Source organism: Lentibacter sp. XHP0401, assembly GCF_025751535.1.
Taxonomy (GTDB): Bacteria; Pseudomonadota; Alphaproteobacteria; order Rhodobacterales; family Rhodobacteraceae; genus Lentibacter.
The window spans coordinates 442,237-499,602 of record NZ_JAOWLC010000001.1; the positions used below are offsets into that span (position 1 = coordinate 442,237).

The 57,366-nt window shown below is 56.3% G+C and carries 53 protein-coding genes and 1 tRNA gene (2 of these 54 cut by a window edge); 29 read left to right on the top strand and 25 right to left on the bottom strand.

All coding sequences use genetic code 11. The annotated features are described in order from the left end of the window. Positions 1–1,183, top strand: partial view of a dihydrolipoyl dehydrogenase gene (gene lpdA, locus OE750_RS02310; RefSeq protein WP_263760930.1) — the 3' portion only. The gene continues 212 nt to the left of window position 1, outside the view; 1,183 of the gene's 1,395 nt are visible here — the last part of the coding sequence; the start codon falls outside the window, past its left edge; its stop codon occupies positions 1,181–1,183. A gap of 11 nt (positions 1,184–1,194) precedes the next feature. Then, positions 1,195–1,755, top strand: coding sequence for a class I SAM-dependent methyltransferase (locus OE750_RS02315; RefSeq protein WP_263760931.1), 561 nt, complete (start codon positions 1,195–1,197; stop codon positions 1,753–1,755). A gap of 89 nt (positions 1,756–1,844) precedes the next feature. On the opposite strand, the gene OE750_RS02320 is transcribed toward OE750_RS02315, so the two are convergent. After that, on the bottom strand, positions 1,845–2,198 hold the full coding sequence (locus OE750_RS02320; protein ID WP_263760933.1) for a rhodanese-like domain-containing protein: 354 nt from the start codon (positions 2,196–2,198) through the stop codon (positions 1,845–1,847). Positions 2,199–2,321: 123 nt separating this feature from the next. Between OE750_RS02320 and OE750_RS02325 the strand changes: the two genes are divergently transcribed. Together OE750_RS02325 and uvrA are read left to right on the top strand one after the other, a co-directional pair. Next, positions 2,322–3,494, top strand: a complete 1,173-nt coding sequence (locus OE750_RS02325; RefSeq protein WP_263760935.1) for an MFS transporter — start codon at positions 2,322–2,324, stop codon at positions 3,492–3,494. Positions 3,495–3,610: 116 nt separating this feature from the next. Beyond that, positions 3,611–6,469, top strand: a complete 2,859-nt coding sequence (gene uvrA, locus OE750_RS02330) for an excinuclease ABC subunit UvrA (RefSeq protein WP_263760937.1) — start codon at positions 3,611–3,613, stop codon at positions 6,467–6,469. A gap of 43 nt (positions 6,470–6,512) precedes the next feature. On the opposite strand, the gene OE750_RS02335 is transcribed toward uvrA, so the two are convergent. From OE750_RS02335 to OE750_RS02370, 8 genes are all read right to left on the bottom strand, one after another. Next, entirely contained in the window at positions 6,513–6,716 is a 204-nt protein-coding gene (locus OE750_RS02335) for a DUF2892 domain-containing protein (protein ID WP_263761204.1), read from the bottom strand. A gap of 215 nt (positions 6,717–6,931) precedes the next feature. Continuing rightward, positions 6,932–8,596 (bottom strand): glycosyltransferase family 4 protein, encoded by a 1,665-nt coding sequence (locus OE750_RS02340; RefSeq protein ID WP_263760939.1) that lies wholly within the window; start codon positions 8,594–8,596, stop codon positions 6,932–6,934. A 134-nt stretch (positions 8,597–8,730) separates the two neighbouring features. Beyond that, entirely contained in the window at positions 8,731–9,603 is an 873-nt protein-coding gene (mmsB, locus tag OE750_RS02345; protein ID WP_263760941.1) for a 3-hydroxyisobutyrate dehydrogenase, read from the bottom strand. A gap of 14 nt (positions 9,604–9,617) precedes the next feature. Then, positions 9,618–10,649, bottom strand: a complete 1,032-nt coding sequence (locus tag OE750_RS02350; protein ID WP_263760943.1) for an enoyl-CoA hydratase/isomerase family protein — start codon at positions 10,647–10,649, stop codon at positions 9,618–9,620. Then, complete coding sequence (locus OE750_RS02355; RefSeq protein WP_263760945.1) at positions 10,646–11,791, bottom strand: acyl-CoA dehydrogenase family protein; 1,146 nt, start codon at positions 11,789–11,791, stop codon at positions 10,646–10,648. The genes OE750_RS02350 and OE750_RS02355 overlap by 4 nt, the downstream gene beginning before the upstream one ends. A 115-nt stretch (positions 11,792–11,906) precedes the next feature. Next, positions 11,907–13,040 (bottom strand): carboxylate-amine ligase, encoded by a 1,134-nt coding sequence (locus OE750_RS02360; RefSeq protein WP_263760947.1) that lies wholly within the window; start codon positions 13,038–13,040, stop codon positions 11,907–11,909. A 70-nt stretch (positions 13,041–13,110) separates the two neighbouring features. Continuing rightward, positions 13,111–13,494 (bottom strand): hypothetical protein, encoded by a 384-nt coding sequence (locus OE750_RS02365; RefSeq protein ID WP_263760949.1) that lies wholly within the window; start codon positions 13,492–13,494, stop codon positions 13,111–13,113. A gap of 84 nt (positions 13,495–13,578) precedes the next feature. Further along, entirely contained in the window at positions 13,579–15,078 is a 1,500-nt protein-coding gene (locus OE750_RS02370) for a CoA-acylating methylmalonate-semialdehyde dehydrogenase (RefSeq protein WP_263760951.1), read from the bottom strand. A 106-nt stretch (positions 15,079–15,184) separates the two neighbouring features. Here OE750_RS02370 and OE750_RS02375 point away from each other — a divergent pair, with 106 nt between their 5' ends. The 3 genes from OE750_RS02375 to coaD all read left to right on the top strand — a co-directional run bounded on the left by OE750_RS02375 (position 15,185) and on the right by coaD (position 17,150). After that, complete coding sequence (locus OE750_RS02375; protein ID WP_263760953.1) at positions 15,185–16,081, top strand: LysR family transcriptional regulator; 897 nt, start codon at positions 15,185–15,187, stop codon at positions 16,079–16,081. Positions 16,082–16,127: 46 nt separating this feature from the next. Continuing rightward, a complete protein-coding gene (locus OE750_RS02380) occupies positions 16,128–16,562 on the top strand; it encodes a CBS domain-containing protein (protein ID WP_263760955.1) in 435 nt (144 codons plus the stop codon). Positions 16,563–16,652: 90 nt separating this feature from the next. Further along, the gene (gene coaD / locus OE750_RS02385) at positions 16,653–17,150 is read left to right on the top strand and encodes a pantetheine-phosphate adenylyltransferase (RefSeq protein WP_263760958.1); all 498 of its coding nucleotides are present in this window, start codon (positions 16,653–16,655) and stop codon (positions 17,148–17,150) included. A gap of 3 nt (positions 17,151–17,153) precedes the next feature. Here coaD and OE750_RS02390 read toward each other — a convergent pair whose 3' ends face one another. Further along, positions 17,154–17,297, bottom strand: a complete 144-nt coding sequence (locus OE750_RS02390; protein ID WP_263760960.1) for a hypothetical protein — start codon at positions 17,295–17,297, stop codon at positions 17,154–17,156. A gap of 84 nt (positions 17,298–17,381) precedes the next feature. Continuing rightward, positions 17,382–18,380 (bottom strand): type I glyceraldehyde-3-phosphate dehydrogenase, encoded by a 999-nt coding sequence (gene gap / locus OE750_RS02395; protein ID WP_263760962.1) that lies wholly within the window; start codon positions 18,378–18,380, stop codon positions 17,382–17,384. Between the two features lie 189 nt (positions 18,381–18,569). Between gap and OE750_RS02400 the strand changes: the two genes are divergently transcribed. Further along, entirely contained in the window at positions 18,570–19,532 is a 963-nt protein-coding gene (locus OE750_RS02400; protein ID WP_263760964.1) for a DUF808 domain-containing protein, read from the top strand. Between the two features lie 80 nt (positions 19,533–19,612). On the opposite strand, the gene tkt is transcribed toward OE750_RS02400, so the two are convergent. After that, complete coding sequence (gene tkt, locus OE750_RS02405) at positions 19,613–21,628, bottom strand: transketolase (protein WP_263760966.1); 2,016 nt, start codon at positions 21,626–21,628, stop codon at positions 19,613–19,615. A 203-nt stretch (positions 21,629–21,831) separates the two neighbouring features. Between tkt and OE750_RS02410 the strand changes: the two genes are divergently transcribed. The 4 genes from OE750_RS02410 to OE750_RS02425 all read left to right on the top strand — a co-directional run bounded on the left by OE750_RS02410 (position 21,832) and on the right by OE750_RS02425 (position 27,304). Next, entirely contained in the window at positions 21,832–22,323 is a 492-nt protein-coding gene (locus OE750_RS02410; protein WP_263760968.1) for a hypothetical protein, read from the top strand. Continuing rightward, a complete protein-coding gene (gene zapA, locus OE750_RS02415) occupies positions 22,323–22,733 on the top strand; it encodes a cell division protein ZapA (protein WP_263760970.1) in 411 nt (136 codons plus the stop codon). The genes OE750_RS02410 and zapA overlap by 1 nt, the downstream gene beginning before the upstream one ends. Positions 22,734–22,795: 62 nt before the next feature. Further along, positions 22,796–22,872 (top strand) — tRNA-Pro (locus OE750_RS02420). A gap of 739 nt (positions 22,873–23,611) precedes the next feature. Next, positions 23,612–27,304, top strand: coding sequence for a vitamin B12-dependent ribonucleotide reductase (locus OE750_RS02425; RefSeq protein ID WP_263760972.1), 3,693 nt, complete (start codon positions 23,612–23,614; stop codon positions 27,302–27,304). Positions 27,305–27,583: 279 nt separating this feature from the next. Here OE750_RS02425 and OE750_RS02430 read toward each other — a convergent pair whose 3' ends face one another. Then, positions 27,584–27,679 (bottom strand): hypothetical protein, encoded by a 96-nt coding sequence (locus OE750_RS02430; RefSeq protein ID WP_263761206.1) that lies wholly within the window; start codon positions 27,677–27,679, stop codon positions 27,584–27,586. Between OE750_RS02430 and OE750_RS02435 the strand changes: the two genes are divergently transcribed. The 10 genes from OE750_RS02435 (at position 27,662) to OE750_RS02480 (ending at position 33,800) form a co-directional block, all read left to right on the top strand. Next, positions 27,662–28,720, top strand: a complete 1,059-nt coding sequence (locus OE750_RS02435) for an urease accessory protein UreD (protein WP_263760974.1) — start codon at positions 27,662–27,664, stop codon at positions 28,718–28,720. The genes OE750_RS02430 and OE750_RS02435 overlap by 18 nt on opposite strands. A 1-nt stretch (position 28,721) precedes the next feature. After that, positions 28,722–29,024: an urease subunit gamma gene (locus tag OE750_RS02440; protein ID WP_263760976.1), complete on the top strand. Its 303-nt coding sequence runs from the start codon at positions 28,722–28,724 to the stop codon at positions 29,022–29,024. Positions 29,025–29,036: 12 nt separating this feature from the next. Continuing rightward, a complete protein-coding gene (locus OE750_RS02445; protein ID WP_263760978.1) occupies positions 29,037–29,207 on the top strand; it encodes a peptidase M23 in 171 nt (56 codons plus the stop codon). Then, positions 29,204–29,512, top strand: a complete 309-nt coding sequence (locus OE750_RS02450) for an urease subunit beta (protein ID WP_263760982.1) — start codon at positions 29,204–29,206, stop codon at positions 29,510–29,512. Before OE750_RS02445 ends, OE750_RS02450 begins: the two co-directional genes overlap by 4 nt. Positions 29,513–29,544: 32 nt before the next feature. Further along, positions 29,545–31,284 carry an urease subunit alpha gene (ureC, locus tag OE750_RS02455; protein ID WP_263760984.1) on the top strand — a complete coding sequence of 580 codons (1,740 nt, stop codon included), beginning with the start codon at positions 29,545–29,547 and terminating at the stop codon, positions 31,282–31,284. 29 nt (positions 31,285–31,313) lie between these two features. Next, entirely contained in the window at positions 31,314–31,766 is a 453-nt protein-coding gene (gene ureE / locus OE750_RS02460; protein WP_263760987.1) for an urease accessory protein UreE, read from the top strand. After that, a complete protein-coding gene (locus tag OE750_RS02465; protein ID WP_412176188.1) occupies positions 31,738–32,403 on the top strand; it encodes an urease accessory protein UreF in 666 nt (221 codons plus the stop codon). Before ureE ends, OE750_RS02465 begins: the two co-directional genes overlap by 29 nt. Continuing rightward, a complete protein-coding gene (gene ureG, locus OE750_RS02470; RefSeq protein WP_263760991.1) occupies positions 32,400–33,026 on the top strand; it encodes an urease accessory protein UreG in 627 nt (208 codons plus the stop codon). The genes OE750_RS02465 and ureG overlap by 4 nt, the downstream gene beginning before the upstream one ends. 230 nt (positions 33,027–33,256) lie before the next feature. Beyond that, the gene (locus tag OE750_RS02475; protein WP_263760993.1) at positions 33,257–33,505 is read left to right on the top strand and encodes an EF-hand domain-containing protein; all 249 of its coding nucleotides are present in this window, start codon (positions 33,257–33,259) and stop codon (positions 33,503–33,505) included. 46 nt (positions 33,506–33,551) lie between these two features. Then, entirely contained in the window at positions 33,552–33,800 is a 249-nt protein-coding gene (locus tag OE750_RS02480) for a hypothetical protein (protein ID WP_263760995.1), read from the top strand. Between the two features lie 107 nt (positions 33,801–33,907). Here the strand turns inward: OE750_RS02480 and OE750_RS02485 are convergent, their stop codons facing one another. Together OE750_RS02485 and rocF are read right to left on the bottom strand one after the other, a co-directional pair. Continuing rightward, positions 33,908–34,954: an ornithine cyclodeaminase gene (locus tag OE750_RS02485; protein ID WP_263760997.1), complete on the bottom strand. Its 1,047-nt coding sequence runs from the start codon at positions 34,952–34,954 to the stop codon at positions 33,908–33,910. A gap of 10 nt (positions 34,955–34,964) precedes the next feature. Beyond that, the gene (rocF, locus tag OE750_RS02490) at positions 34,965–35,885 is read right to left on the bottom strand and encodes an arginase (protein WP_263761000.1); all 921 of its coding nucleotides are present in this window, start codon (positions 35,883–35,885) and stop codon (positions 34,965–34,967) included. A 122-nt stretch (positions 35,886–36,007) separates the two neighbouring features. Here rocF and OE750_RS02495 point away from each other — a divergent pair, with 122 nt between their 5' ends. Then, entirely contained in the window at positions 36,008–36,436 is a 429-nt protein-coding gene (locus OE750_RS02495) for an Lrp/AsnC family transcriptional regulator (protein WP_263761002.1), read from the top strand. A 162-nt stretch (positions 36,437–36,598) separates the two neighbouring features. Here the strand turns inward: OE750_RS02495 and OE750_RS02500 are convergent, their stop codons facing one another. The 9 genes from OE750_RS02500 to speB form a co-directional block, all read right to left on the bottom strand. Beyond that, positions 36,599–37,507: an FAD:protein FMN transferase gene (locus OE750_RS02500; RefSeq protein WP_263761004.1), complete on the bottom strand. Its 909-nt coding sequence runs from the start codon at positions 37,505–37,507 to the stop codon at positions 36,599–36,601. A 4-nt stretch (positions 37,508–37,511) separates the two neighbouring features. After that, positions 37,512–38,078, bottom strand: coding sequence for a nitrous oxide reductase accessory protein NosL (locus OE750_RS02505; protein ID WP_263761006.1), 567 nt, complete (start codon positions 38,076–38,078; stop codon positions 37,512–37,514). After that, positions 38,075–38,899: an ABC transporter permease gene (locus tag OE750_RS02510; protein ID WP_263761008.1), complete on the bottom strand. Its 825-nt coding sequence runs from the start codon at positions 38,897–38,899 to the stop codon at positions 38,075–38,077. Before OE750_RS02510 ends, OE750_RS02505 begins: the two co-directional genes overlap by 4 nt. Next, on the bottom strand, positions 38,896–39,792 hold the full coding sequence (locus OE750_RS02515; protein WP_263761010.1) for an ABC transporter ATP-binding protein: 897 nt from the start codon (positions 39,790–39,792) through the stop codon (positions 38,896–38,898). Before OE750_RS02515 ends, OE750_RS02510 begins: the two co-directional genes overlap by 4 nt. Then, the gene (locus OE750_RS02520) at positions 39,758–41,089 is read right to left on the bottom strand and encodes a nitrous oxide reductase family maturation protein NosD (protein ID WP_263761012.1); all 1,332 of its coding nucleotides are present in this window, start codon (positions 41,087–41,089) and stop codon (positions 39,758–39,760) included. The genes OE750_RS02515 and OE750_RS02520 overlap by 35 nt, the downstream gene beginning before the upstream one ends. A 2-nt stretch (positions 41,090–41,091) precedes the next feature. Next, on the bottom strand, positions 41,092–43,032 hold the full coding sequence (nosZ, locus tag OE750_RS02525; RefSeq protein WP_263761014.1) for a TAT-dependent nitrous-oxide reductase: 1,941 nt from the start codon (positions 43,030–43,032) through the stop codon (positions 41,092–41,094). Positions 43,033–43,034: 2 nt separating this feature from the next. Next, complete coding sequence (locus OE750_RS02530) at positions 43,035–45,245, bottom strand: NosR/NirI family protein (RefSeq protein WP_263761016.1); 2,211 nt, start codon at positions 45,243–45,245, stop codon at positions 43,035–43,037. After that, positions 45,242–45,718, bottom strand: coding sequence for a hypothetical protein (locus OE750_RS02535; RefSeq protein WP_263761018.1), 477 nt, complete (start codon positions 45,716–45,718; stop codon positions 45,242–45,244). The genes OE750_RS02530 and OE750_RS02535 overlap by 4 nt, the downstream gene beginning before the upstream one ends. A gap of 286 nt (positions 45,719–46,004) precedes the next feature. Next, a complete protein-coding gene (speB, locus tag OE750_RS02540) occupies positions 46,005–46,961 on the bottom strand; it encodes an agmatinase (RefSeq protein ID WP_263761020.1) in 957 nt (318 codons plus the stop codon). A 132-nt stretch (positions 46,962–47,093) separates the two neighbouring features. On the opposite strand from speB, the gene OE750_RS02545 reads away from it, so the two are divergent. The 4 genes from OE750_RS02545 to OE750_RS02560 all read left to right on the top strand — a co-directional run bounded on the left by OE750_RS02545 (position 47,094) and on the right by OE750_RS02560 (position 53,200). Continuing rightward, complete coding sequence (locus OE750_RS02545) at positions 47,094–48,074, top strand: tellurium resistance protein (RefSeq protein WP_263761022.1); 981 nt, start codon at positions 47,094–47,096, stop codon at positions 48,072–48,074. Positions 48,075–48,146: 72 nt separating this feature from the next. Beyond that, positions 48,147–49,598, top strand: coding sequence for an IMP dehydrogenase (gene guaB, locus OE750_RS02550; protein WP_263761024.1), 1,452 nt, complete (start codon positions 48,147–48,149; stop codon positions 49,596–49,598). Next, positions 49,595–50,773 carry an RsmB/NOP family class I SAM-dependent RNA methyltransferase gene (locus OE750_RS02555; RefSeq protein WP_263761026.1) on the top strand — a complete coding sequence of 393 codons (1,179 nt, stop codon included), beginning with the start codon at positions 49,595–49,597 and terminating at the stop codon, positions 50,771–50,773. The genes guaB and OE750_RS02555 overlap by 4 nt, the downstream gene beginning before the upstream one ends. Positions 50,774–50,872: 99 nt before the next feature. After that, on the top strand, positions 50,873–53,200 hold the full coding sequence (locus OE750_RS02560) for a PAS domain-containing hybrid sensor histidine kinase/response regulator (RefSeq protein WP_263761028.1): 2,328 nt from the start codon (positions 50,873–50,875) through the stop codon (positions 53,198–53,200). Here the strand turns inward: OE750_RS02560 and OE750_RS02565 are convergent. Further along, entirely contained in the window at positions 53,190–53,783 is a 594-nt protein-coding gene (locus OE750_RS02565; RefSeq protein ID WP_263761030.1) for a gamma-glutamyl kinase, read from the bottom strand. The two genes, OE750_RS02560 and OE750_RS02565, sit on opposite strands and share 11 nt — an antisense overlap. Positions 53,784–53,956: 173 nt before the next feature. Here OE750_RS02565 and recA point away from each other — a divergent pair, with 173 nt between their 5' ends. Both recA and alaS read left to right on the top strand, forming a co-directional pair. Further along, positions 53,957–55,057 carry a recombinase RecA gene (gene recA / locus OE750_RS02570; RefSeq protein ID WP_263761032.1) on the top strand — a complete coding sequence of 367 codons (1,101 nt, stop codon included), beginning with the start codon at positions 53,957–53,959 and terminating at the stop codon, positions 55,055–55,057. 119 nt (positions 55,058–55,176) lie between these two features. Continuing rightward, positions 55,177–57,366, top strand: the 5' portion of a protein-coding gene (alaS, locus tag OE750_RS02575; RefSeq protein WP_263761034.1) for an alanine--tRNA ligase. It continues 486 nt past the right edge of the window; the window shows 2,190 of its 2,676 coding nt (coding positions 1–2,190); its start codon is at positions 55,177–55,179; the stop codon falls past the right edge of the window.

A 57,366-nucleotide genomic window follows, 5' to 3' on the forward strand; every position in this document is an offset into this window, starting at 1 on the left:
CCTCAGTGCCGACAAGATCAGCTATGATCTTGACGCCGTGGTGAAGCGCTCGCGGGGTGTGGCCAGCCAGCTTTCCGGCGGCATTTCTCACCTGATGAAGAAAAACAAGATCACAACTTTCATGGGAGAGGCCACGCTGCCCGCCAAAGGTAAGGTTTCTGTCAAAACCGAGAAAGGCGCAGAAGAGCTCACCGCCAAGCACATCGTCATGGCCACAGGTGCGCGCGCGCGCGAGCTGCCGGGCCTTGAGGCCGATGGTGACCTGGTCTGGACCTATAAACACGCGCTCAACCCGCCACGGATGCCCAAGAAACTGCTGGTCATCGGCTCGGGCGCGATCGGCATCGAGTTTGCCAGCTTCTACAACACCCTTGGCGCTGACACGACTGTGGTTGAAGTCATGGACCGCGTTCTACCCGTCGAAGACGCCGAAATAAGCGCCTTCGCCAAAAAGCAGTTCGTCAAACAGGGCATGAAGATCATGGAAAAAGCCATGGTCAAAAAGCTCGACCGCGGCAAAGGTAAAGTCACGGCTCATATCGAAGCTGGCGGCAAGGTCGAAACGCAGGAGTTTGACACTGTCATCTCAGCCGTCGGCATCGTCGGCAATGTCGAAAACCTCGGCCTCGAAGCGCTCGGCGTGAAGATCGACCGCACCCATGTGACCGTCGATGAGTACTGCCGCACAGGTGTTGAGGGCCTCTATGCCATCGGCGATATCGCAGGCGCGCCCTGGCTCGCCCACAAGGCCTCCCACGAGGGTGTCATGGTGGCCGAGCTGATCGCTGGCCAGAAGCCCCACGCCGTTCGCCCCGAAAGTATCGCTGGCTGCACATACTGCCACCCGCAGGTCGCTTCCGTGGGCTATACCGAGGCCAAGGCCAAAGAGCTTGGTTATGATGTCAAAGTCGGCCGCTTCCCCTTTATCGGCAACGGTAAGGCCATCGCTCTGGGGGAGCCTGAGGGCATGGTCAAAACGGTGTTTGACGCCAAGACAGGCGAACTCTTGGGCGCGCATATGGTGGGCGCGGAAGTCACCGAGCTGATCCAGGGGTATGTCGTTGGCCGCCAGCTTGAAACGACCGAGGAAGACCTCATGCAAACCGTCTTCCCACACCCCACGCTTTCTGAAATGATGCACGAAAGCGTGCTCGATGCTTACGGGCGCGCCATACATTTTTAAGGGCGTGTTCCATGGTCTCTCTCAACCGCGTGGTGATGAACAAATCTTCCGCCGCGTGGTTGAAAGCCCTGCCTCTGGCAGAGATGGAACTGGCTGAAATCTCGGGCCAATGGGGCAAACGCTTGCCCGCTAGAACCTACGAGCGCTACAAATACCCCGAGCATGACATCTGCCTCGGCCCCTTCACTGACAAGAAGGGCCGTGTCCGTCAATTTGATCTGATCCTCGCCAATCAGGTCTGGGAGCACCTCGACCGCCCCTTTACCGCGCTCTGCCATGTCCACGACATGCTGCGCGAGGGCGGCTATTTCTGGGTCGCCGTGCCGTTTTACCTGCCGTTTCACGCCGCGCCGAATGATTGCTCCCGCTGGTCCGCGCGCGGCCTCAAAAACCTGCTCATCGAGGCAGGCTTCCCCGAGGCAAATATCCAGTCAGAACAATGGGGCAACCGCGCCGCGGCACAGCGCAACCTAGAGCCTGACTGGCCGCCCAAATACGACCCTGAGACAGATGATCTCAGCAATGATCCCGCGTTTCCGATCTGCTCATGGGCCTTGGCGCAGAAAGTCTGATCGAGGGTTTTCGGCTGACGCCGACCCGCTGGGGGGCTAGCCCCCCAGACCCCCGGGGATATTTATGGAAAGAGGAAGCCGGTGGAATTTTACCGCTTCAGCGCGCCGCCAGCGGCCTGCCAGTGGACCAATCCGCCAAGGTTATGCACCTCAGAGTAGCCAAGTTTGCGCAGGGTCATAACCCCTTGGGCCGAGCGTGCACCCGTGGCGCAATAAAGCGCAACAGGTTTGTCAACGCTCAGAGCGGTGTTGCAGGTCTTCCCCGCAGGGTCTGCCACACCGCGCAACTGCCCCAAAGGCAGGTTGATTGCGCCCTCCGCACAGCCCGTTGCCTTAAGCTCGCCCGCTTCGCGCACATCAATCAAGGTCATCTCGCCCGTGGCGATCCGTTCCAGAACGATGGCAGGGTCTGTGCGCTTGAACGCGCGCAAAAAGGCAAACATGGGGTTCTCCGTAACAACAGGCTAGGTGTGTCCGCATATTACACACAAATTCCAATAGTGGAATATTAAATTTCGGCCACGTGACACATTGAGCGCACAAGCGCCTTCAGCCTATAAGCAGGGATGAAAACCAATTTCCTCCTTGTTTTCCTGCTTTGGGGTGCGGGCCTCGGCGCTGCGGCTCAATATGCCAAAGTGAGCGTGGTTTTTTCTTATTTGCCAAGTCTTTACCCCTCGGCAGGGGCCTCCATCGGCCTCGCTGTCTCGCTCGTCGGCGCAGTTGGGATCATCCTTGGAGTGGTCGCGGGCGTGCTTGTCTCGCGTTTGGGGTATCGGCGCACTTTGCTGGCCGCGCTTTGGGCGGGGGCCGCGATCTCGGCTTTGCAAGCCCTCGTGCCACCCTTTGCGGCTTTTCTCGCGTTGCGTGTGGCTGAAGGCATGTCGCATCTCGCGCTTGTGGTTGCACTTCCCACGCTCATCGCGCAGGTCAGCGCGCCGCAGCATCGCGGCTTTACCCTTACGCTCTGGGGCACCTTCTTTGGCGTTGCCTTTGCTGTGCTCGCCGCCTTTGGTATGCCACTGGTGGTGCGCTTTGGTGTGCCCGGGCTCTTTGCCGCCCACGCTGCTTATCTTGCTCTCTTCGCGCTCATCCTCGCCCCCGTGCTCAAACCACTGGCCCGCAATGCACCCGCCGCCGTGCCAAGCTTTGCTGATATCCTCGCCAAACACGCTGAAATCTACCGCTCACCATACCTGTCTGCTCCCGCTTTCGGCTGGCTGTTCTATACCTTTTGTTTCGTCGCCGTGCTCACCGTCATTCCGCCCTATATCGACGAAGCTTCGCGAATCCGGGTTATGGCAACTATGCCACTGGCCTCCATCCTGAGTTCGCTCACATTCGGTGTGCTGCTCCTGCGCGTTATGCCCGCAACAAGCGTTACCATTCTCGGCTTCACCCTCGCAGCTCTCACCATGCTCTGGCTCTGGGCCAGCCCCGGTGCGCCCATGGCCTGTATCGCCCTCGCGCTTTGCCTTGGCCTTGTTCAGGGCTCGGGCTTTGCCTCCGTGCCGCAGCTCAATGCCGAGGCCGCCAGCCAGGCCCAAGCCAACGGCGCGATGGCGCAGATGGGCAATCTGGGCAACACCCTCGGCACGCCAATCATGGTCGCCGCCCTCGCAGGCTTCGGCTATGTGGCGCTGCCCGTGCTCATCGGGGGTATGCTTCTGGCGGGGGCAGGGGCGCACCTTCTGCTTGCCGCGCGCCGCCGCAGCGCCGGTTTTTCATCCAACGGGTAGAAATCCGCGTAAAGACAATGGCCGTCTTTCGCCGTGTTCCCTCATTGTTCTCATTTTTCGGTTGGAAGTTAGTTGGAAGTTAACTACATCTACCCCGAGAAACCTCGGGGGCGAGAATGGCCGAACTCAAATACATCGAAGTGCGCGGCGCGCGCGAGCACAACCTCAAGTCGATTGATGTCGATATCCCGCGCGACCAGCTGGTGGTGATCACGGGCCTCTCTGGCTCGGGCAAATCCTCGCTTGCGTTTGATACAATCTACGCCGAAGGCCAGCGCCGCTATGTCGAAAGCCTTTCGGCCTATGCCCGCCAGTTCCTCGACATGATGGAAAAGCCCGATGTCGACCACATCAGCGGCCTCTCTCCCGCGATTTCCATCGAGCAAAAAACCACTTCCAAAAACCCTCGTTCCACTGTTGGCACGGTCACCGAGATTTACGATTACCTGCGCCTTTTGTTCGCCCGCGCCGGCACGCCTTACTCGCCCGCCACAGGCCTGCCCATCGAGGCGCAGCAGGTGCAGGATATGGTCGATCGTATCATGGCCATGGAAGAGGGCACCCGCGGCTACCTCCTCGCGCCAATCATCCGTGACCGCAAAGGCGAATACCGCAAGGAATTCCTCGAGCTGCGCAAGCAGGGCTTCCAGCGAGTGAAGGTTGATGGCAGCTTTTACGAACTCGACGAACCACCCACGCTGGATAAGAAATTCCGCCATGACATCGACGTGGTTGTGGACCGTATCGTCATCCGCGAAGGCATGGAAACCCGCCTCGCTGACAGCTTGCGCACCGCGCTCGACCTTGCCGATGGCATCGCCATTCTGGAAACCGCGCCCACCGAAGGCGACCCCGAGCGCCACACCTTCTCCGAAAAGTTCGCATGCCCGGTCTCCGGTTTCACCATCCCCGAGATCGAGCCACGGCTGTTTTCCTTCAACGCGCCTTTCGGAGCCTGCCCTGAGTGTGACGGCCTCGGGGTTGAACTTTTCTTTGACGAAAATCTTGTCGTTCCCGACAGCACTCTCAAAATTTACGACGGCGCGCTCGCCCCGTGGCGCAAAGGCAAGTCGCCCTATTTCCTCCAGACCATCGAGGCCATCGCCAAGCACTACGAGTTTGACAAAAACACCCGCTGGAAAGACTTGCCCGCCCACGTGCAGCAGGTTTTCCTCTATGGCTCCGGTGATGAGGAAATCGCCTTCCGCTACGATGAAGGTGGCCGCGTTTATCAGGTTTCCCGCGTGTTTGAAGGCGTCATCCCCAACATGGAGCGCCGCTACCGCGAGACCGACAGCAACTGGATCCGCGAAGAATTCGAGCGCTACCAAAACAACCGCCCCTGCGGTGCTTGCGGCGGCTACCGGCTGCGCGAAGAGGCGCTCGCCGTCAAAATAGCAGGCGAGCACGCAGGGCAAGTGGTGCAAAAATCCATCCGAGAAGCGCTCGACTGGGTGCAATCGGTCCCTGAAAACCTGACAGCCCAGAAAAACGAAATCGCCCGTGCGATCCTCAAGGAAATCGGTGAGCGCTTGGGGTTTCTCAACAACGTGGGCCTCGAGTATCTCTCGCTGTCGCGCAACTCAGGCACGCTGAGCGGCGGCGAAAGCCAGCGCATTCGCCTTGCCTCCCAGATCGGCTCGGGCCTGCAAGGCGTGCTTTATGTGCTCGACGAGCCATCTATTGGTCTGCACCAGCGCGACAATGGCCGCCTGCTGACCACGCTGAAAAACCTGCGCGACGCGGGCAACACCGTGATCGTTGTGGAACACGACGAAGAGGCGATCCGTGAGGCGGACTACGTCTTTGATATAGGCCCGGGCGCGGGCGTTCACGGCGGGCAAGTGGTGAGTCACGGCACGCCCGAGCATGTCACCAACGACCCCGCCAGCCTCACGGGCCAATACCTCTCCGGCGCGCGCAAAATCGCCATTCCGGCCAAGCGGCGCAAAGGCAATGGTAAGAAAATCAAGGTGGTCAAAGCCACGGGCAACAACCTCAAGAACGTCACAGCCGAGTTCCCGCTGGCCAAGTTTGTCTGCGTCACAGGCGTCTCTGGTGGCGGCAAATCGACCCTCACAATCGAAACCCTGTTCAAAACCGCCTCGATGCGCCTCAACGGTGCACGCCAGACGCCTGCACCTTGCGAAACCATCAAGGGCCTTGAGAATCTGGACAAGGTTATCGACATCGATCAGCGCCCCATCGGCCGCACGCCGCGCAGTAACCCCGCCACTTATACGGGCGCATTTACGCCCATCCGCGACTGGTTTGCAGGCCTCCCTGAGGCCAAGACCCGTGGCTACAAGCCGGGGCGCTTCTCCTTCAACGTGAAGGGCGGGCGCTGCGAAGCCTGCCAAGGCGACGGCGTCATCAAGATTGAAATGCACTTCTTGCCCGATGTCTACGTGGAGTGTGAAACCTGTAAAGGTGCGCGCTACAACCGCGAAACCCTTGAAGTCAAATTCAAGGGCAAATCCATCGCCGATGTGCTCGATATGAACGTGGAAGAGGCGCAGGAGTTTTTCAAGGCCGTGCCAAGCATCCGCGAGAAAATGGATGCGCTCATGCGTGTGGGCCTTGGCTACATCAAGGTTGGCCAGCAAGCGACAACGCTTTCAGGCGGCGAGGCGCAGCGCGTCAAGCTCTCCAAAGAGCTCGCCAAACGCTCCACGGGCCGCACGCTTTATATTCTGGATGAACCCACAACCGGCCTGCACTTTGAAGATGTGCGCAAGCTTCTTGAAGTGCTGCAAGAGCTGGTCGATGGCGGCAACACCGTGATCGTGATCGAGCACAACCTCGACGTGGTCAAAACCGCCGACTGGATCATCGACATCGGCCCAGAAGGCGGTGACGGCGGTGGCGAGATCGTGGCATGTGGCACGCCTGAAGATGTTGCCGGCGAGCCGCGCAGCCATACAGGGCACTACCTCAAGGATATGCTGAAGCCCAAGCGCGCTGCGGCGGAGTAAGAACCGGAATGAAAAAGGGCGGCTTGGAAGCCGCCCCGTTTTGTTATTTCTTCATCGGGCAGGTGTTAAACCCGAAGACTTTGTAAAGCGCACAGGAGCCCATGAGGCCGGTCGCAAGCGGGATAATCCCGATCAGGTAAAGCCAGTTGTAGCCGTTTGCCGAATTGAGGAAGAACCCCAAAATCAGAGCTGCGCCGATGACGATGCGAAGGATGCGGTCGATGCCGCCAACATTCTTGGTCATGATGACCTCCAAATTAATATTCCACTATTCTTATATGTAAGGGAAATACATCTCTTGTGGAAGAGGGCATGATGCGGCAAATAAGCGAACTCCTTTTCACGAGCGTACGCTGCATTAACTAATTTTCTGTTACCAAAAAACTGAGTCAGCCGGTGCATGCATGGTGCACGGGTTGTGTACGCTTATCACCCCTCTGGAATCAGCAGGGTTTTGCTGCGTTAACCTAACCGCGCGATGTATCCGTATTTCAACAACCAGGCATAGCAACGCTCGACGGTCATCGGGTTGAAAGACAGCATTCTGGCCACATCGGTGGCCACCACACCGCGTTTGTCCGCTGCCGTAACGGAATCGAGAACAAGTCGTAAAGTTTCAATTTTTTCAAAGGGTTGCTTCAAATTGTTATACTTACGCAGAGTGAAAATCTCTTCCAGATCCGGTGTGCGCCCCGTGGCGACACAAGCCGCAATCCCGCGAGGCAGGGTCTCGCTGGGATAGCCCGCAAAAAGCTTCATCGGCGAAGGTGCGGTTGGATTGTCGTGTAAATGGCGCTTGTCGGCGGTCTCGGCTGCCATGCTTCGAATAGATGATAGTTCTCCCCAAAGCTCTTGATATTGCGGGATAATAACCTTCCATGAGAAGAACTCGTTCACCCGTTTCAGACCTGCTTTTCCCATCGCTTTCCGCTTCGCAGGATCTGACGCCAAGGTCACAATCGCTTCGGTTAAGGCGGGCAAGTCAACCTCGGTCATGGCACTGATATTGCTGCCATATTGCGCATAGGAGAGCCGTTTTGCGTGATAGCCCCAAGCATCAATCGCCCCATGCCCTGCGGGCAGGCTGCGTGTGGGCACACGAATACCCACATCCTCACTTACAGTGTCGCGCATCCCGTCCCAATCGGTGGTGATCTGGGGCAGGCCGGCGGCCATCGCCTCAAGGGGGGCAAGACCAAAAGTTTCCTGAATATTATCAATAGGAAAAGTGAAGATATCGGCACCAGACAAGGCCTCGGTGCGGGCCTCTTTGCTGGCCCCGTCAAGGTGCGTGTAGCTCACGCTCGGCATGAGCTTTGCCGCACCCGTTTCAAAGATTTCGCGCGAGTGTTTGTCCGAGTAAATCCCGCAGGCGATAAAGTGCAGTTTCAGGCCTTTGGGCAGTTTGGCGCTGGCATCTTCTATGGCCAGAAAGAGCGGATACGGGTCAAATTTTCCGTAAGGTGTTAGGCGCGAAAGGGTAGATATAACAATATCTTTTGATGTAAAGTTCATGCGCTGCCTGAACTTTTCTCGCGCCGCTGGCTGGTGGGCATAATCCTCAGGTGTCACCCCCAACGGAATCACAGGCATTATCGGCCGCGCCGGGACAGAGCCAAACCGCTCTCGCAGGTAATCATCCACCATATCCTGCTGGGCCTCCTGGCTCGCCAACACAGCCCGAGACGTACAAATCACCGCATCCCAAGGCATCTGCGGCCCCAGACGCAGATCAACCGCGCCTTGCATGACGGCAGAGGTGGCCGTTGTGTGAGTGATCCCGCAGATGGAATATGTTGTGTTTCCAAGGCTTTGCCGCCGCCACAGCTCGGTGGTGAAGTTAGGTGCGGGGTAGTAAAGCACATCACAGGGGGCGATCTTGCGGGCATTGAAAAATACAGATCCCCGAACGGGTTTTGATACCCCGAAAGCCTGCATTTGTGCTTCAAAGGCCTTCGCTCCCCGCGGGGTTTCGCTAAGGCTGACAAACTCATCAACTGCTGCGTGTTCGGCGAAGCCCTTGAGAAAAGAAGCCCCGGCCACACGCCGCCCGTTTATACCCTTGTTCTCAGGGTCATAGCCGTCACTGGCATACCAGATAGCGGCATTATGTTTGGGCGTGCTCATTGTGTTTGCTCGTTTTGGTGTTTTTCAAAACACTAGCCCGCAGCCCGGGAAAACCAAAGCGCTGATTGCGCCGGTTTCCCCGCGCCGCTTGTTAACGCGACCGTAACCTCTTTGCTTCAAGCTCGGTTCAGATCTTAACCGCGCCCACGTTTTTCAAATCGTGGCAACATCGCAGAGAAATCCATGCCGCGCCCGTCTTCCTGTTCTACAAATTGTTCATAGAGCGCAGTTGCGGCTTGGCCCAATGGGGTGTCTGCATCCGCCGAATCTGCCGCCTGTTGTGAGAGGCGCAGGTCTTTAAGCATGAGTTCCGCTGCAAAGCCGGGTTTGTATGCGTTGTCCGCGGGGCTCTGGGGGCCAACACCCGGGGCAGGGCAATAAGCGTTCATCGTCCAAGAGTATCCCGAGGAGGTGCTAACGACATCAAACATCTTCTGACGGTCAAGCCCGAGCTTGTCGGCCAGCGCAAAGGCTTCGCAGGTGGCTATCATAGTGACACCAAGGATCATGTTGTTGCAGATCTTGGCTGCCTGTCCTGCACCCGCTTCACCGCAGTGCACAGCCTTCTGGCCCATAATGTCAAAGAGTGGGGCTGCTTTAGAAAATGCCGCCTCCGAGCCGCCCGCCATAAAGGTGAGCGTGCCAGCCATGGCACCGCCAACGCCGCCGGAAACGGGCGCATCAACGAAGTGAACACCTGTCGCCTCAGCACCTTCAGCCACCGCTCGCGCACTGTCCACATCAACGGTCGAGCAGTCCACTAGGGTCGCACCTTTGTCCATCACTGGGATCACATCTGCCGCAACAGCGCGCAAAATCGCGCCATTGGGCAACATGGTGATTACAATATCCTGCCCCATGGCCGCCTCAGCCGCGCTCGCTGAGATGGTGACGCCTTCAACGACCACATCGGCCATGTCAAATCCGGTGACACTATGGCCCGCTTTTGCAAGGTTGGCAGCCATGGGTGCGCCCATATTGCCAAGTCCGATAAATCCGATTTTCATGAGAACGGTCTCCTTTATGGGAATGTCAGTTCGAGTCGGCCGAGAGGGGCCAACATGGCTTCTGCGACACTCGGGTCAATTTGCGCGGTAGAATGTTTCCAGCGCGGTGTGCGGTCTTTGTCGATAATGGCTGCGCGAATGCCTTCAAGGAAGTCGCCGTATTCCATGGCCCGCGCGGTGAAGCGATACTCCAAAGCGAGTGCTTCCCGAACATCAGTGCAGCCTCTGAGGCGCTTCATTATGAGCAGGGTAGCGGCCATGGAAAGTGGCGACGCACGGTTCACCGATTTCAGCGCAGCGGCGGCAAAGGCTGACGTATCAGCTTGTAAGACTTCCAGAATGGCCGACAGATTTGTCTGCGCGAAAGCGGCGTCAATTATGGTTTGGTTCGGCTCCAAATGGCCCTCTGGCGCAGTGCTGCTGGCAGCAGTGAGCACTTCCAAATCTGCGCCATTCCAAAGGTCTTCTATAAGCTTTGTCCACTTGGCTTCAGGGATGTAAAGGTCGGCAAAGCCCGCATAAATTGCGTCAGCTGCAACCATCCGCGCGCCAGTGAGGCCGAGGTATGCACCACAGGCCCCCGGTGCATTGGCAAGGATCATCGAGCCGCCTACATCCGGCACAAGTCCGATGCCGCACTCGGGCATCGCCACTTGTGAGCTTTCCCCCACAACACGGTGAGAGCCATGGCAGCCAACCCCCATGCCGCCCCCCATCGTAAAGCCTTGCAGGAAGGAAACGACAGGTTTGGGATAATCGTGCAACGCGGCGTTCATCCGGTATTCATCACGCCAGAAGGTTTGGCCAAAGGCAAAGTCACCGCGCTTTCCCGTCTCGTAAAGCTCTGCAATATCACCGCCGGCCGAGAAGGCTTTTTCACCCTCTGCGTCGATGATTACAAGCTTCACTGCAGTGTCATCCTGCCAGCTTTCAAGGGCCGCGTGAATGGCAGTAACCATCTGATATGTAACTGCATTCAGCGCTTTCGGACGGGTGAGTGTAATTCGTCCAGCGCAGCCCTCAACCCTGATGAATATGTCGCTCATGATACATCTGCAATCATCTGGCGCGAGATGATCATGCGCATGATTTCGTTGGTTCCTTCAAGAATTTGATGAACCCGCAAATCACGCACGATTTTCTCAATGCCATAGTCGGCCAAGTAGCCGTAGCCGCCGTGCAACTGAAGGCAGCCGTTGGCGACATCAAAGGCCGCGTCGGTCACCATCAGCTTGGCCATCGCGCAAAATTTGCTCGCATCTGGCGCACCGTTGTCAAGTTTCCATGCGGCTTGGCGCAAGAAGGTGCGAGAGGCTTGCAATTTGGTTTCAAACTCGGCCAGACGGAACTGAAGCGCCTGAAACTGGTTGATGGGCTTGCCGAAAGCCTTGCGCTCACTCATGTATTGCATCGTGAGGTCGAGCGCGTTTTGGGCTCCGCCCAAAGCTGAGGCAGCTATGTTAAGGCGCCCGCCATCAAGCCCCGCCATGGCATAGGAAAAGCCGCGGCCTTCCTCGCCGATCAGGTTGTCATGTGGCACTGTGCAATCGTCAAATTGAACCTGGGCTGTGGGCTGCGCACGCCAGCCCATCTTGTCTTCAAGCGCACCAAAGCTAAGGCCTGCCGCGCCATCTTCCACCACAACGGTCGAAATGCCTTTGGGCCCGTCTACGCCGGTACGAACCATTGTGACATAAGCATCGGAGTAGCCTCCGCCCGAGATAAAAGCCTTTGTTCCATTGAGTTTATAGCCCTCGTTGGTTCTTTCCGCACGGGTTTTCAGCGCGGCGGCATCAGAGCCTGAACCTGGCTCTGTGAGGCAATAGGAGAAGATTTTTTCCATAGAGCATAGGGCGGGTAGCCATTTGGCTTTTGTTTCCTGAGAGCCGAACTTGTCGATCATTCCGCCGCACATATTATGGATCGATAGGAACGAGCCCACAGCGGGGCAAGCCATTGCCAGCGCTTCAAACACCAGTGTTGCATCAAGCCGTGACAGGCCGGAGCCGCCGCTTTCCTCGCTGACATAAAGCCCGCCAAAGCCCAGCTCGGCCAGTTTGGGCCAAAGCTCCTTCGGAATCGTTTCGGCCTTTTCCCACTCCTGCGCAAAGGGTGCGATATGCTCTGCGCCAAAGCTCTTAGCCATATCGAAAATCAGCGTTTGCTCTTCACTCAAAGCAAAGTTCATGGCGGTATCCTCCCAGATGTCAGTTGTGCGTGCGAATTGAACATATGTTTAATTCGCAAATCTTACAGGAGTTTTGCAGGGCTTCAAGCCGTCAAGGCAGCTACAATTCTTTAGCCTATAATCCTGCGTGAAACTCGTCGATGAGATACGTTACAACCGAGCCTAAGGCGGCGTCTTTGTCCTGACCTGCCGCGCGGGCCTCTTTGTAAACTTGGCGTTGTAAGTCTGCTGCGTTGCCCTTTGCCGCAATCTCTCTGGCGTGTTCAACTTCTTGGCGGCAACCGAGAATACCAGCGTCCTCTTCGACCAGTGTGATAAGTTCTTCGACAAGCTCATTGAAAGGAACAATCTCTCGCGCACCGAGGTCGATCAGCCCTTCACTTACTCCGTAGCGCTGTGCACGCCAGCGGTTTTCTGAAATGAGAAAGTTGTCATAAATACGCCAGCGCTGGTTTTTCATCGCAAGCCGCCAGAGCATCCGGGTGAGGGATTGGATCAGCGCAGCCAGTGTCAGAGCGGTTTCCATGCGCGGGGAGACATCACAGATGCGGCTTTCGATCGTTGGAAAGCGCGAGGAGGGCCGTAGATCCCACCAGACCTTGGAGCTGTCTTCTATCACCCCAAGCTCGACGAGGACTTCAATAGAGCGGTCGAACTCATCCCAACTTTCCATGCGCGGCGGTAGGCCCGTGCGCGGGAGGTTGTCAAACACGGACAAGCGGTAACAGCTGAGGCCAGTGTCGTGCCCTTGCCAGAAGGGGGATGAACAGCTTAAAGCCAGCAGGTGCGGCAGGAAGTATTTGAGTTGGTTGACCAGATCAATACGCATGGATTTTTCGGGGATCCCGACATGGACATGACAGCCGCAAATGAGCAACCTCTGGACCACACCGGCAAGATCATCGTGTAACTCGTTGTAGCGCTCTTTCGGGGTGTGGTGCTGATCGCGCCAGTCGGAAAACGGGTGGCAGGAGGCCGCTATCGGGGCAAGGCCGTGCTCACCTGCAATGCGGGCGACTGTGCTGCGCAACCGTTTCAGGTCTTCGCGAGCCTCACCAACATTGGCGCAAACCTTGGTTCCGATCTCGACCTGACATTCCAGAAACTCGGGGCTGAACTGGCCCTCAAGGGCATCAGCGCAAGCTTGCATCATCTTTTCCGGCGCACGGGCCAGCGCCAGACTTTCGCGATCGACAAGCAGGTATTCTTCTTCAATACCGATTGTAAAATCTGGTTCGGTACGTGACATGGCGTGTCCTTTTGTGACAAAGGTTCCGCCGATTTCAACAGCAATTCCGTTTTAGCGCAAGCCTTTGGGCTTAGCTTTGCTCAACCCAAGTCTTAGCATCCTGTATTGTTTCAAATATTGCGGCTCTGGCCCAATTCGACTGTTCGGTCAGGTTTTCAAAAATACGGCTCATGCCGAAGGAAACCTCATTTGAGACTACAAGCGCAACTCGCATGGGCACCCCAGCCTCTGCATAGCGGCGGCCATACATTGCAAAAAGCGAGAAGACTTCGCTAAAGCCAACTTCGCTTGTATCGACGTCTCTGAGGTCGGCAATATGTGGACGGGGTAAGGAAAAGTCAGGGTCGGCCTGATAGCTCTCGAACATAGTCGAGATATCAGAAAGGGTCACAACTCCAGTGTACAGAGCTACAACAACGTTAGGCTTTTCGAGTATTTGGTAGCTTACTGGCATAGGCCTAGCAATTCCCGGACGGCTAATGTGAAAAACGGCCCCCGCTAGGCGGGAGCCGCTTCTACCATGGCGATAAATATAATTTTAGTCCATAGGCTTGAAGTTGAATTCGCCACCATTTTTGATGCCTGAGGGCCAACGTGACGTGACGGTTTTGGTGCGTGTGTAGAACTTGAACGCATCAGGACCGTGCTGGTTCAAATCGCCGAAGACAGATTTTTTCCAGCCGCCGAATGTGTGGTAGGCAAGTGGCACAGGGATTGGCACGTTAATGCCGATCATGCCAACATTGATACGGTTGGCGAAGTCGCGTGCGGCATCACCGTCGCGGGTGAAAATTGCGGTTCCGTTGCCATACTCGTGGTCCATCGCAAGCTTGAGAGCTTCTTCATACGAGCCTGCGCGCACAGTGCTGAGCACGGGGCCGAAGATCTCTTTTTTGTAGATGTCCATGTCAGGTGTAACCCTGTCAAAGAGATGCGGACCAACAAAGAAACCGTCTTCATACCCCTGAAGCGAAAAGTCACGACCATCGACAACAAGTTCGGCACCTTGATCAACGCCCGATTGAACAAGCTTGAGGATGTTTTCCTTCGCAGCTGAGGTCACAACGGGGCCATAGTCGACATCATCACCCGAGGTGTATGGCCCGACTTTGAGCTTTTCAATGCGCGGAACGAGCTTTTCAATGAGCTTGTCTGCTGTTTCTTCACCCACGGGAACAGCGACAGAGATCGCCATGCAGCGTTCGCCTGCTGCGCCGAAACCCGCACCGATGAGGGCGTCTGCGGCTTGGTCAAGGTCGGCGTCAGGCATAATGATCATGTGGTTCTTCGCACCACCAAAGCACTGCACGCGCTTGCCCTGTGAACAGCCGGTGCCGTAGATATATTCGGCAATCGGCGTTGAGCCAACAAAACCGACAGACTGGATTGTCTCGTCATAGAGGATCGCGTCAACAGCCTCTTTATCGCCGTTCACCACTTGCAGAATACCTTTTGGAAGGCCTGCTTCTTCCATGAGTTCGGCCAGCATGAGCGGAACCGACGGGTCGCGCTCGCTAGGCTTAAGGATAAAGGCATTGCCGCAAGCGAGGGCCGGGCCGAACATCCACATCGGGATCATGGCGGGGAAGTTGAACGGGGTGATGCCGGCTGTCACGCCGAGAGCCTGACGCATGGAATACATATCGATGCCGGGGCCTGCGCCATCGGTGTAGTCGCCCTTGAGCAACTCTGGAGCGCCGATGCAATACTCGATAACTTCGAGGCCGCGCTGCACATCGCCTTTGGCATCAGGGAATGTTTTGCCGTGCTCGCGGCTCAGCGCTTCGGCGAGTTTGTCCATATCGCGGTTGAGCAGATCGACATATTTCATCATCACGCGCGCGCGGCGCTGTGGGTTGGTCGCCGCCCATGCGGGCTGGGCTGCAGCGGCGATGGCTACGGCCTTTGCCATCTCTTCTTTAGAGGCTAGCGGCACCTTGGCCTGCACTTCGCCTGTGGCGGGATTGAAAACGTCAGCAAAACGGCCAGACGTGCCTTTGACATGTTCGCCGCCGATGTAATGGGTAAGTTCTTGCATTTGATCCTCCAAGCAAATTTGAAAGTATAATAGCCTTGCGTTTATGCGGTGAAAAGAGGCAGGTTCTCACGGCATGTTTTGCGTTTTTGCAAAATAGGAGGGCAGGATGACCCCGAATTGGGACGATATGAAAAACTTTCTCGCCGTGGCGCGTGCCGAAACCCTTTCAGGGGCCGCCGCGTTGCTGAGGGCTGATCCTGCAACGGTCGGCCGTAGGGTGTCGCGATTGGAAGGGGCTTTGGGCGAGGTGCTTTTCACCAAATCTCCGCAGGGTTACATGTTGACGCCACAGGGCCAGAAGCTGCTTCCTCATGCGGTTCGGCTGGAGCAGGCCATGCTCGACGCGCGCGATGCCTTGGACGGGCAGGGGGCTGAGCTTTCTGGACAAATCAGGCTTGGGGCGCCCGATGGTTGCGCCAATTTCCTTTTGCCGCAAGTCTGCGCGGCAATCACAGCCCAAAACCCTGATCTAGATATTCAGATTGTGGCGTTGCCGCGTATTTTTAACCTTTCGAAGCGCGAAGCAGATATGGCCATTACAGTGAGCCGGCCCGAAGCGGGGCGGCTTGTCGTGCAAAAACTTGCAGATTATAAACTACACCTCGCGGCTTCTGAAGGATATCTCTCTAGTCATCCGCCAATTTCTGACATGGCTGCGCTTGGAGGGCACCGGATTGTTGGCTACATCCCCGATATGATCTTTGACAAAGAACTTGATTATATGAGCGGCACGCCTTTTGAGCGGGTGGCGCTGGCGTCCAATTCGGCCTCTGTGCAACTGAACATTTTGCGGCAGAGCGGCGGTGTCGGTGTGGTGCATGACTTTGCGCTGCCAGCAGCGCCCAATTTGCGAAAGGTGTTGGCCGATAGTTTTAGCCTTAAACGCAGCTTTTACCTTATCCGTCATGAGGATGACCGTCGCGTTGCACGCCTGACGCGATTTGCTGAAGCGCTCAGTGAGGGGGTGCGCCGTGAAGTTGCGAAGCTTGAAGCGCTCGCTTGACAGAATAGCCCGCGCTGGCGCAACTTAAAAGAAAAGGAGATTGCCTATGCACGTGCACCAGATCCTGAAGTCCAAAGGCGATGGCCCCGTGATCACCATCACGTCTAAAACTTCGATTGCCGAGGCCGCCAATGTTCTGGCCGAACGTCGTATTGGTGGCTTGATTGTGTCGAGTGACGGAACTCAGGTTGAAGGCATTCTCTCGGAACGTGATATCGTGCGCTCACTTGCGCTGCGCGGTGCCGTCTGTCTTGAAGAGACAGTGGGTGATCTTATGACGCGCAATCCGGTTTGCTGCAGCAAGGATGACACCGCCGATTCAGTGCTCCAAAAAATGACAAACGGCCGCTTCCGCCACATGCCTGTCACAGAAGACGGTGCGCTTGTCGGAATCATCACCATTGGCGATGCTGTGAAAGCGCGACTCGAAGAATTGGCGATGGAAGCCGAAGCCCTTCAGGGCATGATTATGGGGCACTGATAGCCGGTTTTGAACGGTGGGGTTGTCATTTCTGCCCGAATCCTGCATTGCAGCGTAATTATATTTCGCAGCCATACCCGCGAGGCTCATATGCGCATCGGTCTTTATCCTGGGACGTTTGATCCCGTCACCTTGGGACATCTTGATATCATCAAACGCGGAGCTGCATTGGTGGACCGTCTCGTGATTGGCGTAGCAATCAATAGAGACAAGGGCCCACTTTTCGACCTTGAAGAGCGCGTTGAGATGATTGAGGCGGAATGTGCTTCTCTGTCTTGCGAAACGGGCGCCGAAATTGTCGTGCACCCGTTCGAGAACCTGCTGATTGATTGCGCAAAGGATGTCGGCGCGCAGATAATCGTGCGCGGTCTGCGCGCTGTTGCGGACTTTGAGTATGAATATCAAATGGTCGGGATGAACCGTTCGCTCGATGATTCTGTTGAGACAGTGTTTCTAATGGCCGAGGCGCGCCATCAGGCGATTGCTTCCAAACTCGTGAAAGAGATTGCGCGGTTAGATGGAGACATCTCGAAGTTCGTTACTCCGCTGGTGCGGGAGCGTGTTTTGGCGCGCTTGGGTAAAACCTGAAGCTCAGCGCCAGAAGGCCAGCCATTCAATAAGCTCTGCCATTTTGCGCAGCAGGAAGATTGTGCCATTCCAATCATAAAAGAACTTGTCCAGACACAAGAGCGAGACAATCAACAGCCCCAAGCCGATCGCGATCTGTGTGTTCATGCTGTGTCTTTCTTACCCGAACAAAAAAAGCTCCCGCGAGATATGCCTCACGGGAGCGTATTTCGCAAGAAACCAAAGTAGTGTTTAGATACGGCCCATCATGACGGCGACGTCAGCCATGCGGCAGCTAAAGCCCCATTCGTTGTCATACCAAGCCAGAACGCGCACAAGGCGCCCTCCCACGACTTTGGTTTGAGCGGGAGCAAAAATCGAACTTTCTTCCGTGTGATTGAAATCAATCGAAACGAGCGGTGCTTCTTCATAACCAAGCACACCCTTCATGGCGCCGTTGGCGGCTTCGCGAACGATCTCGTTGATGTCGGCGACAGTCACATCCTTGCTAGCTGTAAACGTCAGATCAACGGCGCTTACATTGGGGGTTGGTACCCGGATGGCTGAACCATCGAGCTTGCCTGCAAGTTCGGGCAAGACTTCTCCAAGTGCTTTTGCCGCGCCTGTTGATGTCGGAATCATGCTCATCGCCGCGGCGCGGGCGCGATAGAGGTCGCTGTGGCGGCGGTCAAGCGTGGGCTGATCCCCTGTGTATGCGTGGATCGTGGTCATGATCCCGCTTTCAATGCCCACCGCATCGTTGAGCACTTTGGCAACTGGTGCGAGGCAGTTGGTTGTGCATGAGCCGTTTGAAATCATGGTGTGAGAAGCTTGAAGGGCATCATTGTTCACGCCGTACACAATCGTTTGGTCTACGTTTTTGCCAGGTGCTGAAAGCAGAACTTTCTTTGCACCGCGCTCAAGATGTGCCTTGGCTTTCTCGCCATCGTTAAAATTGCCTGTGCATTCAAGCACCACATCAACACCGGACCAGTCGAGCTCTTCCATGTTATAGGTAGAGAACATCTGCATCTCGCCAGCACCGAGGTCCATCATCTGGTCGCCGATCTTGACATCTTTGGGAAAGCGGCCATGAACGCTGTCGTATTTGATAAGATGAGCCGCGGTTTCAAGCGGGCCGGTTGCGTTGACTTTAACGACTTTGATATCGTCGCGTCCTGAAGCTGCAATGTGCGAAAGCGTACAGCGCCCGATGCGGCCAAAGCCGTTGATCCCCACGGTGATGGTCATAGTCTCTCTCCTTGCGCGACAATGTCTTGCCAATGTCTTAGCTGGGCTGGCGCAAGGCTGAAAGGGGGATGCCGCGCAAATTACGCATCTGTTAGCGTTAAACTTTCACATGAAAGGCAAAAAGAGGTTTCTTGGTTGCGCTATTTCTGCGGGGCAGGCAAAACTGCCTCTAAAATGGAGAGTTAAGTTATGAGTGGTTTGCTGGCACTTTTGGATGATGTCGCGGCAATTGCCAAAGTGGCAGCAGCCTCTGTGGATGACGTGATAGGGCAGGCAGCCAAGGCCGGTTCGAAAGCCGCGGGCGCGATGATTGATGATGCAGCCGTGACACCTAAGTATGTGCATGGCTTTGCTGCTGAGCGCGAATTGCCGGTTATCTGGCGGATCGCACGCGGATCAATGATCAACAAACTTGTTTTCTTGCTACCTGCCGGGCTTGCACTGAGCAATTTTGCGCCTTGGGCTATTCCGCCCTTGCTGATGTTGGGGGGCGCATATCTTTGCTTTGAGGGAGCGGAGAAAATCGCTCATGCTTTGGGCTTGATAGAGCATCATCATGCCGAAGGAGAAGAAACGCATGACGATCCTGCGCACCTTGAAGAAGAGCGCGCGAAAGGCGCAATCAAGACAGACTTTATTTTATCTGCCGAAATCATGACGATTGCACTGGCGGCCATTCCCAAAAGCACCTTCTGGATGGAGGCTTTTACGCTCGCAGCAGTGGCTGTTATGATTACTGTTGCCGTCTATGGCTCGGTCGCTTTGATTGTGAAAGCCGATGACGTTGGCTTGCACATGGCCAATAACGCACACTTTAGTTTTACGCGCCGTCTGGGCGAAGGCATTGTAAAAGCCATGCCGAATTTTCTCTGGTTGCTCACAGTTGTCGGAACGGCTGCAATGCTTTGGGTCGGTGGCTCGATAATTATACATGCGCTTCACGAGTTGGGATTTCACGCGCCATATGTAATGATTAAAGAAATGGCTGCCTCACTTGCTAATAGTATTGGCGGTGCGATAGGTGCGCTGAAATGGGTGTTTACGGCAACGATGGACGGCATTTTGGGCCTTGCTCTGGGTTTATTGCTCGTTCCGTTCGGCTTGAAGGTTGTGACACCAATCTGGCAGGCGTTGTTTCGTAAAAACGTCTGATCTTTTTCGTTCCCCAAATATCCTAGGGGGAGTTCGAGGAGGGGCTAGCCAGTCCCCCCTCGTTGCGAATACCCGAAGCTCTAAAGAAGAGCTTTCACTCTCGTAGCGATGGCTTCGGCAGTGATGCCAAACTTCTCAAACAGAACCTCGGCTGGGGCAGATGCGCCAAAGCCTTCCATCCCGACAAAGTCCGCTTTGCCAGCCTTGCCACGCTCACCGGTCAGCCAGCGGTCCCAGCCCATACGCGCGCCTGCCTCGACGGCCACACGCACGGGACCTGCGGGCAAGACTTTGCGGCGGTAGGCTTCGTCCTGTACTTCAAAGAGCTCCCAGCATGGCATCGAGACAACCCGGGTACCGATGCCTTCGGCTTCCAGAATAGCGCGCGCGTCCATTGCGGCGGACACTTCAGACCCTGTTGCCATGATGATGGCTTGGCGCTTACCTGTCGCTTCAGCCAGCACATATGCGCCCTGAGCTGTGAGGTTCTTCAACTTGTGTTCTGTGCGCAGCGTCGGCAGATTTTGACGTGTCAAAGCAAGCACCGAGGGGGTGCTTTTCGATGTGAGCGCAATCTCCCATGCTTCAGCGGTTTCAACTGTGTCACAGGGGCGGAAGGTGTAACTGTCGGGTGTTGCACGACAGATCGCCAGATGCTCGACAGGTTGGTGTGTTGGTCCGTCTTCGCCCACACCGATGCTGTCGTGTGTCATGACAAACACCGTTGGAATTTTCATCAAAGAGGCCAGCCGCATGGAGGGGCGGGCGTAGTCAGTGAATGTAAAGAATGTCCCGCCATAAGCCCGCACGCCGCCATGGAGCACCATGCCGTTCATCGCGGCGGCCATGCCATGCTCGCGGATGCCATAGTAGATATAGCGTCCTTTACGGTTGTCGATATCATGCGTGCCTAAATCACCGGTCTTGGTGTTGTTTGAGCCAGTGAGATCAGCAGAGCCGCCCACGGTCTCTGGCATGATCGGGTTGATCACTTCCAGCACCATTTCCGAGCTTTTGCGCGTTGCTACTTTTGGAGCGCCTTCGGAGATTTGCTTTTTCAGCGCTTTAATTGTGGCGGAGAGCTTCTTTGGAGGATCAAAGGCAAGCGCGCGATTGAAGTCTTCCTGCTTGCGGCCAGATAGGCTGGCAAAACGCTCTTCCCATGCCGCACGCTCTGATGCGCCGCGTGTGCCGATGGCTTCCCATTGTGCTTTGATGTCTGAGGGGATTTCGAACGGCCCCCAAACCCAGCCATAGCCTTGTTTGGCTTCGGCCAGTTGGCTTGCGTCGGTGAGCGCACCATGTCCCTTTGAGGTGTCCTGAGCCGCGTGGCCCAGAGCGATGTGCGTTTTGCAAGCAATCATGGAAGGCTTCGACGTAGTCTTGGCCTTGGTAATAGCCGCATCAATCGCGATCGGGTCATGTCCGTCTATCTCGATCACATGCCAGCCAGCCGCTTTAAACCGCTGTGGCTGGTTCGTGCGGTCAGACAGCTCGACTGTGCCATCGATAGTGATGTTGTTGTTGTCCCAGAAGACAATAAGCTTGCCGAGGCGCTGGCGCCCTGCAAGCGTTATGGCTTCTTGGCTAATACCTTCCATCAAGCAACCGTCGCCTGCGATAACATATGTAAAGTGGTCAACGATCTTGCGGCCATAGCGCGCGCGCTGGATTTCTTCAGCGATGGCAAAGCCGACCGAGTTGGCGATTCCCTGGCCGAGTGGGCCTGTCGTTGTCTCGACGCCTTTGGCGTGGCCATACTCCGGGTGGCCTGCTGTAATTGCGCCCCATTGGCGGAAGTTTTTTACCTGCTCGATGGTCATGTCTTCATAACCCGTGAGGTGCAACAGAGAATAAAGCAACATCGAGCCGTGACCCGCTGACAGGATAAAACGGTCGCGGTCGGGCCAGTCCGGGGCCTTCGCATCAAACTTCAGGTGCTTTTCATAAAGCACAGTCGCAACGTCTGCCATGCCCATGGGCATTCCGGAGTGACCGGAGTTGGCAGCGGCGACAGCATCAAGTGTGAGTGCGCGTATGGCGGCGGCGCGCATCCAATGGTCCGGGTTGGCGGCGCGTAGGGCAGCAGTATCCAAGGCTTCGTCCTCATTTCATGGCAACAGGTTTCTTAAAGGTCTTTAACAGCCCAAAGTGAAGAGGCAAATGTGGTTTTCCTCTGATGGGTGCAAAACCCGATAATATGGCCTAAACTTTTTAATAAGCCACTCGGCATAGTGGCGGTTTGATTCGCGAATGCGAAGCGTGACCTGCAACAGGCATAAGTATTGAGGATGTGCAGATGAGTGAGATTGAAGAGCTTGAGCGTCGCATTACGGCAGCTCTGGACCGAATTGGGCGCTCGACGGAGGCTATGGATGGCGCTGGTACTGATCCTGAAGAGGTCGCTAAGCTGAAATCAGCGCTGGAAGAAGAGAAACTTGTCAGCGCCCAGTTTGAAGAGCGTAACAAAAAATTGCGTGAGAAATATGAAGACGCGCGGGAGACACTGGAAGCCGAACTCGAAGCACAGCGTATGGCGACCGCAAAGCTCGATATGGAAATGCAGAGAATGCGTGCAGCCAACGAACAGTTGCGCAGCTCCAACTCCGCATTGCGTGAAGCAAACGAAAAGGGTGTAGGCGAGCCCCATCTGATCAATAAAGCGATGCTGGCCGAGCTTGAGGGCTTGCGCGCGGCACGGGCTGTCGACAAGGCCGAAGCCGCCGCAATTGCCGATACAATCGGTTTGGCCCTTAACGGGCAGTTGCCCACGATTGAGGAGGGCGTCTGATGCCAGAGATAAAGATAGAGATCGGTGGACGGGTTTTTGAAGTGGCCTGTCAGGAAGGCGAAGAGCACTACCTACATAGTGCGGCTGCGATGCTGGATGCAGAAGCCAGTACACTTACCAGCCAGATTGGGAGGCTGCCCGAGCCACGAATGTTGCTTATGGCCGGGTTGATGCTTGCAGACAAAACAGCAGGTGTCGAAGACAAGCTAAAATCGCGCGACGCACGCATTGCAGAACTTGAGAATGAAATAGCACGGCTCAGCACCATGCCCGCGCCAACGCCAGAGCGCATCGAAGTGCCCGTGGTTCCGGTATCTTTGTCAGACAGTATGGCAGAGCTTGCCGCGCGCGCAGAATCCATTGCAGGCGCTCTCGAAGAACGGCTTGGCGCGAAAAAAACGGTTGGCTGAGATTTTCTTCTTGATTCCGTATTTACAAGCCTAGCGGATGCCGCTTATAGAAGCGCTCGGTCCGGGGCGTAGCGCAGCCTGGTAGCGCACCTGTTTTGGGTACAGGGGGTCGTAAGTTCGAATCTTACCGTCCCGACCATCTTACTACATCGTAAAAGTAAGCTCCGCATTTATGCGGCAGCTTGCTTGTGCGTGTTTGAAGCGGTTTTCAATGTGATCCCAATAGAGGGGAGTGTTGGGGAGAGTTTGCGAACTCGAAGCCCATAGAATCGTTTGTGGCCAGACTTCGGCTTGTCGGATCGACTTGTGGTAAAAAAACGGATATTGGCCCAGAAGACTGTAAAGAATGTGTGACATTCTTCTACCCACGACATTTTTTTATAGGGGCTCATATTTTATCCACTGCCATGTATAAAATGTGCCCCCAAAAAGCCTCTTTTTTGAGCGTTTTGTCGTAAGCCTGTCAAAAGAAAAGAGTTTCGCGACTTTGTGATCGTTTGGTTTGCCAAGCCTTTGCCTGCGTTGATCGGGGGATGAATCATCATGGGTGACCAGGCAAACCGTTAGGTCACTATCGTCAACAGAAATTTGGACAAATTAACAAAAAGTTTCCGTTGACCTGTCGTGTCTAAATACGCCAGATAGTGTCAGCCGGATGAAAGACCACAACATATAGAGGTCATCAGTCGGGCGGGGACAGGTTTAGGTCACAAGCATAGCGCTTTAGGCGTCGTGGTAAGGCTGCGTAGAGGTGTATCTGCGTAAACGGAGACCTTGTGTTCTTGTCAGATTAAGCTGGCTCAACAGAGAGGTTGGTCCACTTGAGTGGGCAACTGTTCGGGAATTTGGATCAAATGGCTAGAGGGCAAGGCAGAGCAATGAAAATTGAGAGAAAGTTTACTGAGGCAGGTAAAGACGCATACGCAGGCATAGAGTTTGTGACGACGACCTCCGAAATTCGCAATCCTGACGGCACGACTGTGTTCAAGCTCGACAACGTTGAAGTTCCAAAGAAGTGGAGCCAAGTTGCATCGGATGTGATTGCCCAGAAATATTTCCGCAAAGCCGGCGTTCCCACCACGATGAAAAAGGTGAAGGAAAAAGACGTCCCAGAATTTCTCTGGCGCTCGGTTCCAGCCTCCGACGCAACAGAGAAGACCGGCGAGATTTCCGCCAAGCAAGTATTTGACCGCCTTGCGGGCGCTTGGGCTTATTGGGGCTGGAAAGGCGGCTATTTCACAACAGAAGAAGACGCGAGCGCCTATTATGATGAAATGCGCTACATGCTGGCTACACAGCGTGCCGCACCAAACTCTCCTCAGTGGTTCAACACCGGCCTGCACTGGGCCTATGGTATCGACGGGCCAGGGCAGGGCCACTACTATGTGGATTACCAATCCGGCGAGCTGACCAAATCTGCCTCTGCCTACGAGCACCCGCAGCCACACGCGTGCTTCATCCAATCTGTCAAAGATGATTTGGTCGGTGATGGCGGTATCATGGACCTCTGGGTGCGTGAAGCGCGTCTGTTCAAGTATGGCTCCGGCACGGGCACTAATTTTTCACACCTGCGCGCCTCAAACGAAGCCCTCTCGGGCGGCGGCAAATCATCTGGCCTCATGGGGTTCCTAAAGATCGGTGACCGCGCGGCTGGTGCTATTAAATCGGGTGGCACAACACGCCGCGCGGCCAAGATGGTCATTGTCGATGCGGACCATCCCGATATCGAAGAATACATTAACTGGAAGGTGAAAGAGGAGCAAAAGGTTGCTTCTATTGTCGCTGGATCAAAGCTACACGAAGAAAAGCTCAACGAGATTTTCGCAGCCATTCGAACATGGGACGGTTCAACCGAGGATTCGGTCGATCCCAAGAAAAACGAACAGCTCAAAACGGCTATTCGTGGCGCGAAGAAAGTTCACATTCCTGAAACATACGTCAAGCGCGTGCTTGACTATGCAAAGCAGGGTTTTGGCTCGATCGAGTTTCCGACTTATGACACAGATTGGGATTCTGAAGCCTACGCTTCAGTCTCGGGCCAAAATTCCAACAACTCGATCCGCGTGACAAACGCCTACCTCAAAGCCGTCAAAGACGATGCCGATTGGGAGTTGATCCGCCGCACAGATGGCTCGGTAGCGAAAACCATCAAGGCACGTGCACTTTGGGAAGATGTGGGACACGCCGCATGGGCCTGTGCTGATCCTGGTATCCAGTTCCACGACACAGTCAATGAGTGGCACACTTGCCCTGAAGATGGCGAGATCCGCGGCTCCAACCCGTGTTCGGAATACATGTTCCTAGATGACACGGCCTGCAACCTTGCTTCTATGAATCTGTTGACCTTCCTCAAGGATGGAAAGTTCCAAGCTGAAGACTACATGCACGCCACTCGCCTGTGGACAGTGACGCTCGAAATCTCGGTGACGATGGCGCAGTTTCCGTCAAAAGAAATTGCGCAACGCTCGTATGACTTCCGCACATTGGGCCTTGGCTATGCCAACATTGGTGGCCTTCTGATGAACCTCGGACTCGGCTATGACAGCGATGAAGGTCGCGCGATCGGTGCAGCTCTCACAGCAATAATGACCGGCGTGTCTTATGCGACATCTGCCGAAATGGCGGGCGAGCTTGGGGCTTTTGCAGGCTATGAACGCAACCGTGAGCACATGCTCCGTGTTATTCGTAACCACCGCAATGCCGCTTATGGCGCGACCGAAGGCTACGAGAACCTCGAGATCAAACCTGTTCCGCTTGATCTTGCAAGCTGCCCTGACGGCCAGCTGGTTGATCTGGCGATGGCTGTCTGGGATGAAGCTCTCAAACTGGGCGAAAAGCACGGTTACCGCAACGCGCAGGTGTCAGTTATTGCGCCGACAGGCACGATCGGCCTTGTGATGGATTGCGATACCACAGGCATCGAGCCCGATTTCGCGCTTGTTAAGTTCAAAAAGCTTGCGGGCGGTGGTTACTTCAAGATCATCAACCAGTCTGTTCCTGCCGCGCTTGAAAAGCTTGGCTATGGGAGTGCGCAGATCGAAGAAATCGTTTCTTACGCTGTCGGCCACGGCACACTCGGCAACGCACCAGGCATTAACCATACGTCGCTTATCGGCCATGGCTTTGGCCAAGCAGAGATCGACAAGGTTGAAAACGCTCTTGGCACAGCCTTTGATATCCGCTTTGTCTTTAACCAATGGACACTTGGTGAAGCTTTCTGCACAGGCACGCTTGGCATTCCTGCGGCGAAGCTCAATGATCCGACATTCGACTTGCTCAAGCACCTTGGTTATGCGCGTGCCGATATTGATGCGGCCAACGACCACGTCTGCGGGACCATGACGCTGGAAGGTGCGCCACACTTGGCCGAAAAGCACTACAACGTGTTTGATTGTGCCAACCCATGCGGCAAGCGCGGTAAGCGTTATCTTTCGACAAATGCGCATATCTATATGATGGCAGCGGCCCAAAGCTTTATCTCGGGCGCGATCTCCAAAACGATCAATATGCCCAATGATGCAACGATTGAAGACTGCCAGAAAGCTTATGAGCTCTCATGGAGCCTCGGCGTCAAAGCCAACGCGCTTTACCGTGACGGCTCAAAGCTGAGCCAACCATTGGCCTCGGCTCTGGTCGAAGATGACGACGAAGCACTCGAAATCCTCGAAACAGGGTCCTCGCAGGAAAAAGCTGCCGTTTTGGCCGAGAAGATCGTCGAGAAGATCATCGTAAAAGAGATCGTTAAATCTCACCGCGAAAAGATGCCCGAGCGTCGCAAGGGCTATACTCAAAAAGCTGTTGTGGGTGGTCACAAGGTTTACCTGCGCACTGGCGAGTATCAGGACGGCGCGCTTGGTGAAATCTTCATCGATATGCACAAAGAGGGCGCTGGCTTCCGTGCGATGATGAACAACTTCGCCATCGCGGTGTCTGTCGGCCTTCAGTATGGTGTGCCGCTCGAAGAGTTTGTCGATGCCTTCACCTTCACCAAATTTGAGCCTGCTGGCATGGTTCAGGGCAACGACAGCATCAAGAATGCTACGTCGATCCTTGATTACATCTTCCGCGAGTTGGCCGTGAGCTACCTTGACCGCACAGATCTGGCCCATGTGAAGCCCGAAGGCGCAAGCTTTGATGACCTTGGCCGTGGCGAAGAAGAGGGTGTGAGCAATATTCAGGAGATGAGCGAAACATCCGCGTCGCGCTCGTTGGAAGTGCTCAAGCAGATCAGTTCGACCGGTTATTTGCGCAAGCGTCTGCCTCAGGAGCTTGTGGTGCTGCAAGGCGGCCAAAGCTTCGGCGGCATGTCGATGGCCTCTGGTGATCCTGTGAGCGCGCTGAACACGCTTGTGCCTGAAACAGCCAAGACAGCTTCAGCAGCGACAATCGTTATGAGCGAGTCACTGTCCACGACGACAAGCACAACAGCGCTGAGCATGGACGAGCGCACGAAAGCCAAGATGCAGGGCTACGAGGGCGAAGCTTGTGGCGATTGCGGCAACTACACATTGGTGCGCAACGGCACATGCATGAAGTGCAACACATGTGGAGCCACATCTGGTTGTTCATAAGAAATTAGCAGTCACGGGGCGGGTGCGCTCGCCCCTGAACGCGTTCAGGCCGCAGGCATAAAACTACGAGCGGTGAATATAAGTGAGCCTGAACGGCGAAACTTGAAGGGGGGTCCAAGCGGCCCCCCATTTTTTTCTCAGGGTTTTGTTAGGAGTGTTTGAGACAGGGATGTGTGTCGATAGACATTCTGGAGGCCATCGCTTCAACTCAAAGCAAACTGCAGCGTGCTGCACATACGATCCTTGCTTTGAAACTGACCCAACATGAAACGTCTATTCTCAAACAACAAGCACGAAGCAAGGCGCATTTCGTGAAACCCGGGCCGAGTTTGGCCCTTGTAGGCGTTTTGCTAACTCATGCTTGTGCGCTCCCATCACCAAAAGAGCTGCATATGCCACTTTGATGGCTTCAAGGATTTGCTCATAGGGCGTGTATTATTTCATCTGACTGCCGATATTTGCATAAAATATGGGCGCTCCTTGCTGTCTCGAGGCTTCGCAACCGACAATCTGGTGGCAGCCAATAGCCCTGTCCTCCAAAAAAAACTGAGGGCTCAGGCAGCTGGAGATTTCAGAATTAATTCGCTCATCAAAATACCCTCCCAAATAGGTCGCTCTGGGCAACCAAGAGCCAATGGCAGAGTGGATATCGCCACCAAGAAACTTGATGGTGATACAAAACTCGCCCGGCTGCACCAGTCCGGCTCATTCAAGTGTTTGTTTCCACGTGTTGCCAACAAGGCTTTTGAGGCTATTTTGCTCAATACTGCGGGCGGCGTAACTGGCGGCGACAGGTTCTCTTTTACGGCGGATGTCGGTGCAGAATCCAAATTGACAGTGAGCACACAAGCATTTGAACGCGCCTATCGGGCACAGCCAGGTGAAACCGCCAAAATGAACAATCGTCTGCACGTTGGGCGTGGTGCGCGGATTAACTGGCTGCCACAGGAAACCCTTTTGTTCAACGGAAGCTCGCTGGAGCGCCAGTTACTGATTGAGCTGCAAGCCGGGGCATCGGCCTTGGTGGTTGAGCCTTTGGTGTTCGGGCGCGCCGCGATGGGCGAAAAGCTGTCAGGAGTTTTCTTCAAAGACCGGATTGAAATCCGCCGAGCAGGGAAGCCTCTTTATCTTGATGCGCTCAAACTGGGTGGGCAATTATGTGAACATCTTGCGAGTAAGTTTATCGCCAATGGTGCAGGTGCGATGGCCTCTCTTGTTTATGTTGCGAATGATGCCACGGCGCATCTGGCAAGCATTCGTGCGATTCTGCCCGAGACGGCGGGGGCAAGTCTTCTCTTCGATGATGTTCTGGTGGTGCGTGTGTTGGCAGAAGACAGTTTCGAACTGCGGCAAACCTTGATCCCTGTTCTGACCCGCTTGCACGGCGGCGACCTCCCTAGATGCTGGATAATATGACATGAATCTGACCCCGAGAGAAAAGGACAAGCTGCTCATTGCCATAGCAGCGGAGGTTGCCAGAAAACGGTTGGCGCGCGGCGTAAAGCTCAACTTTCCCGAAGCAATCGCGCTTATCACGGATGCTGTTGTTGAAGGCGCCCGGGATGGGCGCAGTGTCGCCGAGATGATGGAAGCGGGAGCTGAAGTTATTACAGCCAGCCAATGCATGGAGGGCATTCCCGAGATGATCCCCGAGGTTCAGGTTGAAGCAACTTTTCCGGACGGAACAAAGCTTGTCACCGTCCATAATCCAATCCGCTAGAGGAAAACCGAAATGAAATACATTCTCATCACTCTTACCGTGCTCGCCGCAAACCCTGTTTGGGCTCATGTCGGCACGCATAGCCATCCGCACGGCTCTGATCCTTCGTGGATTTTGCTGTCACTTGCGGGGGCAGTTGTTGTTGCGGTTGGCACAGCTTTGGCCATGGCACGCCGCAAATGATTCCGGGTGAGCTTTTCGTTGGTGAGGGTGAATTGGTCCTCAATGAAGGGGCCGAGGTAACCATTCTTATGGTGGCCAATACGGGCGATCGCCCCGTGCAGGTCGGGAGCCATTACCATTTTGCCGAAACCAACTCGGCACTTGAGTTTGAGCGTGATGCAGCGCGCGGCAAGCGCTTGGACATCGCCTCTGGCACAGCCGTACGGTTTGAGCCGGGGCAGCGCCGCGAAGTTTCACTTATTCCCTTCGGCGGTGCGCGCAAAGTCTACGGGTTCAACCAAAAAGTCATGGGCGCGCTCGACTGAGCCACCGGAGATATAAAATCAGGGAGGCAGTGATGCCCGCAAAGATTGCACGTGCCGATTATGCCGCGATGTTTGGCCCCACGACAGGCGACAAACTCAGACTGGCAGACACTGATCTGATTATAGAGGTCGAGCGAGATCTGACCGCCGAGCGTGCGGGGGGCGCTAACGCCTTGCGCTACGGTGAAGAAGTCAAATTCGGGGGCGGTAAGGTGATCCGCGATGGTATGGGCCAAAGCCAGATCACACGTGCCGCTGGAGCGGTGGACACCGTTATCACCAATGCGTTGATCGTAGATCATTCGGGTATCTTTAAGGCCGATGTCGGCCTGAAAGACGGGCGCATTGCCAAAATCGGCAAGGCAGGCAACCCGGATACCCAACCGGGTGTTGATATCATAGTGGGTCCGGGAACCGAGGTCATCGCTGGCGAGGGGCGCATCCTGACAGCGGGCGGCTTTGATAGCCACATTCATTTCATTTGCCCCCAACAGATCGAAGATGCACTTCACTCAGGGCTGACAACCATGCTCGGCGGAGGCACCGGCCCCGCACATGGCACACTTGCAACCACTTGCACGCCCGGGCCCTGGCACATCGGGCGTATGCTGCAGGCGGCGGATGCTTTTCCGATGAACCTCGCTTTTTCGGGTAAGGGCAATGCCTCACGCCCAGAGGCGCTTGAAGAGCAAATTCTTGGTGGCGCGTGTGCGCTAAAGCTACACGAGGATTGGGGCACAACTCCTGCTGCGATCGACTGCTGCCTGTCTGTTGCAGATGATTGGGACGTTCAGGTGATGATTCACACTGACACGCTCAATGAAAGCGGCTTTGTTGAAAATACTGTCGCCGCCATGAAGGGCCGCACGATCCACGCCTTTCACACCGAAGGTGCGGGTGGCGGGCACGCGCCTGATATCATCCGCATTTGTGGCGAAGAACATGTGCTGCCATCGTCTACTAATCCTACACGCCCTTTTACAGTGAACACGCTTGAAGAGCACCTTGATATGCTGATGGTGTGTCATCACCTCGATAAATCAATCCCCGAGGATGTTGCCTTTGCAGAAAGCCGTATCCGCCGGGAGACGATTGCTGCCGAGGACATCCTCCATGACATGGGCGCGTTTTCGATCATCGCGTCAGACAGTCAGGCGATGGGGCGTGTTGGTGAGGTGCTTATCAGAACCTGGCAAACTGCCGACAAAATGAAAAAGCAACGCGGGCGGTTGGCGGAAGAGACGGGTGAGAATGACAATTTCCGCGTTCGCCGCTATATTGCAAAGTACACGATCAATCCCGCTATTGCGCATGGTATAAGCCATGAAATCGGCTCGATCAGTGAAGACAAGCGCGCCGACCTTGTGCTCTGGAACCCCGCGTTCTTCGGCGTGAAGCCCGAGATGGTTCTTCTGGGCGGTAGCATTGTTATGGCGCAGATGGGGGATCCGAACGCGTCTATACCGACACCTCAGCCCGTTTACTCGCGCCCGATGTTTGGCGCTTACGGCCGCTCCGTTGAAAGCTCTGCGGTGTGTTTTGTCAGCGTGGCCGCGCAGGACGCAGGGATAGGCGCTTCACTGGGGCTGGCCAAGCAGACGGTGGCGGTGCGCAACACCCGTGACATCGGGAAATCCGATCTCATTCACAACAACGCGACGCCCTTTATAGAGGTGAACCCCGAAACATATGAAGTGCGCGCAGATGGCGAGTTGTTGACCTGCCAGCCAGCAGAAGTGCTGCCGATGGCGCAACGCTACTTCCTGTTCTGAAACATATGAACGACAGTAAAGAGACCAAGATGACCCAGCCAAAACTGATTGCCCGCGCCTATCATGACCATGCCCATGCACCCGCGTTTGCGCGCGTTTCCCTTGATTACGAAGCGCGTTTTTTACGGCGTAAAGTTTTGAGCACAGATGACGGACAGGCGTTGCTTGTCGATCTGGCAAAAACCACCTCGCTGGGTCATGGCGGGGTGCTGGTGTTGGAGGACGGCCGCGAAATTGGGGTTGTGGCAGCGCCCGAGGAGCTACTGGAGGTGACGGGAGAAGACCTTGTGCGCATCGCGTGGCATGTCGGCAACCGCCACACGCCCTGTCAGATCGAGGCGACGCGGCTGTTGATACAGCGGGATCATGTGATCAGCGATATGCTTGATAAAATCGGGGCCAAGGTGCGCGAAGTTATCGAGCCGTTCACACCGGAAGGCGGCGCTTATGGGCATGGCCGGACCCACAGCCATGCCCACTGATCGCGCTATCCTGACCTTGTCACAGTGGTTCTCACCGGCCTTTCCCGTGGGATCGTTTGCATATTCGCACGGGCTTGAATGGGCAGTCGACATAGGTGAGGTCTTGGACGCACATGCGGCGCTAGACTGGATCGCCAGTGTGATCGAGCACGGAGCAGGCTGGAACGATTGCCTGTTTCTTGCGACTGCCTATAAGGCGGTGCACCCTGATGAACTGAGTGAGGTGGATGCCACCTGCCGTGCCTTTGCGGCCTCCCGCGAAAGGGCCAAGGAGGCAGACCTTCAGGGGGTGGCGTTCTGTACGGCAGTTTCTGATATCTGGCAGCATGATCTGAAAAATCTGGTGTATCCCGTTGCAGTGGGGCGTGCCGCGCAGCTGCAACGTCTGCCGCTTGCGCTTACTGCCAAATTCTATCTGCATAGCTTTGTCAGCAACCTTGCCGCCGCTGCAATGCGGCTTGTGCCACTTGGTCAGACAGAGGGCCAGCGCCTCATCAACACTCTAATGCCGCTCCTGTCGGACACTGCAAGCAAAGCTGTTGAGCGCAGCTTGGATGACCTCGCCGCCTCGGCTTTCTTGTCAGATATAGCCTCAATGAAACACGAAACCCAGTATTCAAGGATTTTTCGAACATGACCCAGATGAACGGCCCCCTTCGTGTTGGTATTGGCGGCCCTGTCGGGGCAGGTAAAACCACGCTGACGGCTGCGCTCTGCGAAGCTCTGCGCGAGGCATATTCGATCGGCGTGATCACCAATGATATCTACACGCAGGAAGATGCAGAAGCGCTGATGCGACTACAGGTCTTGCCACAAGACCGTATCATCGGTGTAGAAACAGGAGGCTGCCCGCACACGGCCATCCGCGAGGATGCGTCGATCAATCTTGCTGCTGTGGCAGAGATGGTCGCGCGTCATCCCGATGTTGAAATTATTCTGATTGAAAGTGGAGGCGACAATCTGTCTGCAACTTTCAGCCCCGAACTGGCAGATGTGACCCTCTATGTGATTGATGTGGCCGCAGGTGAAGAGATTCCGCGTAAGGGCGGCCCGGCTATCACGAAGTCCGATATCCTTATCATCAATAAGACTGACCTGGCACCTTATGTTGGTGCCTCTCTTGAGGTGATGGAGCGTGACGCGACAAAGATGCGCTCTGACCGCCCCTTTGTGTTTGCCTCGCTGCGTGCGCGGGAGGGTGTCGCCGAGATCGTTTCTCTGCTTGCTCGGATCGGCGGCTTTGAAGCGCCACGAAGCTAATTGTCTTGTCATAAGCGCCGGTTTGCCAAACGGGCAAATCCGGTGCGCGCCAAATGGCTCAAATCTATGTGCAGTTTTTTGCTGAGCCAACTCGCGCTTGTGAAAATGCCCGATCCGGCAGCTTTCGGCGTGTTCTCGGGGGCTTTTACCTTGGCGCTGTTCCAAATGTTAATTGGGAGTTTATCTCGGCCTCGAAGGCAAACACGCCTTCCTTAAAAGGAGGACGACCAATGAATAAATTCGCACTCACGATCGCAACTCTGGCTACGGCCATGTCACCGGCTCTCGCGATGAGCGACAATGCAGTCGAAGTCGATGCAAACGGCGACGGTGTTCTCTCTCTGGAAGAGGTGCAGGCAATCTGGGCCGATGTTACGGCTGAAGATTTCGCCGTGATGGATGCAAACAGTGATGGCTCACTGGATGACGAAGAAATCAAAGCTGCTGAAAACGCGGGCATGATGAAATCGGAAGGTTGAGCTTTCCAGAGATTAAAAAAACAAGCCAAACCAAAAGGATAGACCCATGAAAAAGACATCACTCACGCTTGCTGCTCTTGCAACCGCTCTGACACCAATGCTGGCCCATGCGGATACTTTCGCAGCGATTGATGCCAATGGCGATGGTATGGTGACCATCGACGAAGTGCAGGCTGTATTTCCGGATGTGACAGCCGAGAGCTTCTCCGCAATGGATATCAATGACGACGGGCTGCTGGACGCAGACGAGATTATCGCAGCCGAAGAAGGTGGCATGATGAACAAAGGCGGCTAAGGTGTGCCAGCGCATTCGGGTTTGACCCCAAACAAGCCCGAATGCGCGTGAATATCAGCTTATCCACTTTGAGAAAGGCTCCGAAGCTTTTGTTTCGGGGCCTTTTTTCAGGTATCAGCGCGCTTGAGCATCCCGAAGAGATCACGCGGATCATCCGGATCGGCGAGCATGTCGAGGTCTTGATAAAAGGCGGTTCCTTTGATGTGCTCGCGAACGTAGCGCAGGGCTGAAAAATCTTCGATGGCAAAGCCGACAGAGTCAAACAGAGTGATCTGCTTGTCGCTCACACGGCCTCTGGCGGCCCCTGAGATAACTTCCCAGAGTTCGGTAACGGGATGATCTTCCGAAAGCTGTTGAATCTCGCCTTCAACGCGTGTCTGGGGCGGGAATTCTACAAATATATCAGAGCGATGCAGGATTGCTTCGGCCAGTTCTGTCTTGCCAGGGCAGTCACCGCCGATGGCGTTGATATGGACGCCTGTGCCAATCATATTGTCGGTGAGGATCGTCGCGCATTGCTTGTCGGCAGTGCAGGTTGTGATGATTTCGGCGCCTTCCATACTTTCTTCGGCACTTTTGCATTTGGTCACCTTTACGCCCATGCCCTCAAGGTTGCGTGCGGCCTTCTCGGTTGCGGCGGGGTCGACATCGTAGAGGCGCACAGCCTCAAGCCCGATGATGGCTTTCATGGCAAGGGTCTGGAACTCGGATTGTGCGCCATTCCCGATCATGGCCATGGTTTTTGCGCCCTTCGGGGCAAGGTGTTTGGCGGCCATAGCCGAGGTTGCGGCGGTGCGCAGTGCCGTGAGCATGGTCATCTCGCTGAGGAGGGTCGGGTAGCCCGTGTAGACATCGGCCAGAAGCCCGAAGGCCGTTACGGTTTGCAGGCCTTCCGAGGTGTTTTTTGGGTGTCCATTTACGTATTTGAAGCCGTAAGCCTCACCATCAGAGGTGGGCATCAACTCTATTACGCCGACATCGGAGTGGCTCGCGACGCGGGGAGTTTTGTCAAAGAGTTCCCAGCGTTTGAAGTCGTTTTCGATCTCGTCGGCGAGGCCGCGCAGCATGTTTTCCAAACCGATATGATGCACCAGTTTCATCATGTTGGCCACGGATACGAAGGGGACGTAAGCTTTAGAAGATGGCGTTATCATATTGTAACCTTTAAGAAAAAGAGCGTGTTGGGCGATCAAATACGCGCCGTCCGAGGGCAGAAGCCGCAAGATCGACCATGACTTTTGCTGTGCGGCCGCGCTCGTCGAGGAAAGGGTTGAGCTCGACCAGATCAAGCGAGGTCATCAGCCCGCTATCGCAGATCATTTCCATCACCAGATGCGCCTCGCGCATGGTGGCACCTCCCGGAACGGTTGTGCCGACAGCGGGTGCGATCATCGGGTCGAGAAAGTCGACGTCAAGGCTCACGTGCAACGCGCCTTTTGCCTTCGCAACTTTTGCCAGGAACTCTGAAAGGGGGGCCGCGATGCCGGATTCGTCGATCATGCGCATGTCGTAGGCGTGAATTTTTGTTTGTTGCATGGCCTCGCGTTCGGCGGGATCGACCGACCTTAGGCCCAAAATGCAAACATTCTCTTGCGGGATAGGGCGTTCAACCTTTGGGAAGCCATTAAATCCTTGTCTGCCAGTGACATAGCCGATGGGGGTGCCGTGCAGATTGCCTGAACCTGTGGTTTCGGGTGTGTGGTAGTCTGTGTGGGCATCCAGCCAGAGCAAAAACTGCGGCTGACCTTGCATGGCAGCGTAGGCATTGACGCCGCCCACGGAACCGAGCGAGAGAGCGTGATCCCCCCCCAGAAAAATCGGGAGTCCCTTGGCCATGGCTTCCTTACCCGTGCGCCAGAGGCGGTTTGTCCAACCCACTGTTTCGTGGTGTTTGTAGATGTGTGCCTCAGGGTCGTCAGCGGCGTGTTCGGCGGGGGCCATATTGCCCCAGTCGCGGACGCGATAACCAAGCCCCGTGAGGGCCTCTGTGAGCCCTGCGGTGCGGTAGGAATCGGGGCCCATGAGGCAGCCTTTGCGGCGCTTGCCTGAGTCCATCGGGGCGCCAATGAGGATAATATCACGCATATTCTTCCGTCCTTGCTTAGCCAATTTTGCGGCAGGTTATGTGCGAATTGAGGAAGGATATAGCTTTCAAAATGCACATATTGAGGGTAGTTTGATCTAAATGGGCATATAGAGTTAACAATATGGATGATCTGGATCAAAAGCTTGTGTCTGCCCTTCGGCAGGATGCGCGGGCCTCTCATTCGGACCTTGCCGGGGCGCTCGGGGTGACGCGGGCAACAGTGCGCGCGCGGATTGCGCGGCTGGAGGCGCGAGGGGTTATTCTCGGCTACTCTGTGGTCTTGCGCGAGGACCGTCTGGCCGACCCTGTGAGGGGGCTTATGATGATCGGAATCGAAGGACGCGGGACAGAGAGAATCCTGCGGCAACTGGCAGGATTTCCGGCAGTGCGGGGCGTGCACAGCACCAATGGACGCTGGGACGTGATTGCGGAAATAGGCACTGACAGCCTTGAGGCTTTTGACGATGTTCTGGCGCGGATCAGGAAGCTTGATGGCGTGGCAACATCGGAAACTTCGCTGCTTTTGAGCACCAAAAAATCGACGGGTTAGGAGGGGCACCGTTCCGTCTGGTTAACGGGGGGAAACTGCGCTGATTCCAGGGGGGTGATATGCGTGCACGATGCGTGCACCCCCCGTGCACCGTGTGAATCGGGGTTCTGTTAACGCAAAATTAGGTAACGAGGCGTTCGGTGCCCGGGGCAGGTTGGTCTTCTATAATCTGTGGCTTGCTTCGAGGCGGGTGCCTTTGAAACGGGACAGGCAAGCTGTGATCTCTTCGCGTGTCGTGAACAAACATGCCGATGTGGACAGCGCATCGGCGAGAGCCGCCGATTGTGCAGAGACCGAAATTTCCCGCCAGTTCGCAGGTGTCGGAGTGCCTGAGCGCGGATCAAGAATGTGACCGACGGTTGAGGCTTGATCAAATGTCGTTCCGAGCGGAGCAGAGGTGGCTAGGGCGCGTGTTGCCAAGGGCACTTCGCCCCCAGCTGAAAGCTTGACGGGCCAGGCATTGCCATTGGGTTGCGTGCCGAGCGCGCGGAACTCGCCTGTATCAATCAGGATGTTGGCGAGGCCCTCCGCTTCGAGCATATCCGCCACGCGGTCGGCAATGTAACCCTGCGCGATGCCATTCAGAGTCAGCGCCATATCGGGGCGCAGTGTGATTGCGTCGCTGTCAAAGCTGATTTTGTTCCACCCCGTCAGAGCGCGGGCGGTGTTCAGGGTGCTTTCGTCAGGCGAAGTGCCGTTGGCGAAGGCTTCGGCATAGGCGGCCCAGAGCGGCTGGATTGTCGGGTCAAAACGACCTTCGCTTGCGGTGTGAACCGCACCTGCTAGTGACAGGCATTCCAGAAGTTCGAACGGGGCCGATTGTAGCGCACCGCTGCGGTTGAGCTGTGAAAGAGCGCTGTCTTTGCGGTAGAGGCTGAAGATATCTTCCAGCCGCGAGATTTCGGCCGCAACGCGGGCGCTGATGGCCTTGGCATCAGGATGGGCCAGCCGCAGGGTTGCGCCTGCGCCTAGGGCTGTGCCCGTCCAAGTATAGAGAGCCTCGGCCTGCGTGACCTTGGGAAAGGCGATGGCAGCGGCGCTGATGGTTAGAAAGCGGCGTCTTGTGGTCATGGTTCTACCCTCTATTCTCGCGCGAAAGCGCGCGCAGGCGATCTTCAAAATCGCTATCGGTTTCTTCGCCGTCCAAGGCCACGGGGGCCAGAACGGTACTATCAGGAATATCGGACAAGCGCATGAGATTGCCGCCATTTTCAGCGGCAAATTCGCGGGCTTTTACACGGTTAGAAAACGGGACAATTTCGGGCGCGCCCATGCCGCCAACGACACTTGAGCCGACAACATAGACAGCCTCTTCGGCGGTGATCCAGTTGTCAGCCCCCGGTGCATCCCATGTGGCGCCTTGAGCGCCCATGTCGTTCACCCAGATTGTCAGGATGGCATGGCTTTGCTCGGGCATCCGCATATAGGCGATTGCGTCACGCACCTGACTGAAGAACAGCGGCGCCGCAGGCAGACCTGCAAGGTGGGCCTGCGCTTTGGGGCCAGCGTGCTCAAGCAGGTTCATCTGGCAGTAGTGCCCCACTGCGTCGGCATTGAGCGGCACGGCCGAGGTGTCTTGCTTGGCCTCTTCCTTGCAGGCGGCCAGCGCCAGAAGCGCACATATGAGCAAAAAGTGTTTCATGGCTCGACCTTCCGGAAGACCAGTGCGGCCAAGGCGAGGGAAACGAGCGGCCAAGCTGCGATAGAGAGCAGGGATTGCCATTGTGGAATGGCATTCGCTGCGCCACCAACCCCTGCGGCGACCTGCGTCGCTTGTGAAGCCGTCAGGTTGAACAGGCGGAAAGCGTCAGCGGGGTTTGCCAGCAAGGCCAGCGGGAAAACCTTTGTGGTGAACGCGCCGCCATCGTCGGCCACAACGGCTGCGAGCAGGCCCAGATCGTAGAGCACGACGAGGCCGAGCCACAGGCCGATGGCCAAGCCCGCCGCGCCCGAAACGCGGCGCGCCATTGAGGACAGCGCGTAGCCTATGCCCAAGAAGGTTGCGCCAAGCAGGACAGATGTCCACGTCAGCCGCCAGAGGGCCGCAAGCCCCGATACGGCGGCGGGATCGGCGATTATGGTGACGAGGGCGGCTGCTCCGTAGCCGGCCGCGATTGCAACAATCAGAATGGCCGTATGTGCCACGAGCTTGCCTGCAAGAACTTCCCATCGGGCAACAGGATAGGTGAGCAGCAAGGGCAAGGTGCCGCGCTCGACCTCGCCTGCGACGGCATCAAACGACATGAGCAGGGCGACCAGAGGCACAAGGTAAACCGAGAGAGAGGTGAGTGACGCCACTACAACAGAGAGGCGGTCAGCACCGAGCGCGCCTGTCGGAGCGGAGCCTGCTGCGGACAAGACCAGTGAAAAAATCACCATCAGCAGAACGGCGATCAGCACCCAGCGGTTGCGCCGTGCGATGTGAACTTCTGTGGATGCAGTGGCGAGGATGCGTGCGATCATTGGCCGTCCCTCCGGCTGAAATGGCTGTAGATGTCTTCCAGACTCGGCGGAATGACTTCGACATCGGCGAGCTTGGCTTTAAGGGACGAGATGCGGGCGAGGGTGGCCAGTTTTTCGTCTTGCGAGCATGTGAGGTTCAACGCGCCATTGACGCGGATCGCATCAGGCAGTGCGGCCATAATATCGGTGTCATATCGGTTGAGAGCGTGGAGTTGCATGGAAACGGGCAGGGCGGCTTCGCGCCTGAGCTCGGGCAATGTGCCTTCCGCAACCATCTTTCCGCCAGACAGGATGAGCAGCTGATCGGTGCGGGCCTCGACCTCTGTCAGAGCGTGACTCGACAGCAGGATCGCCGCGCCATCTGCCGCCAGACCATCGAGCAGTTCGTAAAAGTCGCGACGCGAGACAGGATCAAGCCCGCTGGTGGGCTCGTCGAGCACCAGAAGGCGCGGTTGTCCTATAAGGGCCTGGGCTAGGCCGACACGCTGGCGCATGCCTTTGGAGTATGTGCCGATGCGGCGCTTGGCGGCGTGGGCAAGGCCGACACGGTCAAGCAGCTCCATCGCGCCGGAGACAGGCTCGTTGCGCAGGCGCATGTAGTAGGTGATCTGCTCAAGCCCTGTGAGGGCAGAGTGAAAGGCCGCATTTTCGGGCAGATAGGCCACATGCGCGCGTGCCGCAGCGTTGCCGGGGGCTGCGCCACAGACGGAAATCTCGCCGCTATCCGCTGTGATCAGGCCAAGAATGACCTTCATCAGCGTCGACTTGCCCGCGCCGTTATGGCCGAGCAGGGCCACCCGCTCGCCGGGAGCGACGCGCAGTGAAACATCTGTCAGGGCTTTGACCCCGCCAAATGCCTTAGTGAGATGAGAGATCGTTAATGTCGAAGTCATCTATTTGTCTTTCATTGCGCTTGGCGGCGGCTTCGGCCTCCAATGCGGTGTATTCGGATGGGACGGGCACAACGGGCGCTGCCATGAGCGGTGCGCTGTCGACAACCCCACCGGGGAGTGTTGCGGGGAAGCTCGATTGCGCCCAGCGAATGAGTTGCACGGCAGGGGCGCCTGTGAGCAAGGATGCGGCAGGCTGTGACCAGAGGATATGGTCCATCAGATCATTGGGGCGAAACGGGCTGTCGGCGATACCGTCACCGCCAAGGTCAAAGCCCGGATGGTCGGACCAATAGTTGCCACGGCCCTCAAAACTCCACTCGATGTCACGCGTGCCGACGTATTTCACTTGGGTGCGGTTGCCGATGAAGGCGTTGCCGGTGAGCACATTGCGTTCGGAGCCTGCGGTGAAATGGATGCCGATGTTGCAGCCTTCAAAGCGGTTGTTGCTGAGAATGTTCTTGTGGGCGTTGTAGATAAAGGTGCAGCGGTCGGCCCCGCCGCGCACGAGGTTGCCCGAGACATCGGCGTTGTTGGCGAAGTTGAGCATTACTCCGTGACTGCCATCTGACAGGCTGAGATTGTCTTTCAAAATCACACGGTTTGAAAACATAATCGCATAGCCGAGATGGTTGCCGATGGAGACATTCCCCGAGACTTCGGAGTTGTTGGTATACATGTAGTGCACAGCAAAGCGCAGATCGCGGAACAGGTTGTTGCGGTAGGTTCCGTGGCGTGAGGCGTTGGAGAAAATGCCGTCGCGGCCCCAGCGCACCGAGTTTCCCTCGACAATAGCTCCCGGAGAATTCCAGACATAGATGCCGTTGCCACGGTCATTCATACGCGGGTTTTGCGTGCCTTCGATTGTGTTGCCGCGCACCACGGCATCAAGCCCGCCGTGCACATCAACGCCGTGCAGATTGCCGAGCAGGCGGTTGCCTTCAACAAGCGCGCGGTCGGCTTTTTTCAGGATCTTCACGCCAGCGTCCAGGTCCTGACTGCTCAGGCCCGAACCTGTGATGGTAAGGCCTTTCACAGTGACATCTGCGGCGTCGATGGTGACGACGGTGCCTTGCCCCAAGCCATCAATGATGGCTCCGGGCGGGCCAGTCAGTGTCAGGGGGCGGTCAATGATGACGGGGCCGTCGTAGCGCCCCGCTTCGAGAATGAGCACATCGCCGGGGGCAGCCCCGGCGATGGCTTGGGCAAGGCCCCCTGATGCGGGCGGCACACGCAGCTCTGCCGCCCAAAGGGGCAGGGCCGCGAGAGCAACAAGCAAAATTGTTAGGGGGCGCAGCATGTTCAGGCGTCCTTCGGTTCAACAAACATACGGCCGCGCATTTCCATGTGCAGCGCGTGGCAGAACCACTGGCAGTAATACCAGAACACACCCGGAGTGGCCGCAACAAACGTGACTGAAGACGTCGCTTGTGGCGCAATTTCCATAGCAACACCGTGGTTGCCCATTGTGAAGCCGTGTGTCAGGTCGTCGATGTCATCAAGGTTGGTGACATAAACGGTCACTTCGTCGCCCTGTTTTACGGTGAAGGTTTCCAGCGCAAAGTTCGGTGCCTGACTTGACATGTAAACGCGCACTTTGTTGCCGTCGCGAATGACAGTGTCTTGCCAGTCGTCCAGATCAACACCATCCGCCTCGGCCTGCTTGCGTGCATCTGCCCACATCGGATCCTGACGGTCCCAGACAGATTTCGGATTGACCTTTGAGGGGTCAACGATGATCGCGTCATGCGGTTCGGCAAAGGTCGGGCCATCATGAATGAGTGTCAGTTTGTCACCGTCGATTGCGAACAACTGCTCGTTTTCAGGCTTCAACGGTCCGACATTGAGATATCGGTCTTTGGAGAACTTGTTCATCGTCAGATAGTATTTAGATGACGCTTCCAAGGTCTCGCCCATAACGGTTGAGTTGTGGCCGGGCTGGTAGTGCACATCCTCTTTGGTAATGATGGGGTCGACATCCTCGCCGTTATAAAGCTGGATCGCTTTCGCAATGTCCCAAACAACAACCTGGCTGTCGAGGAAAAGCGTGGTATAGGCGCGGCCTGTGCCGTCAAAGCAGGTGTGAAGTGGTCCAAGGCCCAGCTCGGGCTCGGCCACAACAACGCTGCGCGGATCGGCATCCTCATCGAATACGGCATCAAGTTTGCGCACGTCGATCACCGAAACGGTGGGCGACAGTTTGCCCGCGATGCAGAGGTGGATCTTGTCGGGCGCCATGTTGCAGCCGTGGGGGTTGTTGGGGATCGGGATGTAGCGGGTGTATTTCTTGTTTTGTCCTTTACGTCCGTCCAGAACCTTCACACCGTTCAGCTCCTGGTAATCACCTGCTTCGATACCGGCTTCGATCTCTTTGATGTTGAAAACAACCACGTGGTCCATGTCGGCTTCGGTCATATCCGCAAGCGTCATGCCCATTTCCGAGTTATACGATGTCGAGAAGGCGTATTTTCCGTCGTAGTCGCAATCGGTGTTGTCGAGGTTGCCCGAAACCATCACCTGCCACGCCACTTTCATTTCGTCGGCATCAACAGCGGTATAGAAGTTTACATAGTTTTCAGGCTCATCGAGGATCTTTCCGTCGTTGACCATTGGCACTTCGTCTTCACCGTTACAGAAGATGTAGTTGGTGCGTGGCCAGCGTTGGGGGCGTAGACCGTGGATCGCCTTGGCGTTGGGGATCTCGATGATCTTGTCGCATTTCATCACGTCACAGCGCACCCGCGCCACGCGTGTGTTGGCCTTGTCATTCATGAACAGGTAGCGCCCGTCATATTTGCCTTCGGTGAAGGACATATGCGGGTGGTGCAAGTCACCGTTTGGTGGGAACTGGTGGCCGTTGGCCGCAAGCTGCGCTTTGGTCTTTTCCGTGAGGCCTTCGGTGAGGATTTTCTTGGATTCGTTGGTGATCCCCCAGCCGGTGGCCGAGCAGATGTTGAACACCGGAACACGCATCAGTTCGCGCATTGACGGGATGCCGAGAATACGCATCTCGCCGCACTGGCCTGATGACCAGAAGCCGTAGAACTCATCGAGCTGGCCCGGTGCCACTTCTGCGCCAGCAGCTGCACGCGCGCTTGTTGCGCCGGCAAGGGTCGCTGCGCCGACAGCGGCGGACCCTGTCAGCATTGCGCGCGAGCCGAATGCGCCTGCAAGTGCTGCGCCACCTGCGGTGGCCCCGAGCAGGCTTCTGCGTGAAATTGGCAGTCTCTTTCCTTCAGACATGTTTAGTCCTTTCTGAGGTTTGGTGGTGTTTGTTGTTGGTTTGGGTGCCCGACGAAACGTGTCAGATCCGGGCCGGCGGCATCTTTGGCACGGCGTTTCATTTTCTTGATCACAACCGGGCAGGTCGTTTCGGACTGGTAAAGCACCTGACAATGCAGGCAGTTGATGCACTCGTTAGGATTGATTTCCCCTGTCGGATGAATGGCCTGAACGGGGCATTGGTGCGCACAGGTTTGGCAGGGGTTGCCGCATTCCTTGTAGCGTTTGAGCCAGTCAAACATGCGCAAGCGTGCCGGGATCGCCAGAGCGGCTCCGAGCGGGCAGAGGTAGCGGCAGAAGAAGCGCTCGACAAACAGACCGGCAATCAACAGCGCGGCAACATAGGCCACAAACGGCCATGCGCGCACGAAGTTGAGAATGATCGCTGTTTTGAAGGGTTCGACTTCGGCCAGACGTTCGGCTTGTTCGATACTCGAAAGAGATACGCCGAAGAGGCCAAGGAAGATCATGTATTTCAACGGCCACAGGCGCTCGTGCAAGCCCCATGGAAGTGTCCATTGAGGAATGTGCAATGCGCGGCCGATACGGTTGAGCAACTCTTGAAGCGCACCAAACGGGCAGAGCCAGCCGCAATAGGCCCCGCGGCCCCAGAACAGAAGCGCCGCGGCAACGGAGAACCACAAGATAAAGGTCAGCGGATCAAGCAGGAATGCCTGCCAGCTGAAGCCGGACACGAGCGAGCCGAACAGCGCCATAAGGTTGACAACCGAGAGCTGCGCATTGGCATACCAGCCGAGATATATCAGCGTGAAGGTGAGGAAGCCCATGCGGAACCAGAAGAACCAGCGCTCGTTGCGGGTTGCGAATGTCTGAAAGAAAAATACCGCCGTCAACACGGTCAGCATCACGCCCAGCACGATGATCTCGGTGGTTTTGCTTTCCCAGATACGTTTCCAGAGCGCTTGCTGCGCGTCTGTCTCGGACTGGTCCGTGACCTGCTCGACCGCAGCCGGAACCTGAGGGGCAGGCGCTGGTGCGATGGCGCGGATGTATTGCGGCGGCAGTTGGTAGCCGAGATCAAAGGTGGTGAAGACCTTCTCGATCGCGCCGACCTCGCGCTGAACCAGAAGCTGGATGCGGAACGGTTGTGTCGGGTCAAACCCGCTGTCAGCAGGGATTTTGAACAAATCCGCCTCGTTGAAGGCCGGAGCCCCCTCGGCGACAATCGTGTTGATACGCTTGTGCATGCGGTCTCGGAAGCGAACAGACACATCATGCTGGATCAGAACGATACGATCAAATATCCCGCCGCGCACATAGCCCGAGCCTTTGAAGGAATAGAGCCCGCGCCCGACAATAGCGACTGCGTGGTCGCCTTCTTCCAGCCAGTCATCCAGATTTTGGGCGACAGCATCCCCAAGCAAGGCCTTTGCAATCGCGGGATGCGAGACAAGAGCCGCCTGCATCTCGATGAAAGTGGTTTCCGGTGCTTCGGTCAGGGCGCGTTTGGCGGCGCGCTCGTCGTCCATGGCTGCGAAGGCTTCGTTGACTTGCCCGACATCTAGCGAAAGGCGGCGCAATGTGCCATCGCCTTCAAGTGTCATCCAATCGCTCGCAGCCTCGGCATCGGGGTTGATCTCGTATTGCGGCCCTGTGCCTTTTTCTTCAACGGCAAGCCCGCCCAACCCGAGCTGACGGGCAACTTTAAGGCCTGCACGAACGATTGAATCGTCGATTACCATGATTGTCACGGTCGCGCCTGAAATGATATCAAGCTCATGCGCCGTGCCGCCGGAGTCGGCTTCGGCAACCAGATCAAGCCCTGTGTAGCCAGCAACCAAAGCTTTGATTTTGGAATCGGGAATGCCGATCAGAACAATCGGTTCGGAGTGCTTCACCAGATCAACGCCGATGACTTTGGCGGCATCATCAACGGCAACCATGGTGTGAATGGGCTTGCCCGAATACCCTGTGGTGGACACAAAATCGGATGTGACAAAGGCCCAACCAATGCGCTCTCCTGCTTTGAGGATCTCGACTGCGGGTATGTTTTCGTCGATCGCGCCAAAAGCGTCGGCTCCCTCCACAAGCTCGCTGGCGACAACATCGGGCAGGAGCTTGGAAAGAACTGTTTGTGCCGCTGCCGGAAGCCCGCAAAGAAGCGTCATCGCAGCAAAGACCATAGCTTTAAGGAGGAGGTGGAGGTTTGTCATGCGGTGGCGTCCTTGAGTGGTGGTCGCCCGTCGCCGTATGTTTTCTGGCCATCGTATGCCTGATCGGAAGAGAACAGGTTTGATGTTGTCTGTCGTGTTACGTGCCCCAGCGGGGGGCCACGCGGCATTGGACGGGTTTTATAGGTGTGAATGTAAGGCGTGGCGAAAGCCGGTAGGTCAGCCGCGGAAGTGATTTGGCTGAATGTGAAGCGCTTGCCGCTGTTGATATCCAGCGTACCTGCCATGGCATGGCTGCAAACGAGGCAGTCCTGACAGTCGTGAGATGGATTTACAGGGGTTCCGCCGGAATCAACGAGAACTGTTTCGGCGAAACCGTCTGCGCAAATTTCCATAGTAAACGATGCGCCGGAGGTTTGTGCTGCTGCCATACCTAAAGGGCCATACAGAGTAAGGCCCACAGCTAAAACCCAGCTGAAAATTATGGAAGCGGCATGTTTCATCGGTGTTTTCATACTGCCCAATTATTGGGCAAACGTTGTTCTGGCGCAAACTCAGCGGCAGTTTTGGTGGCGACGTTTCGCCCAAGTCTCGCTGTGTGCTGAATTATTTTCCTGTCATGAAACAAAGGAAAATTGCTGTTTTCGTCAGAATCAGACCACAAGCCCGATGGTTTGCGGCGGATTAAACCGAGCGTTGGCCTTTTGGGGCTGGTGTCGTGGGGTTGAGACCTGCCCATCGCCGGCTCGAAGCGGGCCAGGTCTTACCTTGTTTGGGCGTCAATCAAGGCGATTGGAGTGCCTAGGATCCGCGCGCATGGAAGACAAACCCCAAGAGATTGAGCAAGACCTGCGCGGCGAGGATGCTTGTGCTGCCTGACGGGTCATAATCGGGGGCGACTTCGACGAGATCTATGCCGACGATCTTGTGAGCTTGGGCGACCTGTTGAAGGAGTTCCAGCACCTCGTAGTAGAGAAAGCCGCCGTGGCTGGGTGTGCCTGTGCCCGGCGCGATGGAGGGGCAGAAGGCGTCGATATCAAGGGTGATGTAGACGCGGGCGCCTGACGGGATGCGTTTGGCTGTTTCCACCGCGCCGAGCGCGCGCATCTGGCGGACGGAGAGGATATCGGAGCCCATGGCGCGGGCAGCTTCATAGCCTTCCTGCGTGGTGGAACTGACATTGCGGATACCGACCTGGGTGAGTCCTGTGACATAGGGCTTCTCGGCGGCGCGGCGCATCGGGTTGCCGTGACCGTTGCGCACGCCGTGGCGGACATCGACAAAATCAAGGTGGGCGTCGATTTGGAGGATGTAAATATCGCCTTGGCCGTCAAAGGCGTTGATGCAGGGGATGTTGACGGAGTGATCGCCGCCGATGACCACAGGCAGCGCGCCTGCGGCCAGTGCTGCGCGCACGCCTGTTTCGATATTGGCGTGGCTTGTGGCAGTATCTGTGTGGACGATATCGGCATCGCCCATGTCAACGATGCGCACGGAACCGGGCAGATAGGTGACATCATCCTCGTGGTCATAGGCGCCTGCGTGACCAAAGGAGAAGAGCGTGGAGGCTTCGCGCACGGCGCGGGGGCCAAAGCGCGCGCCAGAGCGATACTGCGTGCCTGCATCAAAAGGCGCGCCGAGCACGGCGACATCGGCCTTTAGCGTGCTCCAGTCGGGGGCGTAGGGGCGCTTGGCGAAGGTTGCAATGCCGACGAAGGGAAGGTTGAGGCGGCCGGTATCATATGTGTTGTCGCTCATTTCGTGCTCCTGTGCTTTGAGGACAGAGTGCGGCGCGCTTGCGGGCTTGGCAAGGGCTGCGACATTGTCGGGCTTGGGTTTGCCGCGCGAAAGGCGTATGGCTGCGGAAATACATGCTGCAAGGGGAATGTGATGCGTTCAAGAACAGGCTTTGGCGAGCAAACGCCACCCGCGATTTTCTCGCTAATCCTCGGGCTGTTTGGCCTGTCGATGGCGTGGGGAGCTGCGGCGCGAATGTCGATTGTGCCTGCGGCGATATCCGAGATTATCTTGGGTGGTGTTGCGGTTGTTTTTGCTATTGCAGCAGTGGCTTACGGTAGAAAGCTGACGTTGCGGGCCGGCACGCTGATTGAGGATGCGCGGATATTGCCAAACCGTGGCGGGCTGGCGGCTTTGGCTGTTTGCGTTTCGGTTCTGGCGGCGGGGCTTGTGCCGATTTCGCCGGTCTGGGCTACGCGGGTTATGTATGTGGCGCTCGGGTTGCATGTGTTAATGGCGCTTTTGGTGATCTATGTTTTGGTGAGCGGCCCGAAAGAACAGAGACAGGTGACACCGCTTTGGCATTTGAGTTTTGTCGGCTTCATTGTGGCGGCTGTTTCGGCTGTGAACCTTGGCAAGTATGAGCTGGCGGAAGCGATTTTCTGGGCGACGCTTGTGGCGGCAGTGATCATTTGGGCTGTGAGTGCAGTGCAGCTTGTGAAGCGTGTGCCACCAGCGCCTTTGCGGCCGATGCTGGCCATTCACCTTGCACCTGCGAGTCTGTTTGTGACGGTGGCGCTTGGCTTTCCTGCCGATGATTTCCCGACCATGGTGATGATGGCACGTGTCTTCTCCATCGTGGCGATGCTTATTCTGCTTGGCCTGCTTGTCTCGCTGAAAAGTCTGCTTGAGGCGGGGTTCAGCCCGATGTGGGCCTCGTTTACCTTTCCGATGACAGCGTTTTCGGCGGCAATGCTTAGCTATGCTGGGCAGATCGACAGTGTTTTGGAGCGCATTCTGGGCGGTGTCATGCTTGCTGTGGCGAGTGTGGTTGTGCCCTACATCGCGGTGAAGGTGATCCGCATGTGGATGACGGGGCAGCTTGCTCTCAAGACCAATGCGGCCAAAGCCTGAGATTGGCCTTTTACTTTTGGCCAATGCGTGAAATAGGGAAGCGCCAAACGAACCCAACTCTGGAGATGTCCTATGGAGATTCGTGAGGCTCTGACCTTCGATGATGTTTTACTTGTTCCTGCTGCTTCGGCTGTGTTGCCGAGCACCGCAGATACGCGCACGTTTGTGACGCGTGATATTCGCATGAACATACCTTTGCTCAGCTCGGCCATGGATACGGTGACCGAGGCTCGCATGGCCATTGCCATGGCGCAGGCGGGGGGCATTGGTGTTGTTCACAAGAACCTGACGGTTGAGCAGCAAGCCCGCGAAGTGCGCCGCGTGAAGCGATTCGAGAGCGGGATTGTTTACAACCCAGTGACACTAAAGGTGAACCAGACGCTGGCGGACGCCAAGGCGCTGGTGGAGCGGTATAACTTCACCGGCTTTCCTGTGGTGGATGAGACCGGGTATGTTGTGGGCATTCTGACTAACCGCGATATGCGGTTTGCGAGTTCGGATGACACGCCTGTGCATATGATGATGACATCGGAAAATCTTGCGATGCTGGCCGAGCCTGCCGAACTTGAGGAAGCCAAGAGCCTGATGCGCGCGCGCCGGATCGAGAAGCTTTTGGTGCATGATGGAAAGGGCAAGCTCACGGGTTTGCTGACCCTGAAAGACACCGAGCAAGCGGTTTTGAACCCGACGGCTTGTAAAGATCAGCTCGGGCGTTTGCGGGTCGCTGCAGCGACCAGCGTGGGCGAGAGCGGTTTTGAGCGCACCGAGGCGCTGGTGGATGCGGGCTGTGATATTGTTGTGATTGATACGGCGCATGGCCATTCCGAGGGCGTGATTGAGGCCGTGAAACGCGCCAAGCAGCTTTCGAACGCTGTGCAGGTGATTGCGGGCAATGTGGCCACTTCCGAGGCCACGCGCGCTTTGATTGATGCGGGGGCTGATGCTGTGAAAGTTGGCATCGGGCCGGGCAGCATTTGCACCACGCGAATGGTTGCGGGCGTTGGCGTGCCGCAGCTCACGGCGATTATGGATTGTGCCAGAGAAGCGGGTGATGTGCCTGTTATTGCCGATGGCGGCATCAAGTTTTCCGGCGATTTTGCCAAGGCGATTGCGGCGGGGGCGTCCTGCGCGATGGTTGGCAGCATGATCGCGGGAACAGACGAGAGCCCCGGCGAGGTGATCCTCTATCAGGGGCGTTCGTTCAAATCCTATCGCGGGATGGGCAGCCTTGGCGCGATGGCGCGCGGCTCTGCTGACCGTTACTTCCAGAAAGACGCGGCCAGTGACAAGCTCGTGCCCGAGGGCATTGAAGGGCAGGTCCCATATAAGGGCAGCGCCAGTGCGGTTGTGCACCAGCTTGTGGGTGGTTTGCGCGCCGCGATGGGCTACACGGGCAATGCCACTGTGGCCGACATGCGCGGAAACTGTAAGTTTGTGAAAATCACGGGCGCAGGGCTTAAGGAAAGCCATGTGCATGATGTGCAGATCACCCGCGAGAGCCCGAACTACAGGATGAACTCATGACACCGGCAGCGCGTGTGGCTGCGGGGGCCGAGATCCTCGATCTGATCCTTGAGGGCGAGCCTGCCGAAAAAGCACTCACGCGATGGGCGCGTGGCAGCCGGTTTGCGGGCTCCAAAGACCGTGCTGCTGTGCGCGACCATGTGTTTCAGGCCTTGCGCTGCATGCGCTCGTTTGCGGCGCTCGGCGGAGCGGATCCGATGACCGGGCGGAGCCTGATGATCGGCGCGTTGCGGGCGGAAGGCGCTGATTTGGCGGCGTTTTTCACAGGCGAGGGCCACGCACCTGCGCCTTTGGATGAGACCGAGCTCGCAGGCGGGCGCACTCCCGAAGCGGGAGCTGAGGCTTGCGATATTCCGGATTGGCTCTGGCCTGCATTTGAAGCGGCTTTGGGCGATGAGGCTGTGCATGAAGCCAGCCTGATGCGTGAGCGGGCCGATGTGTTTTTGCGGGTGAACACGCTATTGGCCACAGCGGGTGAGGCGCAGACGGCTTTGGCGGAAGAGGGCGTTTTGAGTGAACCACACGCACTTTCCCCGACTGCTTTGAGAGTGACCGAGGGCGCACGGCGCGTGCGGCTGACGCAGGCATTTGAAGACGGGTTGATCGAGCTGCAAGATGCGGCCAGTCAAGCCGTTGTCGACTGGTTGCCGCTTGAGGGCGTAACGCGGGTGCTGGATTATTGCGCGGGCGGCGGCGGCAAAAGCCTTGCGATGGCAGGGTGCGTGAAGGCGCAGATTGTGGCGTCTGATATTGCCCCCGATCGGATGAAGGATTTGCCTGCACGCAGCACGCGAGCGGGTGCTTCGATTGCTGTAAGATCACTTGAAGAACTGGCGAAAGAGCCATCATTTGATTTGGTTTTATGTGATGCACCTTGCTCTGGTTCTGGCGCATGGCGGCGCGCCCCTGAGGGCAAATGGCGCCTTACGGCAGAGCGCCTTGAAGAGCTTCAGGGCGTGCAGCTTGAGGTCTTGAAAGCGGCAAAAGATCTGGTTTCCGCGGGTGGCACTCTGGCCTATGTGACCTGCTCGCTTTTGCGCGCAGAGAACGAAGATCTGGCAGCGCGTTTTATGAGCGAATGCCCGGATTGGAGTTGCACGGCAACGAGGCGCTGGCAACCGTCTCTGGGCGGTGATGGCTTTTTCGCCGCAACATTTGCGAGAAATTCCAAGTAGATACACACTTTTTAGGTGAGTTTTTTTCTTATCGGCTTTAATCATGGGTTAACGCTTCCAGCGTATGACAGAGTTGACCCCTGACTGGAGCCCCTGCCTGTGAGCCATGTAGCCTTTACACCTGATCCCGTGACGAAGGTTTCGATGCGTCTGATGCCGCGCGCTTCTGTGCTGGTTTTGTTGGCGTGTGCTGCGTTTGGCCTGTCCTATCTGGCAGAACACGAGCAGATCAAGCTGGGGGCTGCCATTGTCGGCACGAGCCTGTGCTGTCTGATGCTGATCAGTGCGATTGTTGCGCTGCGCTTTCGCCTGGCCAGCCGCCGGGGACAAAGGGCTGTGGCCGATTTGGTTGCGCATGATGCGGCGGCCTGTTTTGTGGCCGATGATGTTGGGGAGATCTGGTATAGTAACGGCGCTGCTACGGCACGTTTCTCGGACCTCCCCAAGACGGTGGAGGCGGCCCTTTCGACCGTGGTGAGTAGCCCGACAGGGCTTGTGACGCGGCTCTATTTGAAGGCAAGGCAACTTGGCGCCGCGCGGGAAGACGTTGTCACCCGGGAGGCGCATTTGCGACTCTCGTGCCACAGGCTACGCCAAGGGGGGGCGATCTGGCGTTTGGAAGATTTGCCTCCGGCCAAGGCAGAGAGCGGGTTGAGTGGCGCTGAAGCGCTGCCCGTGCTTGTTGTCGGGCGGCAGGACACGGTTTTGTTCATGAATGATGCAGCGCGGCAGTTTTTTGGCGAGCGGGTAAAGACACTTGACCGCGTTGTTCCGAACCTGCCTCTCAAGCTTGACCGTTTGCAGGAAGTGAACACGGAAAGTGGCAGTGTCGCTTGCGTTATCACCGAGTTGTGTCTGGGGGCGGGACGGCGTGAGCTGGCTTTCGTGCCGACGCAGGAAAACATTGTCGAGTTTCCCGAGAGCATGCGCTTTTTTGACGAGCTTCCTGTGCCGCTTTTGAAGCTGGCACCGGACGGGGTTGTGACCGAAGCCAACAAGATGGCTTGTGATCTGTTGGGGCGTAGAGATCTGATTGGCGAGAGCCTTGGTGTGCTTTTGGAAGGGTTGGGCCGTTCGATCAAGGATTGGCTTCACGATACGATACTGGGTCGGGTGAGCCGCCAGACCGAGTTTCTGAAAGTGCGGAGCAACGATTTCGAGACCTTTGTGCAAGTTACGCTGAAGGCTGCGCGGGAAGGCAGTGAGCATGTGCTTGTTGCGGTGTTAAGTGATGCGACCGAATTGAAAACGCTTGAGGCACAGTTTGTGCAGAGCCAGAAAATGCAGGCGATCGGCCAGCTTGCGGGCGGTGTCGCGCATGATTTCAACAATTTGCTGACGGCCATCACGGGGCACTGTGACTTGTTGATGCACAAACGTGCAGAGACCGATCCTGATTTTCTTGATCTCGAGCAGATCAACCAAAACGCAAACCGTGCGGCGGCTCTTGTGAGCCAACTCCTTGCCTTTTCGCGCAAGCAGACGCTGCGGCCAGAAACGATTGATGTGCAGGAAACGCTTTCCGACCTGACCCATTTGCTCAACAGGTTGGTCGGCGAGAAGGTGCAGCTTGAATTTGAGCACGAAGCCGATAACCAGACGATCAGGGCAGACAAACGCCAGATTGAACAAGTTGTAATGAATCTGGTCGTGAATGCACGCGACGCCATGCAGGAAAGTGGCGTGGTCACGATCCGCACGGCAGGCCTGACATTGGACGCACCACTCATGCGAGACAGGGCCGAAGTGCCTCCGGGATCTTATGTTTCGATAAAAGTGATTGATCAGGGCACCGGTATTCCTGCTGATAAGTTACAGAAAATTTTCGAACCGTTCTTCACGACAAAGCGAACGGGAGAGGGCACAGGCCTCGGCCTGTCAACGGCTTATGGAATTGTGAAGCAGACAGGTGGATTTATCTTTGCCGATAGCAAGGTGGGCAAGGGAAGCTGTTTTACGCTTCTTTTGCCCACTCAGGAAGCAGCGGAGCAAGTGCCTGCACCTGATGCAGGGATAGCTGAGGCGGAAAGAATGGAAATGCCGGATTCGACCATTCTGCTGGTTGAAGATGAAGCGCCGGTGCGCGCTTTTGCGTCGCGTGCGCTTAAGCTGAAGGGGTTTACCGTGCTTGAGGCGAGCTCTGGCGAAGAAGCGCTGGACATTTTGAAAGATGAAACACTGCACGTTGATGCATTTGTGACCGATGTTATCATGCCCGGACTAAAGGGGCCGGAATGGGTTATTGAGGCCCGCAAGCTGCGCAGGGACGTGAATGTGGTGTTTGTGTCCGGCTATGCGGAAGATGTTTTCAATGACAACGGCTTTGAAATTCCGTGTTCCACATTTTTGCAGAAACCGTTTTCTCTGGGTGAGCTGGCTGATGTGGTTCAGGCGGCGGTTTCGCAACCCTTTCCAGTCAATCAATAGAGGCATAAAGCTCGAATTCTGCATGGCACTCGCGGTGCAAGCGTGCGGAAAGATCGGCGGAGAGCTTTAGATCACGGTTGGGCGAAACATTGACTTTTGGAAGGGTGATTTCGATTTCAAGGCGGTCCTGCAGATAAGCAATGCATGCGTCGAGGTTTTCATAGCGAAAAAAATGGTTGATCGAAGTGCCATTGGGGCGAGCTTCAACAAACTTGGACTGCGCTCCGACATTTGCGTAAGCAGGCCTGTCTGCCGCGAGATAGGCCTCGACAAAGGTTTCAAAGCTGATGCCGGCGGTTGATACCGCACGTCCGGACAAAAAAGGTCGCTGGCGATAGCGATACCAACTTCCGAGCCAGCTTATAGGCTCGCGGATCACGGCAACGGTTTCGACATCATCACCGATAAATTTTTCAACCATAGGTCTGAAGAATCGGTTGTATCTGTAAACAGGTGCGTGCTTGAGCTCGGGAGGATCAAGAACAGCGATGGCGGCATGTGGCGCAAGGGCTGTTTCGATCGCGGTTGTGCCCGTTTTGGGCACGGAAAAAAAGACCAGTTTGGCTTTGGAGAAGATCAGCATGGGCCTGCTTTCATTTATCTTGTGCCGGTAAACTACTCTTTAACCAATTTACCCAAAAGTCTGAATCGTAAATTTATGTTGTAATGTTCTCTCTTTGATCCCATAAGGAACATAATGAGAACACATGCAGCGATTGCCGCCTCGGGCGGGGTGTGAAATAAGGACATATAACAATGGCAACGGCAGATCTTTTGAACATGAAAAACAAGCGCGACTCAGACAAGCAGAAGGCGCTCGACAGTGCTTTGGCTCAGATCGAACGGCAGTTCGGCAAAGGCTCTATCATGAAAATGGGGAGCGAAAACGCCATTCAGCATATCGAAGCCACGTCCACAGGCTCGATCGGGCTTGATATCGCGCTTGGGATCGGGGGGCTGCCGAAAGGGCGGATCGTTGAAATTTATGGCCCTGAAAGCTCGGGTAAGACAACCCTTACGCTGCATTGTGTGGCTGAAGAGCAGAAAAAGGGTGGCGTTGCAGCCTTTGTGGATGCGGAGCACGCACTTGACCCGCAATATGCCAAGAAGCTTGGCGTTGACCTTGACGAGCTGTTGATTTCGCAGCCTGACAATGGAGAACAGGCGCTTGAGATTATTGACACTCTTGTACGCTCGGGCGCTGTCAGCCTTGTGGTGGTTGACTCGGTGGCAGCCCTGACGCCGAAATCCGAACTGGAAGGCGAAATGGGGGATTCAAGCGTTGGTGTGCACGCCCGCCTGATGAGTAAAGCCATGCGAAAACTGACAGGTTCGATTTCACGCTCGAATTGCATGGTGATTTTCATCAACCAGATCCGCATGAAAATCGGCGTGATGTTTGGTAGCCCCGAGACGACAACGGGTGGTAACGCGCTCAAGTTTTATAGCTCCGTGCGTCTTGATATTCGTCGCATCGGCTCGTTGAAGGACCGTGACGAAGTGGTCGGCAACCAGACGCGTGTAAAAATTGTGAAGAACAAGGTTGCACCGCCCTTCAAGCAAGTTGAATTTGACATCATGTATGGTGAAGGCATTTCTAAGACGGGGGAGTTGCTCGACCTTGGGGTGACCCTCGGGATTGTTCAGAAATCGGGTGCATGGTTTAGCTGTGGCGATGAGCGGATCGGGCAGGGGCGCGAGAATGCGCGCCAGTATCTGAAAGATCACCCCGAAATGGCTTATGATATTGAAGACAAAATCCGTGCTGCGCATGGCCTCGACTTTGATGACGAAAAGCCCACGGCAGCTGGAAAAAATCCGCAAGCAAGCGACGATGACGACTTGCTTGAAGGGTAAACCTGCATTTTGATAAATTGAAAGCGCCGGTGCAGAGAATGCTCCGGCGCTTTTGCTCTGTGGACATGAGCTTTCGTGGCAGCTAAACCCTGACGGGTCACATTATGCCGGAAAAACAAATGCCAAGCCTGAATGAAATCCGCTCTACTTTTCTGAATTACTTTGCCAAGCAGGGGCACGAGATTGTGCCTTCAAGCCCTCTCGTGCCGCGCAATGATCCGACGCTGATGTTTGTGAACTCGGGAATGGTGCAATTCAAGAACCTGTTCACAGGTGTCGAGACACGCGACTACAACCGCGCTACGACAGCGCAGAAATGTGTGCGCGCGGGCGGCAAACATAATGACCTTGATAATGTGGGCTATACGGCGCGCCACCACACGTTTTTCGAGATGCTCGGCAACTTCAGCTTTGGCAATTACTTCAAGGAAGAGGCGATTGCCTATGCCTGGGAGCTTGTAACCGATGTGTTCGGGATCGACAAAAACAGGCTGACAGTGACGGTTTATCATACCGATGATGAGGCGTTTAACATCTGGAAGAAAATGGGCGTTCCGGAAGAGCGGATCATCCGAATTGCGACCTCGGACAACTATTGGCAGATGGGTCCGACTGGCCCATGCGGGCCGTGCACCGAAATTTTCTATGACCATGGCGAGCATATCTGGGGTGGCCCTCCCGGTAGCCCGGAGGAAGATGGTGACCGTTTCATCGAGATATGGAACGTGGTTTTCATGCAGAACGAGCAGTTTGAGGACGGCTCGATGCGCGACCTTGATATGCAATCGATTGACACAGGCATGGGGCTTGAGCGTATCGGCGCACTGCTTCAGGGCAGCCATGACAATTATGACACCGACTTGTTCAAAGCGCTGATCGAGGCCTCGGCCGAGGCCACAGGCGTTACGCCTTATGGTGACCAGAATGTGCATCACCGGGTGATTGCGGACCACCTGCGCTCGACCGCGTTTTTGGTGGCGGATGGGGTGATGCCCTCGAATGACGGGCGCGGCTATGTGCTGCGCCGGATTATGCGCCGCGCGATGCGGCACGCGCATCTATTGGGGGCGAAAGACCCTGTGATGCATCAGCTTGTGCCGGCTCTGGTGCGCCAAATGGGGGGCGCTTATGGCGAGTTGCGCCAAGGGCAGGCGATGATTGAAGAAACCTTCCTGCTGGAAGAAACCCGTTTCAAGCAAACGCTTGAGCGCGGATTGAAACTGCTTGACGACGAGCTTGACGGGCTTGGCGAAGGCGCGGCCCTTTCGGGTGAGGCGGCGTTTAAGCTTTATGATACATTCGGTTTTCCACTTGATCTGACGCAGGATGCACTGCGGGAGAAGGGCCGTGAAGTAGATGTATCTGGCTTTGAGGCGGCGATGGCCGAGCAGAAGGCAAAGGCGCGTGCGGCCTGGTCGGGCTCGGGCGATGCAGCCGATGCGGCTGTGTGGTTTGACATTGCCGACGATGCCGGTGTGACCGAGTTTCTGGGCTATGACACTGAAGTCGCCGAAGGGCAGGTGCTTGCGCTTGTGGCCGATGGCGCGCGGGTAAAACAGCTTGAAGCGGGGCAGGAAGGCTGGGCTGTGCTTAACCAGACGCCGTTCTATGGCGAGTCCGGTGGGCAGGTTGGCGACAGCGGGCTTTTGCGCCGTTTGGAAAACATGGCCGAGGTGAGCCATGTGAAAGACACGCGCAAACATGCGGATGGCAAAGTTTTTGGCCATCTGATTGTGGCTGGCGAAGGTGGCTTGAGTGTCGGGGACACTGTTTCGCTTGAAGTGGATCACGCGCGCCGCAGTGCCATTCGCGCCAACCACTCGGCGACGCACCTGTTGCATGAGGCGTTGCGCGCAGCCCTTGGCGACCATGTGGCGCAGCGTGGCTCATTGAATGCGGACGACCGTTTGCGCTTTGATTTCAGTCATTCAAAGGCGCTTGAGCTTGAACAAATCAAGCAGGTCGAGGCAGATGTTAATGCTTATATTCGCCAGAATGCCCCTGTGGAGACGCGGGTGATGACACCCGATGAGGCACGCGCGCTTGGTGCGCAGGCGCTGTTTGGCGAGAAATACGGCGATGAGGTGCGGGTTGTTTCGATGGGCCATGACAACGGCTCCGGTAAGGGCAGCGACGGGCATACCTATTCGATCGAGCTTTGTGGCGGCACGCATGTGCGTCAGACGGGCGACATCGGGTTGTTTGTCGCACTCGGCGATTCTGCTTCCAGTGCAGGTGTGCGCCGTATGGAGGCCCTTACAGGCAAAGCTGCGTTTGATTATCTGAGTGCGCAGGATGCGCGGGTGGCC

Bases quoted from the DNA above. Each gene is read 5' to 3' on its own strand.
- OE750_RS02315 (WP_263760931.1), top strand. From the start codon at position 1,195: ATGGTCTCTCTCAACCGCGTGGTGATGAACAAATCTTCCGCCGCGTGG.
- OE750_RS02320 (WP_263760933.1), bottom strand. From the start codon at position 2,198: ATGTTTGCCTTTTTGCGCGCGTTCAAGCGCACAGACCCTGCCATCGTT.
- OE750_RS02325 (WP_263760935.1), top strand. From the start codon at position 2,322: ATGAAAACCAATTTCCTCCTTGTTTTCCTGCTTTGGGGTGCGGGCCTC.
- uvrA (WP_263760937.1), top strand. From the start codon at position 3,611: ATGGCCGAACTCAAATACATCGAAGTGCGCGGCGCGCGCGAGCACAAC.
- OE750_RS02340 (WP_263760939.1), bottom strand. From the start codon at position 8,596: ATGAGCACGCCCAAACATAATGCCGCTATCTGGTATGCCAGTGACGGC.
- mmsB (WP_263760941.1), bottom strand. From the start codon at position 9,603: ATGAAAATCGGATTTATCGGACTTGGCAATATGGGCGCACCCATGGCT.
- OE750_RS02350 (WP_263760943.1), bottom strand. From the start codon at position 10,649: ATGAGCGACATATTCATCAGGGTTGAGGGCTGCGCTGGACGAATTACA.
- OE750_RS02355 (WP_263760945.1), bottom strand. From the start codon at position 11,791: ATGAACTTTGCTTTGAGTGAAGAGCAAACGCTGATTTTCGATATGGCT.
- OE750_RS02360 (WP_263760947.1), bottom strand. From the start codon at position 13,040: ATGTCACGTACCGAACCAGATTTTACAATCGGTATTGAAGAAGAATAC.
- OE750_RS02365 (WP_263760949.1), bottom strand. From the start codon at position 13,494: ATGCCAGTAAGCTACCAAATACTCGAAAAGCCTAACGTTGTTGTAGCT.
- OE750_RS02370 (WP_263760951.1), bottom strand. From the start codon at position 15,078: ATGCAAGAACTTACCCATTACATCGGCGGCGAACATGTCAAAGGCACG.
- OE750_RS02375 (WP_263760953.1), top strand. From the start codon at position 15,185: ATGACCCCGAATTGGGACGATATGAAAAACTTTCTCGCCGTGGCGCGT.
- OE750_RS02380 (WP_263760955.1), top strand. From the start codon at position 16,128: ATGCACGTGCACCAGATCCTGAAGTCCAAAGGCGATGGCCCCGTGATC.
- coaD (WP_263760958.1), top strand. From the start codon at position 16,653: ATGCGCATCGGTCTTTATCCTGGGACGTTTGATCCCGTCACCTTGGGA.
- OE750_RS02390 (WP_263760960.1), bottom strand. From the start codon at position 17,297: ATGAACACACAGATCGCGATCGGCTTGGGGCTGTTGATTGTCTCGCTC.
- gap (WP_263760962.1), bottom strand. From the start codon at position 18,380: ATGACCATCACCGTGGGGATCAACGGCTTTGGCCGCATCGGGCGCTGT.
- OE750_RS02400 (WP_263760964.1), top strand. From the start codon at position 18,570: ATGAGTGGTTTGCTGGCACTTTTGGATGATGTCGCGGCAATTGCCAAA.
- OE750_RS02410 (WP_263760968.1), top strand. From the start codon at position 21,832: ATGAGTGAGATTGAAGAGCTTGAGCGTCGCATTACGGCAGCTCTGGAC.
- zapA (WP_263760970.1), top strand. From the start codon at position 22,323: ATGCCAGAGATAAAGATAGAGATCGGTGGACGGGTTTTTGAAGTGGCC.
- OE750_RS02425 (WP_263760972.1), top strand. From the start codon at position 23,612: ATGAAAATTGAGAGAAAGTTTACTGAGGCAGGTAAAGACGCATACGCA.
- OE750_RS02435 (WP_263760974.1), top strand. From the start codon at position 27,662: ATGCTTGTGCGCTCCCATCACCAAAAGAGCTGCATATGCCACTTTGAT.
- OE750_RS02430 (WP_263761206.1), bottom strand. From the start codon at position 27,679: ATGGGAGCGCACAAGCATGAGTTAGCAAAACGCCTACAAGGGCCAAAC.
- OE750_RS02440 (WP_263760976.1), top strand. From the start codon at position 28,722: ATGAATCTGACCCCGAGAGAAAAGGACAAGCTGCTCATTGCCATAGCA.
- OE750_RS02445 (WP_263760978.1), top strand. From the start codon at position 29,037: ATGAAATACATTCTCATCACTCTTACCGTGCTCGCCGCAAACCCTGTT.
- OE750_RS02450 (WP_263760982.1), top strand. From the start codon at position 29,204: ATGATTCCGGGTGAGCTTTTCGTTGGTGAGGGTGAATTGGTCCTCAAT.
- ureC (WP_263760984.1), top strand. From the start codon at position 29,545: ATGCCCGCAAAGATTGCACGTGCCGATTATGCCGCGATGTTTGGCCCC.
- ureE (WP_263760987.1), top strand. From the start codon at position 31,314: ATGACCCAGCCAAAACTGATTGCCCGCGCCTATCATGACCATGCCCAT.
- OE750_RS02465 (WP_412176188.1), top strand. From the start codon at position 31,738: ATGGCCGGACCCACAGCCATGCCCACTGATCGCGCTATCCTGACCTTG.
- ureG (WP_263760991.1), top strand. From the start codon at position 32,400: ATGACCCAGATGAACGGCCCCCTTCGTGTTGGTATTGGCGGCCCTGTC.
- OE750_RS02475 (WP_263760993.1), top strand. From the start codon at position 33,257: ATGAATAAATTCGCACTCACGATCGCAACTCTGGCTACGGCCATGTCA.
- OE750_RS02480 (WP_263760995.1), top strand. From the start codon at position 33,552: ATGAAAAAGACATCACTCACGCTTGCTGCTCTTGCAACCGCTCTGACA.
- OE750_RS02485 (WP_263760997.1), bottom strand. From the start codon at position 34,954: ATGATAACGCCATCTTCTAAAGCTTACGTCCCCTTCGTATCCGTGGCC.
- rocF (WP_263761000.1), bottom strand. From the start codon at position 35,885: ATGCGTGATATTATCCTCATTGGCGCCCCGATGGACTCAGGCAAGCGC.
- OE750_RS02495 (WP_263761002.1), top strand. From the start codon at position 36,008: ATGGATGATCTGGATCAAAAGCTTGTGTCTGCCCTTCGGCAGGATGCG.
- OE750_RS02500 (WP_263761004.1), bottom strand. From the start codon at position 37,507: ATGACCACAAGACGCCGCTTTCTAACCATCAGCGCCGCTGCCATCGCC.
- OE750_RS02505 (WP_263761006.1), bottom strand. From the start codon at position 38,078: ATGAAACACTTTTTGCTCATATGTGCGCTTCTGGCGCTGGCCGCCTGC.
- OE750_RS02510 (WP_263761008.1), bottom strand. From the start codon at position 38,899: ATGATCGCACGCATCCTCGCCACTGCATCCACAGAAGTTCACATCGCA.
- OE750_RS02515 (WP_263761010.1), bottom strand. From the start codon at position 39,792: ATGACTTCGACATTAACGATCTCTCATCTCACTAAGGCATTTGGCGGG.
- OE750_RS02520 (WP_263761012.1), bottom strand. From the start codon at position 41,089: ATGCTGCGCCCCCTAACAATTTTGCTTGTTGCTCTCGCGGCCCTGCCC.
- nosZ (WP_263761014.1), bottom strand. From the start codon at position 43,032: ATGTCTGAAGGAAAGAGACTGCCAATTTCACGCAGAAGCCTGCTCGGG.
- OE750_RS02530 (WP_263761016.1), bottom strand. From the start codon at position 45,245: ATGACAAACCTCCACCTCCTCCTTAAAGCTATGGTCTTTGCTGCGATG.
- OE750_RS02535 (WP_263761018.1), bottom strand. From the start codon at position 45,718: ATGAAAACACCGATGAAACATGCCGCTTCCATAATTTTCAGCTGGGTT.
- speB (WP_263761020.1), bottom strand. From the start codon at position 46,961: ATGAGCGACAACACATATGATACCGGCCGCCTCAACCTTCCCTTCGTC.
- OE750_RS02545 (WP_263761022.1), top strand. From the start codon at position 47,094: ATGCGTTCAAGAACAGGCTTTGGCGAGCAAACGCCACCCGCGATTTTC.
- guaB (WP_263761024.1), top strand. From the start codon at position 48,147: ATGGAGATTCGTGAGGCTCTGACCTTCGATGATGTTTTACTTGTTCCT.
- OE750_RS02555 (WP_263761026.1), top strand. From the start codon at position 49,595: ATGACACCGGCAGCGCGTGTGGCTGCGGGGGCCGAGATCCTCGATCTG.
- OE750_RS02565 (WP_263761030.1), bottom strand. From the start codon at position 53,783: ATGCTGATCTTCTCCAAAGCCAAACTGGTCTTTTTTTCCGTGCCCAAA.
- recA (WP_263761032.1), top strand. From the start codon at position 53,957: ATGGCAACGGCAGATCTTTTGAACATGAAAAACAAGCGCGACTCAGAC.